Source organism: Nocardioides pacificus (assembly GCF_054775955.1).
The window spans coordinates 976,514-1,031,353 of sequence record NZ_BAAHCI010000015.1 but is presented as its reverse complement, the minus strand read 5'-3'; the positions used below and the strand labels follow the sequence as shown (position 1 = coordinate 1,031,353).

At 71.7% G+C, this 54,840-nt stretch carries 47 protein-coding genes, 2 tRNA genes and 1 rRNA gene; 23 read left to right on the top strand and 27 right to left on the bottom strand.

All coding sequences use genetic code 11. The annotated features are described in order from the left end of the window. The 3 genes from ACYU7L_RS23415 to tyrS form a co-directional block, all read right to left on the bottom strand. A 16S ribosomal RNA gene (locus ACYU7L_RS23415) occupies positions 1–83 on the bottom strand; the annotation flags it as partial. 579 nt (positions 84–662) lie between these two features. After that, complete coding sequence (locus tag ACYU7L_RS23410) at positions 663–1,700, bottom strand: alpha-hydroxy acid oxidase (protein WP_460801705.1); 1,038 nt, start codon at positions 1,698–1,700, stop codon at positions 663–665. Between the two features lie 9 nt (positions 1,701–1,709). Then, the gene (tyrS, locus tag ACYU7L_RS23405) at positions 1,710–2,978 is read right to left on the bottom strand and encodes a tyrosine--tRNA ligase (RefSeq protein ID WP_460801702.1); all 1,269 of its coding nucleotides are present in this window, start codon (positions 2,976–2,978) and stop codon (positions 1,710–1,712) included. Positions 2,979–3,100: 122 nt separating this feature from the next. Between tyrS and ACYU7L_RS23400 the strand changes: the two genes are divergently transcribed. The 6 genes from ACYU7L_RS23400 (at position 3,101) to ACYU7L_RS23375 (ending at position 13,182) form a co-directional block, all read left to right on the top strand. After that, entirely contained in the window at positions 3,101–4,633 is a 1,533-nt protein-coding gene (locus tag ACYU7L_RS23400) for a pyridoxal phosphate-dependent decarboxylase family protein (protein WP_460801700.1), read from the top strand. Beyond that, positions 4,633–5,931 carry a lysine N(6)-hydroxylase/L-ornithine N(5)-oxygenase family protein gene (locus tag ACYU7L_RS23395; RefSeq protein WP_460801698.1) on the top strand — a complete coding sequence of 433 codons (1,299 nt, stop codon included), beginning with the start codon at positions 4,633–4,635 and terminating at the stop codon, positions 5,929–5,931. Before ACYU7L_RS23400 ends, ACYU7L_RS23395 begins: the two co-directional genes overlap by 1 nt. Then, complete coding sequence (locus tag ACYU7L_RS23390; RefSeq protein ID WP_460801696.1) at positions 5,928–6,476, top strand: GNAT family N-acetyltransferase; 549 nt, start codon at positions 5,928–5,930, stop codon at positions 6,474–6,476. Before ACYU7L_RS23395 ends, ACYU7L_RS23390 begins: the two co-directional genes overlap by 4 nt. Next, complete coding sequence (locus ACYU7L_RS23385; RefSeq protein ID WP_460801694.1) at positions 6,473–8,266, top strand: IucA/IucC family protein; 1,794 nt, start codon at positions 6,473–6,475, stop codon at positions 8,264–8,266. The genes ACYU7L_RS23390 and ACYU7L_RS23385 overlap by 4 nt, the downstream gene beginning before the upstream one ends. Before the next feature lie 102 nt (positions 8,267–8,368). Further along, positions 8,369–9,832 carry a serine/threonine-protein kinase gene (locus tag ACYU7L_RS23380; RefSeq protein ID WP_460801692.1) on the top strand — a complete coding sequence of 488 codons (1,464 nt, stop codon included), beginning with the start codon at positions 8,369–8,371 and terminating at the stop codon, positions 9,830–9,832. Between the two features lie 50 nt (positions 9,833–9,882). Further along, positions 9,883–13,182, top strand: a complete 3,300-nt coding sequence (locus ACYU7L_RS23375) for a response regulator (protein ID WP_460801690.1) — start codon at positions 9,883–9,885, stop codon at positions 13,180–13,182. A gap of 3 nt (positions 13,183–13,185) precedes the next feature. On the opposite strand, the gene ACYU7L_RS23370 is transcribed toward ACYU7L_RS23375, so the two are convergent. Together ACYU7L_RS23370 and ACYU7L_RS23365 are read right to left on the bottom strand one after the other, a co-directional pair. Continuing rightward, a complete protein-coding gene (locus ACYU7L_RS23370; RefSeq protein ID WP_460801688.1) occupies positions 13,186–13,728 on the bottom strand; it encodes a TetR/AcrR family transcriptional regulator in 543 nt (180 codons plus the stop codon). 68 nt (positions 13,729–13,796) lie between these two features. Further along, positions 13,797–15,617 carry an N-acyl-D-amino-acid deacylase family protein gene (locus ACYU7L_RS23365; RefSeq protein ID WP_460801686.1) on the bottom strand — a complete coding sequence of 607 codons (1,821 nt, stop codon included), beginning with the start codon at positions 15,615–15,617 and terminating at the stop codon, positions 13,797–13,799. Positions 15,618–15,780: 163 nt separating this feature from the next. Here ACYU7L_RS23365 and ACYU7L_RS23360 point away from each other — a divergent pair, with 163 nt between their 5' ends. Next, positions 15,781–17,562 (top strand): hypothetical protein, encoded by a 1,782-nt coding sequence (locus ACYU7L_RS23360; protein WP_460801684.1) that lies wholly within the window; start codon positions 15,781–15,783, stop codon positions 17,560–17,562. Positions 17,563–17,595: 33 nt separating this feature from the next. Here the strand turns inward: ACYU7L_RS23360 and ACYU7L_RS23355 are convergent, their stop codons facing one another. Beyond that, positions 17,596–18,657, bottom strand: coding sequence for an NAD-dependent epimerase/dehydratase family protein (locus ACYU7L_RS23355; protein WP_460801682.1), 1,062 nt, complete (start codon positions 18,655–18,657; stop codon positions 17,596–17,598). 117 nt (positions 18,658–18,774) lie between these two features. Between ACYU7L_RS23355 and ACYU7L_RS23350 the strand changes: the two genes are divergently transcribed. Next, positions 18,775–19,590 (top strand): DUF72 domain-containing protein, encoded by an 816-nt coding sequence (locus tag ACYU7L_RS23350; RefSeq protein WP_460801680.1) that lies wholly within the window; start codon positions 18,775–18,777, stop codon positions 19,588–19,590. 51 nt (positions 19,591–19,641) lie between these two features. Continuing rightward, positions 19,642–21,264 (top strand): S8 family serine peptidase, encoded by a 1,623-nt coding sequence (locus ACYU7L_RS23345; RefSeq protein ID WP_460801678.1) that lies wholly within the window; start codon positions 19,642–19,644, stop codon positions 21,262–21,264. 296 nt (positions 21,265–21,560) lie between these two features. On the opposite strand, the gene arsM is transcribed toward ACYU7L_RS23345, so the two are convergent. Further along, positions 21,561–22,361 (bottom strand): arsenite methyltransferase, encoded by an 801-nt coding sequence (gene arsM / locus ACYU7L_RS23340; RefSeq protein WP_460801675.1) that lies wholly within the window; start codon positions 22,359–22,361, stop codon positions 21,561–21,563. A gap of 135 nt (positions 22,362–22,496) precedes the next feature. On the opposite strand from arsM, the gene ACYU7L_RS23335 reads away from it, so the two are divergent. Beyond that, positions 22,497–22,570: transfer RNA gene (locus ACYU7L_RS23335), tRNA-Ile, on the top strand. A 71-nt stretch (positions 22,571–22,641) separates the two neighbouring features. On the opposite strand, the gene adhP is transcribed toward ACYU7L_RS23335, so the two are convergent. The 3 genes from adhP to ACYU7L_RS23320 all read right to left on the bottom strand — a co-directional run bounded on the left by adhP (position 22,642) and on the right by ACYU7L_RS23320 (position 25,476). Next, positions 22,642–23,664, bottom strand: a complete 1,023-nt coding sequence (gene adhP, locus ACYU7L_RS23330; RefSeq protein WP_460801673.1) for an alcohol dehydrogenase AdhP — start codon at positions 23,662–23,664, stop codon at positions 22,642–22,644. 162 nt (positions 23,665–23,826) lie between these two features. Beyond that, a complete protein-coding gene (locus ACYU7L_RS23325; RefSeq protein WP_460801753.1) occupies positions 23,827–24,753 on the bottom strand; it encodes a GDSL-type esterase/lipase family protein in 927 nt (308 codons plus the stop codon). 75 nt (positions 24,754–24,828) lie between these two features. Then, positions 24,829–25,476 carry a matrixin family metalloprotease gene (locus ACYU7L_RS23320; protein ID WP_460801670.1) on the bottom strand — a complete coding sequence of 216 codons (648 nt, stop codon included), beginning with the start codon at positions 25,474–25,476 and terminating at the stop codon, positions 24,829–24,831. A 273-nt stretch (positions 25,477–25,749) separates the two neighbouring features. Here ACYU7L_RS23320 and ACYU7L_RS23315 point away from each other — a divergent pair, with 273 nt between their 5' ends. Together ACYU7L_RS23315 and ACYU7L_RS23310 are read left to right on the top strand one after the other, a co-directional pair. After that, entirely contained in the window at positions 25,750–26,136 is a 387-nt protein-coding gene (locus tag ACYU7L_RS23315; protein WP_460801667.1) for a hypothetical protein, read from the top strand. A 112-nt stretch (positions 26,137–26,248) separates the two neighbouring features. Continuing rightward, complete coding sequence (locus tag ACYU7L_RS23310; protein WP_460801664.1) at positions 26,249–26,593, top strand: hypothetical protein; 345 nt, start codon at positions 26,249–26,251, stop codon at positions 26,591–26,593. Positions 26,594–26,618: 25 nt separating this feature from the next. On the opposite strand, the gene ACYU7L_RS23305 is transcribed toward ACYU7L_RS23310, so the two are convergent. Further along, on the bottom strand, positions 26,619–27,758 hold the full coding sequence (locus ACYU7L_RS23305; RefSeq protein WP_460801662.1) for an FAD-dependent monooxygenase: 1,140 nt from the start codon (positions 27,756–27,758) through the stop codon (positions 26,619–26,621). A 71-nt stretch (positions 27,759–27,829) separates the two neighbouring features. Here ACYU7L_RS23305 and ACYU7L_RS23300 point away from each other — a divergent pair, with 71 nt between their 5' ends. After that, positions 27,830–28,399 (top strand): TetR/AcrR family transcriptional regulator, encoded by a 570-nt coding sequence (locus ACYU7L_RS23300; protein WP_460801659.1) that lies wholly within the window; start codon positions 27,830–27,832, stop codon positions 28,397–28,399. A gap of 48 nt (positions 28,400–28,447) precedes the next feature. Then, the gene (locus ACYU7L_RS23295) at positions 28,448–29,623 is read left to right on the top strand and encodes an acyl-CoA dehydrogenase family protein (RefSeq protein ID WP_460801657.1); all 1,176 of its coding nucleotides are present in this window, start codon (positions 28,448–28,450) and stop codon (positions 29,621–29,623) included. 25 nt (positions 29,624–29,648) lie between these two features. Here the strand turns inward: ACYU7L_RS23295 and ACYU7L_RS23290 are convergent, their stop codons facing one another. The 6 genes from ACYU7L_RS23290 to ACYU7L_RS23265 all read right to left on the bottom strand — a co-directional run bounded on the left by ACYU7L_RS23290 (position 29,649) and on the right by ACYU7L_RS23265 (position 35,648). Then, a complete protein-coding gene (locus ACYU7L_RS23290) occupies positions 29,649–30,698 on the bottom strand; it encodes a hypothetical protein (RefSeq protein ID WP_460801654.1) in 1,050 nt (349 codons plus the stop codon). 104 nt (positions 30,699–30,802) lie between these two features. Next, positions 30,803–30,875: transfer RNA gene (locus ACYU7L_RS23285), tRNA-Asn, on the bottom strand. A gap of 90 nt (positions 30,876–30,965) precedes the next feature. Then, positions 30,966–31,481, bottom strand: a complete 516-nt coding sequence (locus tag ACYU7L_RS23280; protein WP_460801651.1) for a hypothetical protein — start codon at positions 31,479–31,481, stop codon at positions 30,966–30,968. Continuing rightward, positions 31,478–33,370, bottom strand: a complete 1,893-nt coding sequence (gene dnaG / locus ACYU7L_RS23275) for a DNA primase (protein WP_460801647.1) — start codon at positions 33,368–33,370, stop codon at positions 31,478–31,480. Before dnaG ends, ACYU7L_RS23280 begins: the two co-directional genes overlap by 4 nt. 69 nt (positions 33,371–33,439) lie before the next feature. Continuing rightward, complete coding sequence (locus ACYU7L_RS23270; protein WP_460801645.1) at positions 33,440–34,354, bottom strand: 2-hydroxyacid dehydrogenase; 915 nt, start codon at positions 34,352–34,354, stop codon at positions 33,440–33,442. Positions 34,355–34,364: 10 nt separating this feature from the next. Then, positions 34,365–35,648: a deoxyguanosinetriphosphate triphosphohydrolase gene (locus ACYU7L_RS23265; RefSeq protein ID WP_460801641.1), complete on the bottom strand. Its 1,284-nt coding sequence runs from the start codon at positions 35,646–35,648 to the stop codon at positions 34,365–34,367. Between the two features lie 100 nt (positions 35,649–35,748). Here ACYU7L_RS23265 and ACYU7L_RS23260 point away from each other — a divergent pair, with 100 nt between their 5' ends. Beyond that, positions 35,749–36,444, top strand: a complete 696-nt coding sequence (locus ACYU7L_RS23260) for a HEAT repeat domain-containing protein (protein ID WP_460801639.1) — start codon at positions 35,749–35,751, stop codon at positions 36,442–36,444. Here ACYU7L_RS23260 and ACYU7L_RS23255 read toward each other — a convergent pair. From ACYU7L_RS23255 to ACYU7L_RS23230, 6 genes are all read right to left on the bottom strand, one after another. Continuing rightward, positions 36,413–37,048 carry a M15 family metallopeptidase gene (locus ACYU7L_RS23255; RefSeq protein ID WP_460801637.1) on the bottom strand — a complete coding sequence of 212 codons (636 nt, stop codon included), beginning with the start codon at positions 37,046–37,048 and terminating at the stop codon, positions 36,413–36,415. The genes ACYU7L_RS23260 and ACYU7L_RS23255 overlap by 32 nt on opposite strands. A gap of 219 nt (positions 37,049–37,267) precedes the next feature. After that, positions 37,268–38,182, bottom strand: a complete 915-nt coding sequence (locus tag ACYU7L_RS23250; RefSeq protein ID WP_460801636.1) for an SH3 domain-containing protein — start codon at positions 38,180–38,182, stop codon at positions 37,268–37,270. A gap of 136 nt (positions 38,183–38,318) precedes the next feature. Then, positions 38,319–39,458, bottom strand: a complete 1,140-nt coding sequence (gene dusB, locus ACYU7L_RS23245) for a tRNA dihydrouridine synthase DusB (RefSeq protein ID WP_460801634.1) — start codon at positions 39,456–39,458, stop codon at positions 38,319–38,321. A gap of 37 nt (positions 39,459–39,495) precedes the next feature. Next, positions 39,496–40,212 (bottom strand): hypothetical protein, encoded by a 717-nt coding sequence (locus tag ACYU7L_RS23240; RefSeq protein WP_460801632.1) that lies wholly within the window; start codon positions 40,210–40,212, stop codon positions 39,496–39,498. A 62-nt stretch (positions 40,213–40,274) separates the two neighbouring features. Continuing rightward, positions 40,275–41,672, bottom strand: coding sequence for a glycine--tRNA ligase (locus ACYU7L_RS23235; RefSeq protein ID WP_460801629.1), 1,398 nt, complete (start codon positions 41,670–41,672; stop codon positions 40,275–40,277). Between the two features lie 53 nt (positions 41,673–41,725). Further along, the gene (locus ACYU7L_RS23230; protein ID WP_460801627.1) at positions 41,726–42,046 is read right to left on the bottom strand and encodes an antibiotic biosynthesis monooxygenase family protein; all 321 of its coding nucleotides are present in this window, start codon (positions 42,044–42,046) and stop codon (positions 41,726–41,728) included. A 99-nt stretch (positions 42,047–42,145) separates the two neighbouring features. Here ACYU7L_RS23230 and ACYU7L_RS23225 point away from each other — a divergent pair, with 99 nt between their 5' ends. Genes ACYU7L_RS23225 through ACYU7L_RS23210 form a run of 4 tightly spaced genes read left to right on the top strand, consistent with a single transcriptional unit; the run spans position 42,146 to position 45,372 of the window. Further along, the gene (locus ACYU7L_RS23225; protein WP_460801626.1) at positions 42,146–43,114 is read left to right on the top strand and encodes a metal ABC transporter substrate-binding protein; all 969 of its coding nucleotides are present in this window, start codon (positions 42,146–42,148) and stop codon (positions 43,112–43,114) included. Beyond that, on the top strand, positions 43,111–43,977 hold the full coding sequence (locus ACYU7L_RS23220; protein WP_460801624.1) for a metal ABC transporter ATP-binding protein: 867 nt from the start codon (positions 43,111–43,113) through the stop codon (positions 43,975–43,977). The genes ACYU7L_RS23225 and ACYU7L_RS23220 overlap by 4 nt, the downstream gene beginning before the upstream one ends. Continuing rightward, positions 43,974–44,981, top strand: coding sequence for a metal ABC transporter permease (locus ACYU7L_RS23215; protein ID WP_460801622.1), 1,008 nt, complete (start codon positions 43,974–43,976; stop codon positions 44,979–44,981). Before ACYU7L_RS23220 ends, ACYU7L_RS23215 begins: the two co-directional genes overlap by 4 nt. Next, the gene (locus tag ACYU7L_RS23210; protein WP_460801619.1) at positions 44,968–45,372 is read left to right on the top strand and encodes a Fur family transcriptional regulator; all 405 of its coding nucleotides are present in this window, start codon (positions 44,968–44,970) and stop codon (positions 45,370–45,372) included. Before ACYU7L_RS23215 ends, ACYU7L_RS23210 begins: the two co-directional genes overlap by 14 nt. 3 nt (positions 45,373–45,375) lie before the next feature. On the opposite strand, the gene ACYU7L_RS23205 is transcribed toward ACYU7L_RS23210, so the two are convergent. Both ACYU7L_RS23205 and ACYU7L_RS23200 read right to left on the bottom strand, forming a co-directional pair. Further along, the gene (locus ACYU7L_RS23205) at positions 45,376–47,076 is read right to left on the bottom strand and encodes a sensor histidine kinase (RefSeq protein WP_460801617.1); all 1,701 of its coding nucleotides are present in this window, start codon (positions 47,074–47,076) and stop codon (positions 45,376–45,378) included. A gap of 86 nt (positions 47,077–47,162) precedes the next feature. Further along, on the bottom strand, positions 47,163–47,927 hold the full coding sequence (locus ACYU7L_RS23200; protein WP_460801614.1) for an isoprenyl transferase: 765 nt from the start codon (positions 47,925–47,927) through the stop codon (positions 47,163–47,165). A 97-nt stretch (positions 47,928–48,024) separates the two neighbouring features. Here ACYU7L_RS23200 and ACYU7L_RS23195 point away from each other — a divergent pair, with 97 nt between their 5' ends. Further along, on the top strand, positions 48,025–48,501 hold the full coding sequence (locus tag ACYU7L_RS23195) for a MarR family winged helix-turn-helix transcriptional regulator (RefSeq protein ID WP_460801611.1): 477 nt from the start codon (positions 48,025–48,027) through the stop codon (positions 48,499–48,501). Between the two features lie 10 nt (positions 48,502–48,511). Here ACYU7L_RS23195 and recO read toward each other — a convergent pair whose 3' ends face one another. Both recO and ACYU7L_RS23185 read right to left on the bottom strand, forming a co-directional pair. Then, positions 48,512–49,240 (bottom strand): DNA repair protein RecO, encoded by a 729-nt coding sequence (recO, locus tag ACYU7L_RS23190; protein WP_460801609.1) that lies wholly within the window; start codon positions 49,238–49,240, stop codon positions 48,512–48,514. Positions 49,241–49,258: 18 nt separating this feature from the next. Then, the gene (locus tag ACYU7L_RS23185; RefSeq protein WP_460801607.1) at positions 49,259–50,128 is read right to left on the bottom strand and encodes an alpha/beta fold hydrolase; all 870 of its coding nucleotides are present in this window, start codon (positions 50,126–50,128) and stop codon (positions 49,259–49,261) included. Between the two features lie 74 nt (positions 50,129–50,202). Here ACYU7L_RS23185 and ACYU7L_RS23180 point away from each other — a divergent pair, with 74 nt between their 5' ends. The 3 genes from ACYU7L_RS23180 to ACYU7L_RS23170 are packed head-to-tail and all read left to right on the top strand — an operon-like array spanning position 50,203 to position 54,840. Then, positions 50,203–50,697 (top strand): GNAT family N-acetyltransferase, encoded by a 495-nt coding sequence (locus tag ACYU7L_RS23180; protein WP_460801605.1) that lies wholly within the window; start codon positions 50,203–50,205, stop codon positions 50,695–50,697. A 40-nt stretch (positions 50,698–50,737) separates the two neighbouring features. Then, entirely contained in the window at positions 50,738–53,527 is a 2,790-nt protein-coding gene (locus tag ACYU7L_RS23175; RefSeq protein ID WP_460801601.1) for an ATP-binding protein, read from the top strand. 2 nt (positions 53,528–53,529) lie between these two features. Further along, positions 53,530–54,840, top strand: a complete 1,311-nt coding sequence (locus ACYU7L_RS23170) for a calcium-binding protein (RefSeq protein WP_460801599.1) — start codon at positions 53,530–53,532, stop codon at positions 54,838–54,840.

Genomic DNA, 54,840 nt, shown 5'->3' with positions numbered 1-54,840 from the left:
CCGAAAGGGCCTTACCGCTCGACTTGCATGTGTTAAGCACGCCGCCAGCGTTCGTCCTGAGCCAGGATCAAACTCTCCGTTGAAAAACAACACACAACCAACCCCAAAAGGGCCAGATGTGAAAAAAGAGCCAAAACCCCAGCAAGAACAACCACTGACAAGTTATCACTAACTCATCAACATAATCCTTGCCAAAGACCATCAACCACCCCAGCACCCCCACCAAAAAAGGCAGGAACACCATCAGGCAGCCGACAGGGCATTCAAACTAATTCGTCGACTAATATGACACACTGTTGAGTTCTCAAACATCACACGCGCACCACCCCAACCACCACCCATCCAGGTGACGATCAGGCGCCGGGGCAACCTGCAGAAACTTACCCGAACCGAACCACCCGGTCAAACCGAGCCGAACCCCTCGAGCCTCACCCCACACCAACAACCCGGCCCGACCAGCCCCGCCACAAGGACGAACACCAGCACCACCGGGGAATCAGCAGAAGCGGCCAACCAGAGAGCCGGGAGCCCCGCCCATCTTCCAGGGCCTTGCTCCCCGCCGCTCTCGGCGACAGACAGAACATTATGGGGAGGTTGCCGAAACATCAAATCGAGATGACGTGACCCGGCCCACAGTCGCGTTTGCGCAGGTCAGAAGGGGGTTACTCGCTCAGGATGGCCAGTCCCCGGGCGTCTGCGACGCTCCGGGACCCCGAGAGCCGCAGCGCCTCGGTCGTCTGCGTGGCCAGCTCGCCATGCCAGGCGGTCACGCCTGCCTCCCCGTCGACCAGTGCATAGAGGGGCGGACGCCCGAGGAAGACCGCCTGGGCGCCCAGCGCGCAGGCGGTCAGCACATCCAGGCCGGTGCGCACTCCCCCGTCGACGTACACCTCCGCCTGATCCCCCACTGCCTTCGCGACCGCGGGGAGCGCAGAGGCAGTGGAGACCGCGCGGTCGAGCTGGCGCCCGCCGTGGTTGGAGACCCAGACCGCGGCAGCCCCCGCCTGGACGCAGCGCAGCGCGTCGTCCGGGCGGAGCACGCCCTTGACCACCACCGGCAGGCCGGTCAGTGCCCCCACCCAGCCGATGTCGTGAGGGCCGAGGTCGAGCGCCTTCTCCGAGCCGGGCTGCTGGTCGTATCCCGGGTCGAAGTTCACCCTCAGCAGGCTCCGGTCGACGCTCTCCCACACCGTCGCCTCGCCGCGGCGGTACTTCGTGCCCACGACGGGGGTGTCGACAGTGAGCACCACGGCGCGGGCGCCGGCCGCCACGGCCCGGGCCAGGAGGGGCTCGGCGAGGGTGCGGTCGGAGGACAGGTAGGCCTGGAGCCACCAGTGCACGCCCGTCTCCCCGATGTGCGCGAACGGGGTGCCGGCGTTGCTCGAGACGACCATGACCGAACCGGCATCGGCAGTGGCTCGTGCCACCGCGAGCTCGCCATCGGGGTGGACCGCCCGCTGGAACGTCGTGGGCGCCACTCCCCAGGGGACCTCGACCTCGTGCCCGAGCAGCGTCACGCCCAGGTCCACGTCGGTCACGTCGCGCAGGACACGCGGGTGCAGGCGCACCTGCTCCCAGGCTCGGGTGGCCTCCGCCGTGGTGGCTCCCTCACGGGCCCCCTGCACGACGTACTCGAAGACCTCGGGCGCGAGCCGGTCGCGCGCCCGCGCCTCGAGGGACTCAGGCCACCCGGCGCTCACGCCCGCACCTCAGCCGACCTCGACGCCGGCGAGGTTGCGCTTGCCGCGGCGCAGCACGAGCCACGTCCCGCCGATCAGGTCCTCGCGGGACGGGACGTGGTCGGGGTCGCCGACCCGCACGTTGTTCACGTAGGCCCCACCCTCAGAGACGGTGCGACGGGCATCGCCCTTGCTCTTGGAGAGTCCCGTCGCGACCAGCAGGTCCACCACGGTGGGCAGCTCGTGGGCCCCGTCCACGCTGACCGAGCCGGCCTCTCGCAAGGCAGCGCCGAGCGTCGCGGGGCTCAGGGTAGCGAGCTCGCCGCCACCGAAGAGCGCCGCGGAGGCGGCCTTGATCCGCTCGGTCTCCTCGGCGCCGTGGACCAGGGTCGTCACGTGCTCGGCGAGGGCCTTCTGCCCGGCCCGCAAGAACGGCTTCTCGGCCGTCTGCGCGTCCAGCTCCTCGATCTCCTCGCGCGAGAGGAACGTGAACACGCGCAGCAGCTCTCCCACCTTCTCGTCCTCGACGTTGAGCCAGAACTGGTAGAAGGCGTACGGCGAGAGCATCTCGGGGTCGAGCCACAGGGCGCCGCCCTCGGTCTTGCCGTACTTGGTGCCGTCCGCCTTGGTCATCAGCGGGGTGGCGATCGCGTGCACCTTGCCGCCGTCGGTACGACGGATCAGGTCCACCCCTGCCGTGAGGTTGCCCCACTGGTCGCTGCCGCCGAACTGCAGCGTCACACCGAAGTCGCGGTAGAGGTTGAGGTAGTCCATCGACTGCAGCAGGACGTAGCTGAACTCGGTGAAGCTGATGCCGTCCTCGAGGCGGCTGCGGACGACGTCGCGGGCAAGCATCCGGTTGACCGGGAAGTGCTTGCCGATGTCGCGCAGGAAGTCGATCACCGACATGGACGCGGTCCAGTCGTAGTTGTTGACCATGGTGGCTGCGTGCGGCCCCTCGAAGGAGAGGAACGGCTCGATCTGCGCGCGCACCCGCTCGACCCACTGCTTGACGGTGTCGAGGGAGTTCATGATCCGCTCGCCGGACTCCTTGGGGTCACCGATCGTTCCGGTGGCCCCGCCCACCAGGGCGAAGGGCGTGTGCCCCGCCTCCTGCAGCCGTCGGGCGGTGAGGATCTGGACCAGGTGTCCCATGTGCAGGCTGGGGGCGGTCGGGTCGAAGCCCACGTAGAACCGCACGCTGCCCTCGGCCAGCGCCGCGCGGAGCGCGTCGCGGTCGGTCGAGTGGGCGATGAGTCCGCGCCACTCGAGCTCGTCGAGGACATTCTGGGCGGTCACGGGGGTTCCTTCCGGTCGGGTCGTCACGTCGGGCCCAGTGTGCCGCATCCGCCAGGGTTGACAGGCACCCGATGGCGTCTGCTTAGGTTTGCCTAACCTAACTCAATCTCTCGGAGGACCACGTGAGCTCGGCACTGCCCCCATCCCCTGTCTCGACCCCTCGACCCGACGACGCAGGAGCCCCGTCCCCGGAGCGCGGGGACCGTCGTCCTGTCCCCGCTCTCCTCGACGCGACCTCCGCGGAGGCCCTGGCCGACCAGCTCGACCTGGCCCGGACGCTGATCACGGACACGTTCGCCTCGGCGGCCCGCCCCTTCTCCGGCACCACCCCGCGAGACGGCCGACGCGCGGTCGGAGCGATCGACCTGGACGCCCCTCTGCGCGACACCGCCGCGGCGCTCGACGAGGTGCGCGACCTCTACCTCGAGCACGCCGTGTTCTTCCACCACCCGCACTACCAGGCCCACCTCAACTGTCCGGTCGCCATCCCCGCCGTCGTCGCCGACGTGATCGCCACGGCCGTGAACTCCTCGATGGACACCTGGGACCAGAGCGGACCGGCCACCCACATGGAGCGTCGCCTCGTCGAGTGGACCGCGGAGCGGATCGGGCTCGGCCCCCGCGCCGACGGGATCTTCACCAGCGGCGGCACCCAGTCCAACCTGCAGGCCCTGCTGCTGGCTCGCGGCGAGGCACTCGCCTCCGGTGCCGACCTCGCCGACCTCCGCATCGTCACGACCGGCCACGCACACTTCAGCAGCCGCAAGTCGGCCATGGTCCTGGGGCTCGGCGAGGACGCGGTCGTCAGCATCGCCACCGACCCCGTCGGCCGGATGGATCCGGCCGACCTCGACACCGTGCTCGTCGCCCTGCGCGGCGAGGGCCTGCACCCGATGGCGGTGGTGGCCACCGCCGGCACCACCGACCTGGGATCCATCGACCCCCTGCCCTCGATCGCCCGCGCCTGTCGGCGGCACGGCGTCTGGCTGCACGTCGACGCGGCGTACGGCGGGGGGCTGCTCGCCTCGCGGCGCCGCCGGCACCTGCTGACCGGCATCGAGCGCGCCGACTCCGTGACCGTCGACTTCCACAAGACGTTCTTCCAGCCGGTCGCGTCCAGCGCGCTGATCGTGGCCGACGCCGCCACGCTGGGCCACGTCACGCACCACGCGGCCTACCTCAACCCGCAGCGCGACGTGCTCGAGGAGATCCCCAACCAGGTCGACAAGAGCCTGCAGACGACCCGGCGCTTCGACGCGCTCAAGCTCTGGATGACCTTGCGGGTGCTCGGGCCGGACCGGCTGGGCGAGCTGTTCGACACCGTCATCGATCTGGCCGCCGACGTGCGTGACGCGCTCGAGGGCGACCCCGACTTCGCCGTGGTCACCGGCACCGACCTCAGCACCGTGCTGTTCCGCTTCGAGGAGTCGGGGGTGGCCGCCGACGTGCTGGACGAGGTCAACAAGACCGCCCGCGACCTGTTGTTCCGCAGCGGGCTGGGCGCGGTCGCCCGGACGGTGCTAGGGGGACGGACCTGGCTCAAGCTGACCCTGCTCAACCCCGCCACCACCCTCGGCGACGTCGACCACGTGCTCGACCTGGTGCGCGGGCACGCTCGCGCCTCGCTGGCCGCCCACGAGGCGGGTGCCGCCTGATGCGCATCCACGACTTCGTCGCGATCGGACTGGGTCCGTTCAACCTCGGCCTCGCCTGTCTGGCCGAGCCGCTGCTCGACCTGGACGGCGTCTTCCTCGAGGCGCGCGGGGAGTTCCGCTGGCACCCCGGGATGATGCTCGACGACGCCACGCTGCAGGTGCCGTTCCTGGCCGACCTGGTCACGATGGCCGACCCCGCCTCGCCGTTCTCGTTCCTCAGCTACCTCAAGCAGAAGGGGCGGCTCTACCCCTTCTACGTGCGGGAGTCGTTCTTCCCCCTGCGCAGCGAGTACGACGACTACTGCCGCTGGGCGGTGGCCCAGCTGCGCTCGATCGAGTTCCACCGCGAGGTGGCCGAGGTCACCTGGGACGAGGAGTCCAAGTCGTACGCCGTGCGGAGCATCGACCCGCGCGACCAGAGCGAGCACGTGCACCACGGCCGCCGCCTGGTGCTGGGTGTGGGCACCACGCCACACGTCCCGGAGCCGCTGCTCGGCCTCGACGGCCCGGTCACGCACAGCGCCGGCTACCTCGCCGCCCGCGAGGAGCTGCTGACCCGCGACGACGTCACGGTCGTCGGGAGCGGGCAGAGCGCCGCGGAGATCGTCAGCGACCTGCTGGCCTCCGCGCCGCGCACACAACACCTGCGCTGGGTGACCCGCAGCCCGCGCTTCTTCCCGCTGGAGTACACCAAGCTCACCCTGGAGCTGACCTCGCCGGAGTACAGCCGGCACTTCCAGTCGCTGCCGGCCGAGAGGCGCGCCGACATCCTGCGCTCGCAGGTCGGCCTCTACAAGGGGATCAGCGGCGACCTCGTCGACCGGCTGCACGAGCAGCTCTACCGCCGCAGCCTCACCGACGCCGCTCCCCCACAGCTGCTGACCGCCTCCGAGGTCACCGCCGTCGAGCACGACGGGGTCCGGCACCGGCTGCACGTGCGCCATACCGAGCTGGAGGAGTGCTACGAGCTGGACACGGAGGCGCTGGTGCTGGCCACCGGCTACTCCGGGCGGCTGCCGGGCTTCCTGGCGCCGATCCACGACCGCCTGCACCTCGACGAGCAGGGTCGCCCGCTCGCGAGCCCCGACTTCGCCGTCGACGTCACCGGCGCCGGCGTGTTCGTGCAGAACGCCGAGCTGCACACCCACGGCCTGGTCGCGCCCGACCTGGGCATGGGTGCCTGGCGCAACTCGGTGATCCTGGCGCAGATGCTCGGCCACGAGCCCTACCCGGTGGAGCGCCGGGTGGCGTTCCAGGAGTTCGGCGTGCCGGTGTCCACGAGGGAGCTCGTCCGATGACCGCCGCCACCCGCCGCACCCTGACCTCACGCCCGCTCGTCGTCGACGACGACCTCGAGATGCTGCACCGCTGGGTGACCCACGAGCGCTCCCGCTTCTGGCAGATGCAGGGCGCGAGCCTCGACGACGTACGGCGTGAGTACGCCGCGATCGTCGCGAACCCGCACCACGACGCCAGGATCGGGCTCCTCGACGGCGAGCCGGCCTACCTGATGGAGACCTACGACCCCGCCCGGCACGAGCTCGCCCAGCACACCCGGCTGTGGCCCGGAGACCTGGGGATGCACTTCCTGGTGGCTCCGCCGGACCCGGGCGTGGCGCCGGTCCACGGGTTCACCCGGGCGGTCATCGAGGCGGTGCTGCTGGAGTGCTTCGCCGACCCGGAGGTACGCCGCGTGGTCGTCGAGCCAGACGCGCACAACGGGCGCGTGCACGCCCTCAACGCGGCGATGGGCTTCGTCGTCGAGCGCGAGATCACCCTGTCCGGCAAGCAGGCGCTGCTCAGCGTCTGCACCCGAGCGGCCTTCGAGGCGAGGACCCGATGACGACGACCACCCCGGACACCACCCATCTGACGCCCGAGCGGATGACCGCGGCGCACCGGGCCCAGGTGGCCAAGTCGCTCGCCGAGCTCGCCCACGAGGAGCTGCTCCGGCCCGAGCCCGACGGCGCGGGTGGCTGGCGGGTGACGTCCGACGACGGCGCGGCCACCTGGCGCTACCGCGCGCGACGGCTGCCCCTGGACCACTGGATCGTCGATGCCTCCTCCGTGCAGCGGCTCGTGGACGGGCGCGAGACGCCGGTCGACGCCCAGCGTCTCGTCCTCGACCTGCAGACCTCGCTCGGGCTGAGCGACACCGTGCTCCCCACCTATCTCGAGGAGATCGCCTCCACGCTGGCCGGTCGCGCCTGGAAGCTGCGCCCCGAGGCACCGACGTCGGCCGAGCTCCTCGACGCCGACTTCCAGCAGGTCGAGGCAGCGATGAGCGAGGGCCACCCCTGCTTCGTCGCCAACAACGGCCGGATCGGCTTCGGCGTCGACGACTACCACGCCTACACCCCCGAGACCGGCGCCCGGCTGCGGCTGGAGTGGCTCGCGGTGCGCGCCGACCGGAGCGTCTATGCCGGCGTCGCGGGGCTGGAGGACCAGCGCACCCTGCTCGCCGACCAGCTCGACGCGGGCGAGCTCGACGGCTTCGAGAAGCGGCTGAGAGACCTCGGCCTCGACCCGACAGACTATCTGCTGATGCCCTGCCACCCCTGGCAGTGGCGCAACAAGATCGCGGTCACCTTCGCCCCCCAGGTGGCGGCGCTCGAGATCGTGCACCTGGGGACCGGCGCCGACCGCTTCCAGGCGCAGCAGTCGGTGCGCACGTTCTTCGACGTCGACCGTCCCGAGCGCCACTACGTGAAGACCTCGCTGTCGGTGCTCAACATGGGCTTCATGCGCGGCCTGTCACCGGCCTACATGGCGGTCACGCCCGCGATCAACAGCTGGGTGGACGCGCTGGTGCGCGACGACGAGGTGCTCGCGCGACACGGGTTCTCCGTGCTGCGCGAGGTGGCCGCGGTCGGCTACCGCCACCCTCTCTATGAGGAGGTGGCCCGGCGCACCGGACCCTCGCCGTACACCAAGATGCTCTCGGCGCTGTGGCGCGAGAGCCCCCTCGACCGGATCGACGACCAGGAGCGGCTCGCCACGATGGCCTCGCTGCTGCACGTCGACGCCGCGGGCACGCCGTACGTCGCGGAGCTGGTGCGGGCCTCCGGACTGCCGGCGTCGGCCTGGGTGGCCCGCTATCTCGACGCCTATCTGGTGCCGGTCCTGCACTGCTTCTATGCGCACGGCCTGGTCTTCATGCCCCATGGGGAGAACCTGATCCTGGTGCTGCGCGACCACATCCCGGTCCGGGCGGTGATGAAGGACATCGGCGAGGAGGTCGGCCTCTTCCCCACCGCGGCGCACCGGCGCGACCAGCTGCCCGAGGACGTCCGACGCATCGCCGCGGACCTGCCCGAGGAGCAGCAGCTGCTGGCGATCTGGTCCGACGTCATGGACTGCTTCCTGCGGTTCCTGGCCGGCCTGCTCGACGAGGCGGAGGTGCTCACCGCCGAGGACTTCTGGGCCGAGGCGGCCGCCTGCGCGCGCCGCTACCAGGCCGAGCATCCCGAGCTCGCCGACCGCTTCGCGTGCCACGATCTCTTCGCCGAGCGGATCCCGCGGATGTGCATGAACCGGCTCCAGCTGCGCGACAACCAGCAGATGGTGGACCTCGCCGACCCGTCGAGCGCCCTCGCGCTGGCCGGGCCGCTGGAGAACCCGCTGGCCCGCTGAGGCAGGCGTGTGGCGTGCCCCACCGGGGGGTACACAGGAGGGCGGCAGCCTCGGCGAGGACGCCTACGATGGCCAGACCCCCCGGTGGAAGGTTCGAACACGTTGATCGCAGGCAGGTACACCCTCGAGCGCGAGGTCGGACGCGGCGGCATGGGCGCCGTCTGGCTGGCCCGCGACGAGGTGCTCGGCCGAGCCGTCGCGCTCAAGCGGATCGGCATGGCGCCCGGGGGCGACACCGCGGACCTGGAGCGCGCCGCCCGGGAGGCCCGGCTCGCCGCGATGCTCAACCACCCGCACGTGGTGGCGGTCTTCGACCTGGTGACGGAGGACGACCAGCAGTGGCTGGTGATGGAGTACGTCGAGAGCCTCACGCTGGCCCAGCTCGTCCGGCGTGAGGGACCGCTCTCCCCGGCCAGCGCGGCGCCGCTGCTGCTGCAGGCCGCCGACGCGCTCGCGGCCGCCCACGCCGCAGGGATCGTCCACCGCGACGTGAAGCCCTCGAACATCCTCGTCACCGAGCAGGGTCGGGTGAAGCTCTCCGACTTCGGGATCGCCCGGGCCGAGGCCGACGCCTCCCTCACCCAGACCGGGCTTGTCACCGGCTCCCCCGCCTACCTCGCCCCGGAGGTCGCCTCGGGACAGGTGGCCAGCGACGCGAGCGACGTCTGGTCGCTCGGCGCGACCTGCTTCCACGCCCTCGCCGGCCACCCGCCGTACGACGTGACCGGCAACCTGATGGGTGCGCTCTACCGGATCGTCAACGAGGAGCCGCCCCGACTGTCCGAGGCGGGGCCGTTGGCTCCGCTCCTCGAGGCGACGATGGCCCGCGACCCCGCGGAGCGCTGGTCGATGGCGAAGGTGAAGGAGTTCCTCGCCCACGTCTGCGCCACCCAGAACGTCAGCGTGCCGGCCGGCGTCGTCGCGTCCCCGGCGACTCCCCCGCGGCCCACCGCCGCTGACGACGGGCACACCCTGAGCCAGCCCGCCGTGGTGGACCCGACCCCCTTCCGGCCAACGGCAGCGGCCCTCCCCGTCGCGCCGGCCCCCGACCCGTCCCGACAACGACGACGCTCCTGGCTCGCGCCCCTCGCCGCGGCCGTGGTCCTCGGGCTCGTCGTGCTGGTGGGGTGGCTCGCCCTGACCGGCAACGACGATGACGACCCCGAGCCCGACCGAGCGGCCATCCCCAGCGACACCGCACCCGAGCGTGGCAAGGAGACCGAGAGCAGCTCGGCCCCGTCACCCACCGCCAACGAGCCAGACGCCGCGGAGATGGAGGCCTTCGTCGTCGACTACCTCGCGACGGTGACTGCTGACCCCGAGGTGACCTGGGAGCGACTGACACCTGAGTTCCAGGACGCCAGTGGCGGCTTCGGGTCCTACAGCGGCTTCTGGCGCACCATCGCGGCGGCCGAGGCCACCCAGGTCAGCGCCGACACGGATGCGATGACCGTGACCTACTCGGTCGAGTACACGGAGCAGAACGGCGAGCGGACGAGCGACGAGGTGACCCTCAAACTGGTCCAGCAGGAGGGCGAATACCTCATCGCCCAGGAGCTCGGCTGACCGTCCACGCGATCGGCGTGCCTCGCATAGGGTGTGCGGGGAGGTATCACATGGAGCTCGCGGAGCTGTACCGCGACATCGTCGAGGCGTCACCGGACGGCATCTGGGTGGTGGATCTCGAGGGTCGCACGCAGTACGCCAACGCACAGGTCGCAGCGCTGCTCGGCGTGCCCGCGGGTCAGCAGCAGGCCGTCTCGGTCTTCGACGTGCTCGACCCCGACGGACGCGACGAGCTCGCCTCCCACCTGGCAGCAGACGGCGGCGGGCAGCCACCTGCGGCCGACCTCGAGTGTCGACTGCTGCGCGAGGACGGCACCGTCCTGTGGGTCCTGCTGCGGGAGACTCCCCTGCACGACAGCAGCGGCGCGCACGTCGGCACGCTGCTGCGCCTCACCGAGTACGACGATCGCCGCCGCCTCTTCGAGGAGCTGAGTGCGGCCAGTCAGCAGCTCGCCGAGGCACAGCGGATCGCGCGCTTCGGCAGCTGGGAGTGGGACCTCGAGCACGACGTCGTCCGGGGCTCCGACGGGATCCACGCCCTCTATGGCGTGTCTCCCTCCGCCGAGCTGAGCGCCCTGCCCGACTTCATGGCGCTCGTCCACCCTCAGGACCGAGCCATCGTGGAGACCGCTGTCCTCGCAGCGATCGAGGGATCCGACGACCTGGCCTTCGAGGCGCGCATCCGCAGCCGGGACGGGTGGGTGTGGACCCGAAGCCGCGCCGAGGTCACGCGCGACGACGCGGGCCGCGCGCTGAGCATGTCGGGCACCCACCAGGACATCACCGAGTTCAAGGAGGCCCAGGAGGCCCTCGAAGACATGGTGCGTCAGAACGCGCTGATGCAGGCGGTCGCCGCCGCCGCCAACGAGGCCGCTGACCTGGAGGAGGTGCTGGGCAACGCCCAGACCCTGGTCCTGCTGCACGACGACTGGGAGCGCGGGCAGGCGTTCGTGCCGTCCGAGGACGGCACCGACGTCATCCCGTTCTACCTGCGGGAGGAGGACCGTGCCGCCGACGCGCAGGCCCCGGTGCGGGTCGAGATCGAGCGGCGCGCCGCTCAGCGCGCCCTGCGCGAGCGCAGCGTGGTGTGGGACGACGACCGGCTGACCATCGCCTTCCCGGTGCTGCTCGGCGACGACGTGGTCGCGGTCGTGGCGATGACCTCCTCGCCTCCGCTCTCTCGCCACGAGATGATCCAGTCGATGGTCGAGGAGGTGGCCGTCCAGCTCGCCCGCGTCGCCGAGCGTGACCGCGCCGCTCGAGAGCTGGCCGCGGCGCGCGACCAGGCGATGGAGGCGTCGCGCCAGAAGTCGGAGTTCCTCGCGACGATGAGCCACGAGATCCGCACCCCGCTCAACGGCGTCATCGGCCTCAACGACCTGCTCATGCGCACCCACCTCGACGACCACCAGCACCGGCTGGTCTCGGGCGTCCAGGTCGCTAGCCGGGCGCTGCTCGCCGTGATCAACGACATCCTCGACTTCTCCAAGATCGAGGCGGGCCGTCTCGAGCTCGAGCATCTCGACTTCGACGTGCGGTCGGTCTTCGACCAGGTCGCCAGCGTGATCGCCGAGAGCGCCCGGGCCAAGGGCCTGGAGCTGATGGTGGCGTGCCACCCCGACGTGCCCGAGGTGCTCGCCGGTGACCCGACCCGACTCGCCCAGGTGCTGACCAACCTCGGCTCCAACGCCGTCAAGTTCACCTCCGAGGGTGAGGTCCTGATCCGCGCGACCGCGGAGGCGGAGGACGGCGGCCATCTGCTCCGCGTGGAGGTCAGCGACACCGGGATCGGTGTGGACGACGAGCAGCGGCAGCAGATCTTCGACCCCTTCTCCCAGGCGGACGTGTCCACCACCCGGCGCTTCGGCGGGACCGGGCTGGGTCTGGCGATCGCCCACGAGATCGTCGGGGCCCTGGGCGGCGAGATCGGGGTGGAGAGCAACCCGGGGAAGGGCAGTACGTTCTGGTTCACCGCCCGCTTCGACGACCCCGCCGGCTCGCAGCCCGACCCGCTGGACGAGCGGGCTCGCCACGAGCTCGCCGGTGTGCGCATCCTCGTCGTCGACGACAACGACCACAACCGGATGATCCTGCGCGAGCAGCTGTCCTGGTGGGAGGTGCCTTCGCAGAGTGTGGCGAGCGCCGATGACGCCATCGCCGCGCTCGAGGAGGCCAGGGCGTCCGGCGAGCCCTTCGGCGCCGTCCTCCTCGACATGGCCATGCCCCACCGCGACGGCCTGCACCTGGCCTACGCCGTGCGCCGCGACCCGTCGTACGACGATGTGTCGCTCATCATGCTCACCTCCTCCACCCCGCCGGACGAGACCCGGCTGCAGGAGGCCGGCATCTCGGCGTGTCTCACCAAGCCCGTGCTCGCGTCGTCGCTGCGCGGAGCCCTCCTGCGGGAGCTGGGCGGGCCGCCGCCCGAGGAGGTCATGGAGTCTCCCGCTCTCGAGCCGGGGGTGTCGCGTCGGGTCCTCATCGTCGAGGACAACCCCGTCAACCAGCTCGTCGCCGTCGGCATCCTGGATGCCCTGGGCTACGCGAGCGACACCGTCTCCGACGGACTGGAGGCGCTGGACGCCGTCGCCGCGGTGACCTACGACGCCGTGCTGATGGACGTGCAGATGCCGCGGATGGACGGCTACACCGCCACCCGTCGGATCCGCGAGCGCGAGCTGCCGGGTGCGCGCATCCCCGTCCTGGCGATGACGGCGGCAGCCATCGAGGGCGAACGGGAGCGCTGTCTGGACGCCGGAATGGACGATTTCCTCACCAAGCCGGTGGACCCTGTGGCACTGGGTGCCATGCTTGACCTCTGGGTCTCCGGGGATCCGACTGCGGCGCACGAGAAGGTGGGCGCGGTGGGCACCCCCGAGGCCAGGTCCGGCGCCGGCCCCTCCGCCGCCGGGGCGCACGACCCCACCGACGCGCCTGCCGACGGCAGCGCGACCGAAGCACCCGAGGAGCACCGCTTGCTATCCGGACTCGACCTGGACCGGCTGGACATGCTGCGTGACCTCGATCCCGGCAACACGTCGTACCTCGACCGGGCGATCACGAACTTCGTCAACAACTCCTACGCCGCGCTCGACACGATCCGCACGGCGGTCGCGGCGGGTGATGCCGAGGCGATGCGACAGGCGGCACACAAGCTGCGGGGCAGCGCGATGAACCTCGGCGTGCCGACCGTCGGGGCGCCCGCCCTGGACCTGGAGTCGCTGGGCGACACCGGCAGCACCACCGGAGCCGACGCGATGCTGGTCGTGCTCGAGCAGGAGCTCGAGCGGGGACGGCAGATGGTGCTCGCCTACCAGCGCAGCTACAGCGAGTCCGACGCCAACGCCTGACGCTCAGGGGCGTCCCCACGCGGGCTGACCGGCCAGGACGCGCACCAGGTGCTCCAGGCGCTGGTCCTCCTGCTCGGGATGCGGGCAGAGCACGGCGGTCAGAGCCTCGCCGTCGAGCAGGTGGACCACACCCAGCAGGACGCTGTCCACCTCCGCCTCGGGGATCACGTCGGCGATCGGCAGCGAGCGGCCGAGCGCGAGGATCTCCTCGTGGTAGCGCGCGACCATCGGCGCCAGCTCGGCGCGCAGCTCGGTGTCGGTGCGCGCCGCGACGAGCAGCTCGTACCACGCCGCGTTGACGGGTGCCCGGCATGCCTCGCGCAGCAGCCGCAGGCACTCGGCGACCGTCACCTCGCCCAACCGGGCGAGGCCCGCGCGGAACCCGTCGAACTGACGGGCCCGCACCTCGTCGGCGGCCGCCACGATCAGCGCCGGCCGGGTCGGGAAGTGACGGAACAGCCCGCCTTGCGAGATCCCCGAGCGACGGCTGATCTCCGCGGTGGTCGTGCGCGCGTAGCCCAGCTCGCTCAGCGCCTCCACGGTCACATCGACGAGGGTGGCGATCGTGGTGGCGCGGCGCTCGGCCTGGGTACGGCGGGGAGCGGCCGTGGCGGCTACGTCGCCACCGCCTCGGCTGCGCCCGCGACGGCCGTGCCCACCCGGCGTACCGGCGTGACCGTGCCCCGGGGCTCGTCGGCACGCAGGAAGCGACCCGTCGCGAGCGTGCGACCGTAGCCCTCGATGAACTCGCCCTGACGGAAGACGACCGTGCCCGCGACCACCGTCGCGGCGACGGCGGCGTCGTTGCGGTTGACGATCCGGCTGAGGTTGCCGAACTCCTCGATGGGCGACTCGTGGTAGTCGTCGACGCTGGCGTCGAGACCGGCAGGGTCCACGACCACGATGTCGGCGCGGTCCCCCACCCTGATGCCACCGGCGTCGAGGAGATAGAAGTCCGCGAGCTCACCGGTCAGCTTGTGCACCGCCTCCTCGACGGTGAGGAACGGGTTCGGCTTCTGCTGGGCCTCGTGCACGCGACGCAGCAGCCGGATGCCGAAGTTGTAGAACGCCATGTTGCGCAGGTGGGCACCGGCGTCGGAGAAGCCGATCGTGACGCCGTGGCGCTTGATGAGCTTGTCCATCACCTCGGGGCGGGCGTTGGCGATGTCGGTCTTCCAGCGCAGCCTGGTGCCGTGCTCGACGACGAGGTCGAGGTAGCAGTCGACCGCGTGCAGGCCCCGGTCGCGGGCGACCTCGCCGATGTTGCGGCCGATCAGCGTGGCGTCGGGGCACTCGGTGATCTCGGCGTCGTCGAAGTCGCGGTGCCACACCCGCGGCGAGAACTTCTTGTCGAAGTCCTTGCGGAAGCGCCGCCGGTAGTCCTCCTCGGCGAGCAGCCCGTTGCGCTCCACCTCGTCGCGCAGGTGCAGCGCCTCGCGGCCGGTGCCGAACTCCTCGAAGACCACCAGGTCGATGCCGTCGGCCCAGACCCGGAACGGCGTGGGCAGGTGCTGCCAGACGAACTTGCCCCCACCGACCTTGTTGGCCAGCAGCGCCAGCGGCGCGAAGATGTGGTTGACCCACGGCTCGGCCTTGGTGTCGGCAGCCGCCAGCAGTGAGACCCGCAGCGGCTTGCGCAGGCGTCCCATCGCGGTGGTGACGTAGAAGGCGATGTCGTACTTCTTGTTGAGGTTGGGGACGCCCTGGAGGACCCGACCGCGGCGACGCAGGATCTTGCTGACGCCGCGGAACTCCTTCCAGGTCGCGTACGTCGAGGGCAGCTGCCGGGAGCGGTAGCGGTCGCCGTCGAGCTTGTCCCACGGGTTGGTCATCGTCGACACGCCCAGGAAGCCCGCGTCGAGCGCCTCCTCGATCCGGCGCTCGATCTCGGCGACCTCCGCCGGGGTCGCCCGCTCGTCCGGGTCGGTCGAACGGCCCAGACCCATCACGCTGGCCCGGGCGTCGGAGTGTCCGAGGAACGACGCGACGTTAGGGCCGAGCGCCATCGACTCGATCGCGGAGACCCACTCCTGGGGGGTCGACCAGGTCTTGGTCTCCTCGAGGGCTGCGAGCACATGTGCGCGGGGCAGCGCCTCCACCCGGCTGAAGAGGTCCGCGATGTCCAGGGGGGTGGAGTAGACCGAGGAGATCGAGCAGTTGCCGACCAGCACCGAGGTGACGCCGTGGCGCACCGACTCGTTGAGGCCCGGCGCGACCTGCACCTCGGCGTCGTAGTGCGTGTGGGCGTCGACGAAGCCCGGCATCACCCAGCGGCCCGCGGCGTCGACGACCTCGGTGTCCGGCCCGAGGGGCAGCGGATCCGGGCTGACGGCAGCCACGCGACCGTCGCGGACTCCGACGTCGGCGACCACGCCGGGGGCGCCGTGCCCGTCGAAGTAGGTGCCGCCGCGGATCACCAGGTCGAATGCGCTCATCGTGTGACCTCCATCACTAGGTGTGGCGAACCTAACATGGCGAGCGCCCTCTCGCTATGTGGTGTGGACCTCTCTCCCGGCGTTCTGGTCCGCCAGCGGCCTCGGGCGGGGATCATGAGCGCGACGCGGCATCGGGCCGCGGCAGCGACTAGGAGTCATCACCGTGGCACGACGCCGTCCCCTCTCCCTCCGACTGCGGCGGATCGCCGTCGCCGGCACCGCAGCGGCGGTCGTGGTCACGCCCCTCGCGGCGTTCCTGCCGTCGCATGCGGCCGGCCCCCTCAGCGACTCGGCCGCTGAGGCCGGCTGCCCCACGGTCTTCCCCGAGGAGAGCCTGGTCGACGAGCAGGCCGTCTCCGTGGCCACCGTGACCCGCGGCACGACCATCGAGGAGATCCCGGGGATCTACCTCGGCACCCTCGCTGACGGCATCGCTCCCGGTGTCGACATGATCCTGGTCGAGCTGGACGCCCCGGTGGTGGACAAGGCCGGCATCTGGCAGGGGATGTCCGGCTCCCCTGTCACCGACCCTGCGACGGGCGAGCTGATCGGGGCTGTCTCCTACGCCCTCAGCATGGGACCGTCGAACATCGCCGGGTTGACCCCGGCCGCCGAGATGTACCGGATGCTCGAGACGAGCGAGCCTGCTGAGACCGTCTCGCTCCCCCGCCGGATGGCCACCGACCTCGTCGCCCAGGGCACTGCCACCCGGGCACAGGCCGCGAGCGGACTGTCCCGCCTCCGGATCCCCGTCGGCGTCTCGGGGCTGTCCTCGCCGCGGTTGGCGCAGATCGCTCCCAAGCTGGGTCTGCGCGACGTGTACGCCGCCGGCACCACCTCGGGCGAGGCCATCCCCGTCTCCGCAGGCAGCAACCTGGCTGCCTCGGTGTCCTACGGCCTGATCACGGCCGCCGGCGTGGGGACGGCGACCGCCGTCTGCGGTGACACCGTGCTGGCGTTCGGCCACCCGATGACCTACGGCGGCCCCTCCAGCATGTCGCTGCACGGCGCCCGGGCGATCACGATCCAGAGCGACCCGACCTTCTCCAGCTTCAAGGTCGCCAACATCGGCGCTCCGATCGGCACCATCGACCAGGACCGGATGGCCGGCCTGCGCGGGCACCTGGGCGCCACCCCCGGGGCGGTGCCCGTCACCTCGTCCGCGGTCGAGGGCACCGAGTCCTTCGGCGGCACCACGCACGTCACTGTTCCGGAGATGGTCACCGAGATGGCCCTCACCACGATGGTCGCCGCACAGGATCGCGTGCTCGATCGCAGTGGCAAGGGAGCCGGCGTCGTGACGTGGACGGTCACGGGGCTGCGCCGCAACGGCACGCCGTTCACGCTGACCCGCACGGATCGCTACGCCGACGCCGCCGACATCTCCTCGGCCCCGGCCATGGCGCTCGCCCAGCAGCTGATGGCGATCGTCGAGAACGAGTTCGAGGAGGTCACGATCACCTCCGTGACGACCAGGTCCCGACTGGACGAGCGCTTCGCGTCGTGGCGCCTCGGCCGGGTCGAGCAGCGCATCGCCGGCGTGTGGACACCTCTCGCGACGTCCGGTCCGGTGCGGCTGCGACCTGGGGGCACCAAGGTGGTCCGCGTGAGACTGGCCGCGCGCGACTCCGGCCCCACCTACGTGACGGTGCCGATCACGGCACCCCGTCGTGGTCGCGGTGCCGGCCACGTCACCCTCACCGGCAACTGGGACTCGTGGGGCGACTACTTCGAGGACTTCGAGTTCATGTACCTCGAGGAGATGGAGGAGCGCCCCCAGCCGAGGTCCTTCCCCGCCCTGCTCGAAGACCTCCGCACGGCTCCCCGCAACGACGTGCTCGTCGCGACGTCCAGCTTCATCAACTCCGGGCGGTCCCGGACCCGCACGGTGTCGCTCGACCGCGTGGTGCAGGGCAGCAAGCGGATCCGCGTGGTCGTGCGCTGAGCCCAGAACGCCGGGGCGCGCCGACCGCGAAGGTCACGGGCGGCGTCGGCTGCTGACCGGCCCGTCGCGGAAGGTCTGGGCCAGGCCCCGGCGCACGGTGCGCCGCCGGAGCACCGGCGTGTCGTCGGAATCGGCGCCGCGCATGCCGGCGACCGTCTCCGCAAGCACCGCCTCGGCGTCCTGGGCGGGCCGCCAGCCGAGCTCGCGCGCGGCCCGGCCCGAGTCCAGCACCGGGACCGAGAAGGCGAGGTCCACCCAGCCGGGGTCGACCTGCTGGAGCCGCGCGTGCCAGGTCAGCGACGCCGCCGTCCGCACGACGGGAGCGGGCACGTGCACGGGCCGCGCACCCAGGACCCGCCCGATGTCCCCCGGGGTGAGCGTCCCCGCACTGAGGTTGAACGCGCCCGGCGCCCGCGCCTCGAGGACGCGGGCGAAGGCGTCGGCGACGTCGTCCGCGTGCACCATGGGCACCGCCAGGCGCCGGTCGAGCGGCAGCACCGGCAGCAGGTCGATCACCTTCGCCGGCAGCGGGGCAGGGAGCCCGTAGCGCAGCAGGGCGCTCCCGGCCTGGCGCTGACCCACGATGCCGGGGCGCATCCGGGTCACGACGCGCCGCGGGTAGGCCTGCTCGTGGGTGTCGAGCAGTCGCTCGGCAGCGGCCTTGTGCCGGCTGTAGGGGGACCCGGGGATCCCCTCGGTCGGCCAGCTCTCGTCCACCGGGACCTCGTCCACCTTCGGCGAGTAGGCACCCACCGACGACATGTGCACCAGATGGGGGACGTCCGCCGCAGCCACCGCGTCCAGCACGCGCCGGGTGCCGCCCACCCCGAGCTCCTCGAGATGGGCCAGGTCGTGGGAGGGCTGGAAGCCCCACGCCAGGTGGACGACCGCGTCCGCCCCCGTGAAGGCCTGCCTGAGCGGCGCGGCACAGGACTCCTCGGTGAGGTCGGCGCTGACCCAGCTCACCCGGTCGTACGGCGCGCCGGCGTCCGGCAGGCGTCGTACCACTCCGGTGATGTCGTGCCCGTCGGCGGTGAGCCGGCGCAGCAGGGCGGTGCCGACGTTGCCGCTGGCTCCGGTGATGACGATGCGCACAGGTGCCCCCGGGGGTGTGAGGTGGGCGGACGGACGTGAGGACCGGTGCCCTCAGCGCGTCGCTTCACACGGGGCTTCTCGGCCCGCCCTGACCGACGACGTCTAGTCTCGGCAGGCATGGCACGGATCCGCGTCGGCATCTCGGGCTGGACCTACGCCGGGTGGCGGGGCGCCTTCTACCCGCCCGGCCTGGTGCAGCGTCGGGAGCTCGCCTACGCCTCCGAGCGGATGGGCTCGATCGAGATCAACGGCTCCTTCTACTCGCTGCAGCGAGCCTCGTCGTACGTGTCGTGGCGTGAGCAGACGCCGGACGACTTCGTCTTCGCGGTGAAGGGCGGGCGCTACATCACCCACATGCTGAAGCTGCGCGGCGTCGAGACGGCGCTCGCCAACTTCTTCGCCTCGGGGGTCCTCGCGCTGGGGCCGAAGCTGGGCCCGGTGCTGTGGCAGCTGCCCGCCAACCTGTCCTTCGACGCGGAGCGGGTCGCTGCCTTCTTCGCCCAGCTCCCGCGTACGACGGGCGAGGCGGCCGCGCTCGCCCGCGAGCACGACGCCAAGGTCCCCGACGACCGGGCGTGGACGACCACCGAGTCCGACCGGCCGATCCGGCACGCGCTGGAGTTCCGCAGCGAGTCGTTCTGCACCGAGGAGGCGTTCGCGCTGCTGCACGAGCACGACATCGCCTGTGTCGTCGCCGACACCGCCGGCCGGTTCCCGATGCCCGACGTGGCGAGCGGGGACTTCACCTATGTCCGCCTGCACGGGGACACCGAGCTCTACACCAGTGGCTACAGCGCCCGGGCGCTGGAGGGCTGGGCCGAGCGGTGTCGCGACTGGGCGACGGCCGGCCGCGACGTCTACGTCTACTTCGACAACGACGCCAAGGGCTTCGCTCCTCACGACGCGATGGCGCTGATGGAGCTGCTGGGCTGAGTCCGCGGCGCGCTCCTCAAGAACGGCGCCTGGGCGACCGAAGAGTCCGACATGACGTTCTCCGCCCGCATCCTCGCCGGATCGCTGGTGGCAGCATTGGCGCTCCCCGTTCCACCGGTGAGCGCGAGCGAGCCGGCGGGTGCCGGCATCGGCCGCGACGCCGCACCCGACCGGGCCGTCCTGGACCCGGACGGCGCCCAGCGCTATCTCGTGCGCTACGCCGGTGGGACCGACATGCGGGCCGAAACCGAGGAGATGCGCACCGACGGCGTCGCAGTGCGCCGCACCTTCTCCCGGGCCGTGCGGGCCGCTGTCGTGAGCGCGACCCCCACGGAGGCGGCCGCCCTCGCCGACTCCCCCGAGGTCCTCGCGGTGGAGCTGGACACCCGGGTGCAGGCGAGCGAGACCCAGGACCGGCCTCCGTGGGGGCTGGACCGCATCGACCAGCGCACGCGGCCCCTGTCGTCGTCGTACACCTCGAGCGCGCAGGGCGCCGGGGTGGACGTCTATGTCGTGGACACCGGCGTCTACGCGGGTCACACCGAGTTCGGCGGACGGGTGGCCCCGGGCTGGACCCGCGTGTCGGACGGCCTCGGCACCGGGGACTGCGACGGTCACGGCACCCACGTCGCGGGAACGATCGCCGGCAGCACCTACGGCGTCGCGAAGCGGGCCCGGATCATCCCCGTCCGCGCACTCGACTGCGACGGTGGAGCCTGGACCTCCGACATCGTCGCCGGACTCAACTGGATCGCCGGCCACCACGCCGCAGGCAAGCCGGCCGTCGTCAACCTCAGCCTCGGCGGCCCCACGAACTCGACGCTCGACGCCGCACTGCGAGCGGTGATCAATGAGGGCGTCGTGGCAGCCGTGTCCGCCGGCAACGAGGCCGTCGATGCCTGCTCGGCCTCCCCCGCCCGCGTGTCGGCGGCGCTCACCGTCGCCGCCACCAACACCTACGACCAGCAGGCGTCGTTCAGCAACCACGGCAGCTGCGTCGACATGTATGCCCCCGGCGTCGGCATCAAGTCGGCCTGGTACACCTACCCCACTGCCAGCAGGTCGCTCCAGGGGACGTCGATGGCAGCGCCCCACGTGGCCGGGGCGGCCGCCGTCCTGCTCTCGCGCCCCTCCGCTCCGACCGCGTCCCAGGTCACCGGCCAACTGATCGCCGACAGCACCCCCGGGATCGTCTCGTGGGTGACGGGCCGGACCCCGAACCGGCTGGTCTACATCGACCCCGCTCCTGCCGACGCAACGGACCCGACCCCGGGACAGGAGCCGGCTCAGGAGCCTGCTCCCGCCCCGGAGCCGGCCCCGGAGACCGACCCGGCGCTGGATCCAGTGGCTCAGCCGCTGCCCGCGCCCGCCCCCTCCCCTGTCCTCGCGAAGCCCTCAACGGCCACGGCCGTCGCCGGATCCGCTCGGCGTCGCGCCATCCGGCTCACCTGGGTCCCCGGCGTGTCGGCGGGAACTCCTCTCACGGGCCAGAGCATCCGGGTGTACGCCGGACGACGGCTGGTGCGGACCCTGACGGTGTTCCCCGGGCAGCGGGCCCACACGGTGAGGAAGCTGCGCCCGACGCTGCGCTATCGCTTCAGCGTGGTCGCCCGCAACCGCATCGGCTCGAGCGGTGAGTCACTCCGGTCGCGCGCCGTACGTCCACGGCGCTGACGCCGGGTCGGGGCAGGCAGATGCCACCGTGACATGCTCGTGACCTTAGACCCTAGAGGGCCGTCGGGGATGCCGATTGACTGAAGGTGGCTTCGGGAGCCCCGGTCTCACGCAGACTGGCCCTCCCGAAGCCCCCTTACTACCCGGGCCCGAGATTTTGCCGAGTCCGACAAGCTCACCGCCGCCGGAACGGGCCCGCGAAATGGCCCCGGTGGCACAATGGATGTGAGGCCCTGGGCCGCCCGTTTTTCGTCCCCCGTGGACGGGCTGTCCGGGGTCTCGCCCTGCCTGGGGCCTCAGGAGCGCGTGGCGCGGATGATCGCCCCGTGCAGACCGGGGGCGACCTCGTGGGTGAAGGTGACCTCCGCGTCGACGAAGCCTGCCTCAGCAAGTCCGGTGAGGTACTCGGTGCGGGAGAGCGCACCTGCGATGCAGCCCACGTAGGACCCTCGCTCGGCACGGTCCGCGGGCGTGAGGTGGTCCTCGGCCACCACATCGGAGATGCCGATCCGTCCGCCCGGGGAGAGCACCCGGTGCATCTCGCGCAGCACCGCGGCCTTGTCGGTCGACAGGTTGATCACGCAGTTGGAGATCACCACGTCCACTGCTGCGTCAGGCAGTGGCACATCCTCGATGTAGCCCTTCACGAACTCCACGTTCGTCACTCCGGCCTTCGCCGTGTTGGCGCGGGCCAGCTCGAGCATCTCGTCGGTCATGTCGAGTCCGTAGGCGAACCCGCTCTCCCCGACCCGCCGCGCCGAGAGGAGCACGTCGATCCCGCCACCCGAACCGAGGTCGAGGACCCGCTCCCCCGCGCGCAGCTCGGCCACCATCATCGGGTTCCCGCAGCCCAGACTGGCCGCCACGGCCTCGACCGGGAGGTCGTCGCGATCAGCGTCGGCGTAGAGCGCGGCTCCGAACGCGGGGCCGACCTCGATCTCCTCGGTGCAGCAGGAGTCACCGGCAACCTCCTGCGCTCGAGCGCAGCACTGGTCGGAGTCCACCACCTCCAGGGCGCTGCGTCCCCCGCTGCCCGACACCGCAGTCGCCGCCTCGGCGTAGCGGGCTCGAACCTCTTCGCGCACGTCGTCGCTCATGACACTCCTCAATATCGATGGATATCTATGTCACGAGTGTGGCACCACGAGGGTGCATCCGCCAAGAGCGTGCTCCGGTAGGCTCCGGGCGCGGACCCGGCAAGCCTGGTCCGTCCGGGGCGCAGAGCTCCGAGCGGGGCGGTAGCTCAGTCGGTTAGAGCAGAGGACTCATAATCCTTGGGTCGTGGGTTCGAGCCCCACCCGCCCTACTGGGACCTAGGCGACTGGGAAGCACGGGTGTGCGGACCTGCCCCGACCCCGCCCTGATCCTGGCGCCCCCTCAGTCGCCGAACTCGAAGACCAGCCTGGCCCGGGCGCGCCCGGTGAGCACCTCGTCGATGGAGGCGTTGACGTCGTCGAGCTTGCGGGGCTCCGCCACCACACGCGTCCGACCTCGGGCGTGCAGCTCGAAGACCTCGGCCAGGTCCTGGCGCGTCCCGACGATGGAGCCGATGATCGAGATGCCGCTGAGCACGGTGGGGAAGATCGGGATGGCCATCGGGCCCTCATCCTCCGGAGGCAGCCCGACGCAGACGAGACGGCCGCCGCGACGCAGGGCCAGGAAGGCCTGCTCGAAGACGATGGGTGACGGGGCCAGGACGATCGCGACATCGGCACCGCCGAGATCGGTGATGGCGGCGACCGGGTCGACGCTGTGCGCGTCGACGACGTGGTCCGACCCCAGCTCGGTGGCGAGCTGCAGCTTCGCGCCGTCGACGTCGACGGCGATCACCGTGCCGCCGACCAGCCGGGCGTACTGCACCGCGAGGTGGCCCAGCCCGCCAATGCCGAACACGGCCACGCGCTCACTGGGCCGGACATGGGCGACCTTGACCGCCTTGTAGGTCGTGACGCCCGCGCAGGTCAGCGGAGCAGCGTCGAACGCGGTCACGCCGTCGGGCACGGGAACCACGTGACCAGCGTCGGCCACGACGTACTCCGCGAAGCCGCCGTCGACCGAGTAGCCGGTGTTGCGCTGCTCAAGACACAGCGTCTCCCAGCCCGTGACGCAGTAGTCACAGTGACCGCAGGCGTAGCCGAGCCAGGGGATGGCCACGCGATCCCCCTCGTCGACCTCCGTGACGCCTTCGCCGAGGATCTCGACGCGCCCCACGCCCTCGTGACCCGGGACGAGCGGCAGGGTCGGCTTGACCGGCCAGTCGCCGTGGGCGGCGTGGATGTCGGTGTGGCACAGGCCGCTCGCCTCGATACGGACGAGCACCTGACCGGGACCGGGGGCAGGGACCGGCCGATCCTCCACGACGAGTGGCTCGGTGAAACTGGTGACGACTGCGGCCTTCATGATCGACCTTTCGACTGCTCGATGTAGGGGCGGAGGACGAGGGACCCGAGACCGTCGCGACCGGTCTCACGCATCTCGCACTCGAGAGAGTCGCGCCCTCTCCTGCACGCCTACGCTCCCCGGCGTGACGACACCAGAGGAGAAGGACCCGACACGTCGACGTCAGCCGTGCGGCCGGGCGCTGACCACCGCCGACCGGACGTCCTGCGAGACCAGGCGCCCCTTGGCCGGCTGGGTCCGGAAGTCGTAGAGGTGTCCGGCCGTCAGGTCGTCGGCGACCCAGGTCCCGCTGGACGTGCTGCCCAGGCGGCACCACCCCGCCCGCCGCGTCGCGTCGCGCTGCCAGACGACCTCGCGATCGACCCCCGGGGCACTGCGCAGCCGCAGGGTGACCCGACGCTCGCCGGCGATCGCCGCCAGCGAGCCCGCCGTCCGCGGGCCCAGCCTCGGGAGCCGCAGCGGGCGTGGGTGAGGAGTCCCGACCCCCAGCCCGGCGAGCGCATCGGCGACGGCGGCAGCCAGCTTGACCTCGCCCCCGGCGTGGGGGTGCGTGCCGTCCCAGGTGTCGTCCTGCGTGAAGCCCGCGGAGGTGTGGGCGATCGTCACCGGCGACCGCTCCGAGGCGAGCGTCGTCACCAGCTCCGGCAGCAGCTCGGCGAGCTCCCGCTCGGGCGCGCGGTCGCTGTGGGGCGGCTCGGCCAGCACGAAGCCGGCCTCGGGGGTCGCCGCCCGTGCCTGCGTCACCAGCCGACGCAGGTCCTCGATCACCCCGGGCGGCCGCGAGAGGAAGAGCAGGTCGTTCGTGCCGAGCAGCACGACGACGATGTCGGGTCGGTGGGCCGCAGCGACCTCTGCCATCCGAGCGGGCACGTCACGCAGGGCCTGTCCCCACTGAGCATGGTGGCTGCGGGAGAAGTCCGGATCGTTGTAGGCGCTGCTGCCATGGCGGTTGCGGACGTTGTCGAACAGGTCCGAGCGCGGCCCCACCAGGTCGAAGTCGACCCCCGCCCGACGCAGGTGCCGATCCAGCCGGTAGCGCCAGGTCCAGTCGCCCGCCGAGCCGATGGTCAACGAGTCGCCCACGAGCATGATCCGCACGCTGGCACCGTATCCAGCACCACGAGCGCGATGCCCGCCGGCCGCACCCGCACAGGGAGGCAGCTGCTAGAAGCAGCCTTGCCCGGCCCCCACCTCGGCGAGGCCGGCCAGGTCACCGGCGCCGAAGCGCGCGGGTGCTCGCTGCAGCGTGGGGTGGAGCGTCTGGGACCGGTCGTTGACGTGGTCGAGCCCCACGACGTGACCGATCTCGTGCAGCAGCAGCTGTCCACGCGACTGCACCTTGCGCAGCGGGAAGCCGGGGACTCCCCGCCAGGTGGTGTCGAGCACCACGTAGCCGTTGACGATGCGGTTCCACGACCCACCGGTCGATTGCCACTGGGTCCCCGCATAGCCGATCGTGCTGCCGGCGAGCACAGGCACCACCGTGGGGCGGGCCCAGGCCACGGACACGTCAGCAGTCGGGTCGAACCCCGTGTTGCCGCCCCGTCGCGGGACATGGCTGGTCCGGCCCAGATAGCGGAAGCGCAGACCGGAGGCGGCAGAGACCATCCTGAAGGCCCGCCGGACGTCCGCGACACCGCCCACCGGCGCCAGCCGACGGTTGACCCGATAGGTGATGACCTGGCAGGGATCCCAGCGCGAGTGGCTCTCGAGGAGCCGGTACGACGCGGCGCCCCCTCGTCGGGCGAAGGTCGACCACCGGGTCGGCGCCCGGTCCTGCAGAGTGGTCTCGCGACCGCGCTCCGTGCTCATCGAGCTGTCGGATGCCGTGTGGCTCACGAGCGCACCGGCGCCGCTCGAGGCGGTCGAAACCCCCACCTGAGGCGCCGCGATGAGGGCGGCCGTCGCCACGATCACACCGACGGCGCTTCGTCTCCTGGACACGCCCTCATATCGGCGCGGTATCCGTGCTTCTGAAGCCGGGGGTGGGCCGGCAAGGCCTCACCTCGCGTGGACTTTCGCCTCTGGCGTCCCCCCGGCCGCCTGCGCAATGTGGGGAGCGTGAGTAGGAAGGAGGTGAAGACAATGAGGCTCAAGACGAAGGACCTCGTCGCGACCGTCCTCGTGGTCGCCGTCGCCGTGCCCTACGTCGGCTTCCTGATCAGCGGCGAGATGCCGTTCGTCCAGGACGAGCGCGGCATGGCCGCCATCGGACTGGTGCTGGGCGTCGTCGCCTACCTGGTGATGGAGCGCGGTGACACCGTCGACCGCGCGGACAAGATGGAGATCGCGCTCGCCGTGGCATCACTGGCCCTGGGGGCGGCAGCTCTCGCACTGGCCGAGACGGCCGCTGCGGAGGTGCTGCTGGCCTGCTTCATGGGCTCGATCCTCGTGGTGTGGGCCGTCAAGGTGATGGACCACGCCGGGGCGCTGCCCATCGCCGGGCACCACCACACGATCGGCCACGCCTGAGCGGCCGATCCACCCGTGCCGGACGGGGCCCCTCGCGGACCCGCCCGGCACCTCCAGGCGCCGTTTCGGGCGCCACGCCGCCCCGGCTCTCCCGACACATCAGGACATGCACATGAGCAGCGAGCAGGCCCTCGAAGTCCACCTCGAAGAGCTGGGCGAGCACTCCTGGCTCCGGGCCCTGGCCAACACCCTGAGTGGTTCCTTCGGCAGCGCACAGTGTCGATTCGTCGCGCGCCCTCCTGGCACACGACACAGGGCCAGCGACCACGAGTTCACCGGCGCGACCTTCCCGGTCATGAGGCTCCAGGATCTCGACGACCTGCACCGACCCAATGCCTGGATCGAGACGGCACAGGAGTGCCTCGACGTGCTCGACCGAGAGCTGCGGGCCGACGGCTGGCGACGGGCCGAGGACAACGGGGCGCACTGGTGGTCCCGGACCTACGTGTCCAGCTGACCAGCCGGCCTCTCCGACACCACGCTCATCGAGGTGGCTGCCAGGCGGCGACGCGGGCAGCGGCGCTGAGAGCGACTCGCGCGGGTGTCAGTGCCACGGCCGCGTTGCGGACACCGGCGAGGACGGGATGCTGAAGCTGCGCCACGTGTCCGACCTGCCGCGAGCGACGAGCCAGGGCGAGGACCCGCGGGACACGAGCGTGACTGTAGCGAGCGAGAGCCTGCTCTCTCGAGGGCTCGACGCTGAGCCAGTGCGCCAGCTCCACGGCATCCTCCAGCGCCATCCCGGCCCCCTGGCCCAGGTTCGGCTCCATCGCATGCCCGGAGTCGCCCACGAGCACCACCGCAGGCGTCCCGGCGCGGTGCAGGATGGCTGGAACGCCGATGTCGTGGACGTCGTGCCGCAGCACCGCCTGGCCGGTCAACGCTTCCAGCAGCTGCGGGATGGGCTCGTGCCAGCGTCCGAACCTCGTGCGCAGCTCCGCCACCTCGTCCTCGACGCGAGTGCCGGCGGGCATCCGGGCGGTGGCGTAGAGATAGAGCCGTCCCCCACCGACCGGCACGATCCCGAAGCGCTCGCCGCGCCCCCACGTCTCCGTGGCGACCACGTCCGCCGACGTTGCCCCGGCCCCGGCCTCCACCCCCGGGACGAGAGCCCGCCAGGCCGTGTAGCCGGCGTAGCGCAACGGCGTTGCGGGCCACCACTCCCGGCGGACGGCGGAGTGGATGCCGTCCGCGCCGACGACGAGGTCCGCCTCCAGCGACGCCGGGTCCTGCACCGGACAGCCCACCCGGATCCGCTCGCGGCCGAGCGCGTCCGCCAGCGCCGTGACCAGCTGAGCGCGCACGACGCCCACCGTCGGCGCCCTCTCGGGAGAGGCGATCGGCTCGGACGTCACCCGGGAGAGCCAACGGCCGCCGGGAGCGCGCAGTGCGGTCCCCTGCAGCGCCTGCGCCCCGGCCAGCACCTCCTGACCGACTCCCAGTGTCAGCAGCGCCCGCACCGCGTTGGGGCCGAGCGCGATGCCTGCACCTGCGTCGCCGATCGTCGCCGTCTGCTCGAGCACCTCCACCTCCCACCCCGCCCGAGAGAGCGCCAGGGCCGAGGCGAGGCCGCCGACTCCGGCGCCGACGACGCTGGCCCTGGGACGGTCGATCGAGGTCATGCCCGGACTCTACAGACGTAGAGACCCCATGCAAACTCTACGTCGGTAGAGGATGGCGCTACGGTGCTCCCATGACCCCCGACCGCCGTACGACGATCGCCGGTGCCGCGCTCCAGGTGCTGGCGAGCGACGGCGCACGGGGACTCACACACCGAGCGGTCGACACTGCAGCCGGTCTCCCGGCCGGGTCGACGTCCTACTACTTCCGCTCGCGCAGCGCACTGCTCGAGGCCTGCGTGACCGGGCTCCTCGACCAGAGCCTGGAGGACGTCTCCCTCCTCGAGGACGTCTTGCGCGCCGGGGACACCGCGTCGCTGGCCCGGGCACTGGGCGACGTGCTTCACCGGTGGCTGACCGACCACCGCGATCGACACCTTGCTCGCTTCGAGCTCTCGCTCGAGGCAGTACGACGCCCCGAGCTCGCCCAGGCCCTGTACCAGGGCGGCACGGCCATCCGGGGGCGCATCGCCTCCGTGCTCGCCGATCTGGGGGCCGAGGATCCCGAGGAGCAGGCAGGCTGGCTGGTGGCCTGCACGGACGGGGTCCTGTTCGACCGCATCGCGGGGGCCAACGCGCGGGGCACGGTGAACCGAGCCGAGCTGCACCGGCTCGCGGAGCACCTCGTGCGGGGCATCGTCTGACGCCGGTCCTGTGGACAGGCGACGATCACCCGACGGATAGTCGTCGCCATGTATACCGGCAACCCCGAAGTCCCCGACGACGTCTTCACCGACGTCCTGCACCAGGTCACCGACTTCGTCCGCAACCGCGTCGTCCCGCGCGAGCTGGAGATCATGTCCACCGACGCGATCCCCGACGACCTGCGCCGACAGGCCGGCGAGATGGGACTCTTCGGCTACGCGATCCCCGAGCGGTGGGGCGGCCTGGGGCTGGATCTGGTCCAGGACGTCGAGATCGCGATGGCGCTGGGCTACACCTCGCTCGCGTTCCGGTCCATGTTCGGCACCAACAACGGGATCGCCGGCCAGGTGCTCGTCGGCTTCGGCACCGAGGAGCAGCAGGAGCAGTGGTTGCCTCGGATCGCGTCGGGCGAGGTGGTCGCCTCCTTCGCGCTCACCGAGGTCGGCGCGGGGTCCAACCCGGCCGGCCTGCGCACGACCGCCACCCCCGAGGGTGACGGGTGGGTGATCGACGGGTCGAAGCAGTTCATCACCAACGCTCCGACGGCCGCCCTGTTCGTCGTCTTCGCGCGCACGGCACCGGCCTCGGAGACCAGCACCGGCATCGCGGTCTTCCTCGTCCCCGCAGACACGCCCGGGGTCGAGGTCGGCGTCACGGACGCCAAGATGGGTCAGGAAGGCTCACGCACCGCCGAGGTCAGCCTCGCCGGGGTCCGCGTCGGCCCGGAGGCGCTCGTCGGCGGAGACGGTGACGTGGGCTACCGCGCCGCGATGACCTCCTTGGCACGAGGGCGGATCCACATCGCCGCACTCGCCGTCGGCTGTGCCCAGCGTGCCCTCGACGAGTCCGTCGCCCACGCGGTGACGGCCACCCAGGGCGGCACCCCGATCGGGGACTTCCAGCTGGTCCAGGCCATGCTCGCCGATCAGCAGACCGGCGTGCTCGCCGGCCGGTCGATGGCCCGTGAGGCCGCGCGGCTCTATGTGACCGGCGAGGACCGCCGCATCGCCCCCTCGGCCGCCAAGCTCTTCTGCACGGAGATGGCCGGCAAGGCCGCCGATCTCGCGGTGCAGGTGCACGGTGGATCCGGCTACATGCGGGAGGTCCCGGTCGAGCGGCTCTACCGCGACGTTCGCCTGCTGCGGCTCTACGAGGGCACCAGCGAGATCCAGCGCCTGATCATCGGCGGCGGGCTGGTGCGGGCCGCCCGGAAGGGATCGTGACAGCCCACGGAGGGCCGGACCGGGCTCACAGCCCTCCGCTCGTGCCCTCCAGCAGGAGCGTCGGGATCCGCCCCTGCCCGTCGCGTTCGGTGGCGAGGACCGGGCTCACGGGGGTGCATGCCAAGGTCCGCACCTCACACGTGACGACCCGACGCGCCCGCAGGACGTTGTCGGCGTGGCTGGGGTCGATGTGCTCCGCCGCACCATAGAAGGTGTCCTCGTCGACCCACCCGGCCAAGGTGAAGTGCCGCCCGGACGCGCGGATGCGGCGCTGCTCGCCCGTGTCCGCGTCGTACGCCACGGCGCGAGCGGGCCACACGCCGACGTCGAGGATCGTGCTGCGGTCCGGGGAGAGCCGCCCCGACGCGAGCATCGAGGACTCCGCCAGCTCACGATGTGCGCCCGCACCGCGGATGCTCACGTGGAAGCCGTCCGTGAAGAGCGTCTCGGCATAGCCCTCGTAGACGTCGATGCTGTCGGGGTCCTTCGTCGCCGGGATGATCGACCCGTCGTCGAGCTGGATGGAGGAGCCGTCGAAGAAGATCCGCTCCTCGCTCACGCCGTGCAGCAACGGCATGATCTCGCCGTACAGGACCGCCAGGTCCTCGCCGGGATCAGGCTCCTCGTCAGGGGTGCGGTAGAGCTGCTCGCCGGTGCGGGTGTCGAACGCAGCGACCTGGACGACGTGGGTGCCGTAGTCGTCGGTCGGGCCGCGGGACTGGTCGACGACGGCGAGCACCGACCGGTCCGCGGAGACCGCGATGTTGCTCTGCCCGAGGTCACGCACCTCCTGGGTGCTGCCCGCGGCGCTGGTGAACATCAGCGTGTGGCCCCGCATCCAGTAGACCCCGGTGGCACCGAGCACGAACTGGTCGACCCGGTCGCCGAGCTGCAGGGTCTGCTCCCCCACCTGGAGCGTGCCCTCGTGGAACCACGCGGGGACGGCGACGTCCCACTCGGACGGCCCCACCGGGAGAGCGAAGGGCTTGTCTGCGGGGGTGCTCGTCGCTCTCTCTCCGCACCCGGCCAGAGCGAGGCACGCGAGCACGGCTACGGCGAGCCCTCTGAAGCGCATGAGACGAGCGTACGGCGGGACTCGACCTCGTCCGGCGCCCCCCAGGTCGAGCAGGACAAAGGGCCTCTGACCTGCGTTTCCGCAGGTCAGAGGCCCTTCAGGTGCTCCCCCGGTTGGACTCGAACCAACAACCCTCCGGTTAACAGCCGAATGCTCTGCCAGTTGAGCTACAGGGGACCGCTAGGCAGCGTGGAAACATTAGCAAGAGCGTCGGTCCAAGCGAAATCGGCCCCCGAATTCAGACGCGACCCGAGCTGGACCTGGTCCTCAGAGGTCGCCGACCTCGGACCGCGCGTCGGCCAGCGCCTGGGTCGCGAGCTCCGCCACGGCGGGGTCCTCGGGGTCCACCCCCTCGTCGTACTCGAAGAACCAGCGCATCGGCCGGTCCCCGCGCGGGGCGCGGCGCGCGATCACCGCCAGGCCCTTGCGGCCCTCGACGCTCACCCGGCGCTGGAGCACGATGCTCGCCGTGACCCGCTCGCGCACCAACTGCAGGAGCAGCGCCGGATCGGTGAGCTCGAGCCGGTGGTCGGGACGGACGGTGCCCCAGCTGCCGACCTCGGTGACCCGCAGCCGTGAGCCGTCGGCGTCCCAGTCGGCGCCCTCGACGTCCTCCCAGGGGATGCGGACGGCGTCCTGCCCGGGGGCCACCTCGGAGTCGGCGGGCAGATAGACGGCGTCGCGGGTGCCCACCACGAATCGTCCGTCCGGCGTGGCGGCCCAGGCGAGGGCCTTCTCCCCCGCAGGCAGCACCACGTCGGGTCGCTCGCGGCGGCGGATCACGACGACGCCCCGATCGCGAGCTCACGCAGGCTGCGTCGGTGCTGCTCGAGCGCCACCAGCTCGCCGAACATGCGGTTGTAGTCCACCGCGTGATCCACGGGGTTGGTCCGCTGGAGGCGGGACTTGAGATCGGCGATGCGGCGCATGGCGGTCAGCTCCTGGAGCCGGTAGACGTGGGCGGCGACGTAGGTCGCGTCGGGCTCGCGCAGCAGCGGCTCGACCGCCAGTGCGCTGATCGCGGCGGCCGCCTCGGGGTCGGCTGCGCTGTCACGCACCTTCGAGGCCCACCCGGGGTCACTGGTGCCGGCCGCTGGCCCCCCGGAGGCGTGCACGGCCTGCCAGACGGTGCGGTAGGTCGGGTGGGTGAAGTCGTTGTCGGCGACGTCGCCGATCACCGCGCCGACCTGGGCCGGGTGCTGGATGACGAGCTTGAGCGTCTCGCGCTCCAGGGAGAAGCGTGGGTCGCGCAGGTCGGGGAGCTGACGCCGCGGCGGTTGGGCGGACTCTGCCGGAGGCGTCGAGGCGCGGCTGGAGCGCTGCTCGGGTGGCTCGGAGCGTCCGCGCGACTGGGCGCGCTTCACCTCCGAGCGAGCCTGCTCGACGTCGACCCCCACCATTCCGGCGATCTCCCGGGCGAAGGCGTCGACCTTGGAGCGGTCCCGCACGCTCGAGACGAGGCGGGCGGCCTCACGGACGGCGTCGACCCGGGCGTCGGCCCGGTCGAGGTCGTACTTGCTGACGATGTTGGTGAGCACGAAGCGGTACAGCGGCACCCGCTTGGCGACCAGCTCGCGGACCGCGGCGTCGCCCTGGGCCAGGCGGAGGTCGCAGGGGTCCATGCCGTCGGGCTCGACGGCGACGTAGGTCTGGGAGACGAAGTTCTGGTCGCCGGCGAAAGCTCGCAGCGCGGCCTTCTGACCCGCCGCGTCGCCGTCGAAGGTGAAGATCACCTCGCCGCGGAACTCCTCGTGGTCGTGCATGAAGCGGCGCAGCACCCGCGCGTGGTCGTCCCCGAAGGCGGTGCCGCAGGTGGCGATCGCGGTCTTCACCCCGGCCAGATGACAGGCCATCACGTCCGTGTAGCCCTCGACGACCACCGCCTGGGAGCTGCGCGCGATGTCGCGACGAGCCAGGTCGAGGCCGTAGAGCACGTGGCTCTTCTTGTAGATCGGGGTCTCGGAGGTGTTGAGGTACTTCGCGTCGATGCGGTCGTCGTCGAAGATCCGTCGCGCGCCGAACCCGATGGTGTCGCCACTCGCGTCGCGGATCGGCCACAGCAGCCGGCCACGGAACCGGTCGTAGGTGCTGCGTCCCTGCGCGACGAGCCCGGCGATCACGAGCTCCTCGTCGCGGAAGCCCTTCTGCCGGAGGTGGCGCAGCAGCGCCTCTCCGTCACGGGGGGCGAAGCCGACGCCGAAGGTCTCGGCCGCCTGCTGGTCGAAGCCGCGGCCGCCGAGGAACTGGCGCGCCACCAGGGCGTCGGGCGTCGCGAGCTGGTCGGCGTAGAACTCCTGGGCGATCCGGTTGGCCTCCACCAGACGGGTGCGCGGTGGGCCCTTGGGGCGCTGGGCGGCCTCGTCGCCCTCCTCGCGTCGCAACTGCACGCCGTACTTGTCGGCGAGCTTCTCGATCGCCTCGACGAAGCCGAGACCGTCGATCTTCATCAGGAAGGCGATCACGTCGCCGCCCTCGTTGCAGCCGAAGCAGTGCCAGAACTGCCGGGCGGGCGTGACGTGGAACGACGGGGACTTCTCGTCGTGGAAGGGGCACAGGCCCTTCTGCGAGCCGCCGCCGGCGTTGCGGAGCGTGACGTAGTCGGAGACGACCTCGTCGATGCGCGCCTTCTCCCGCACCTCGGCGATGTCCTCATCGCGGATCTTCCCAACCACAGGCGGAGTCTACGGCTCAGCTGGGCGGGGCGGACCCGGCCTCCACAACAGCCAGGCCAGCAGGCCCGATCAGTAGTCCACGGTCATCTGGTTGGCGAGCGGCTCCCCCGCCGCGAAGCGGGCCAGCTGGGCCTGCACCAGGCGGTGGGCGCGCGGCCACATCGCGCTGCTGGCGCCGCCGACGTGGGGTGAGACCAGCAGTCCGGGCGCGTCCCAGAGAGGGTGGTCGGCGGGCATCGGCTCGGTGTCGACCACGTCGACCGCGGCAGTGATCCGCCCGGTGTGCAGCTCGGCGAGGAGCGCGTCGGTGTCGACCACGGCGCCGCGGGCCATGTTGACCAGGAGGGCGCCGTCGCGCAGGCGGGCCAGGAAGGCCGCGTCGACCAGCCCCCGGGTCTGGTCGGTCAGTGGCACGATGAGCACGACGACGTCGGCGCTCGGCAGCAGGTCCAGGAGCTCCTCGAAGGCGTGTACTCCCTCGCGGGCGGTGCGGGCGACCCGGACGACGTCGGCCTCGAAGGCCCGGACCCGGCGCTCGATGGCCTGACCGATCGCGCCGTAGCCCACCAGCAGCACCGTCTTGTCGGCCAGCGACTCGCTCCAGCGCGGCTCCCAGGCCGACCGGTCCTGGGCGCGCACGAAGTCGGGGAGACCACGCAGCGAGGCGAGGATCAGGGCCAGGGTCAGCTCGGCGGTGGACGTGTCGTGGATCCCGCGTCCGTTGCAGAGGGTGACGCCGGCGGGGACCTTGGCCCGCACGTTGTCGACACCGGCCGACAGCGTCTGCACCGCCTTGAGGCTGGTCATCCGGGGCAGCACGTCACCGACGTCGCTGCTCATCCGGTAGGGCGTCACGTAGAGCTCGACCTCGGTCACGCTGTCGGGAACGTGCTCGGCCGGGTCGACCACCTCGTAGCGCAGGCCCTGCGGCACGTCACCGAGGAGGGCGGGGTCGAAGGGCAGCCAGACGAGGGGTTCGCTCATCTGGCCGAGACTACGTGCAGAGGCGCTCGTGCCAGGCGAGGGCGCTCGCGTCCGTCAGCGAGGCGACCTGGTCGATGACCACGCGCCGTCGGGCGGCGTCGTCGCCCGCCGCCGCCCAGTCGCCGGCGAAGGGCCCCTCCAGGGTCTGCGGCGCTCGGCTCCAGACCGTCTCGACGAGCTCGGCCATCAGCTGACGCTGACGCTCCATCAGCGCCACCCGGTCGTCGGCACGCATCACATAGTGAGCCGCGATCCCCTTGAGCACGGCGATCTCCAGACGGGTCGTCTCGGGCACCACCAGGTCGGCGCGGTAGCGGACGAACGGGCCGTCGCCCGCCGCCCAGGTCGCCGCCTGGACGCTGCCGCAGAACCGGCCCACGAGGTCGCTGGTGAGGTTCTTCAACGCGGCCAGGCCGCGCCGGCTCCCGTCGTACGACGCGCGCGGCCAGCTGCCCTGGGTCTGCAGACCGGCGAGGATCGTGTCGAGGGTGGCGTCGTCGGCGGTGGGGACGTACCAGTCGCGGACCGTCTGCCACACGTCGTGACGCTCGGCGTCGAGCACCGTGAGGTCGATGCGGCCGGCCACGATGCCGTCCTCCACGTCGTGCACCGAGTAGGCGACGTCGTCGGCGAGGTCCATCACCTGCGCCTCGAGGCAGCGGGCGGTCCCCTCGACACCGGCGCGCATCCAGTCGAAGATCGGCCGGTCGTCGTCGTAGACACCGAACTTGACCACGAAGCGCGGCGAGCCGTCGGCGTGCATGCCGGTCGGCGGCTCGGCGGCGCTGCGGGGCCAGGGGTACTTCGTGCACGCGTCGAGGGTGGCCCGGGTCAGGTTGAGCCCCACCGACGCGGCGCCCGGACCGTCGCCGGCGAACGTCTTGGCCTCGAGCCGGGTGAGCAGGCGGAACGTCTGGGCGTTGCCCTCGAAGCCGCCGCAGTCGGTGCTCAGCTCGGCCAGCACCTGCTCGCCGTTGTGCCCGAACGGCGGATGGCCCAGGTCGTGGGCGAGCGCCGCGGTCTCGACGATGTCGGGGTGACACCCCAGGGCGCGCGCCAGGTCACGGCCGACCTGGGCCACCTCGAGGCTGTGGGTGAGTCGGTTGCGGACGAAGTCGTCGGACTGGGGCCCGACCACCTGGGTCTTCCCCGCCAGGCGTCGGCTCGCGGCCGCGTGCACCACGCGGGCGCGGTCGCGTTCGAAGGCGGTGCGGATCGGCGCGTCGACCCGCTTGGGCGGCTCCTCGACGACGCGCTCGCGCGAGGTCGCGTCGTACAGCTCCAGGTAGTCCATCGCCCGTGACCCTAGTCCTGGGCACCGACACGGGCGTCGCGAGGCTCCATGACCTTCGGCCCCTGCGCCCGGGACGGTCGAGTCCCTAGCGTGGCACGACATGGGCAGGACCGAGGACTACCGCTGCGAGCTGGCCGCGATCGACCCGTCCGCATGGCCGGGCTATCTCACCGAGCACTCGGCACTGCCCGGCCCCCGCGCCAACCTGGAGCTGGCCGCTGCCGTCGCCGAGCTCGGCGACCGAGCCCTGTTCGACGGCCTCCTCGACACCGACGACGAGTACCTCACGTTCTGCGGCGTGCGCGGCCTCGGCTCGCTGGCTGCGGCGAGCCCGGAGGACCTGCTCCCCCGGCTGCACCGTCATGCCCGTGACCAGCGCTGGCGGGTCCGAGAGGCAGTGGCGATGGCGCTGCAGCGTCTCGGGGACGACGACCTGCCGCGGCTGATCGAGGTGGTCCTCGCCTGGGCGGACGACCCCGATCCCCTCGTGCAGCGCGCCGCGGCCACGGGCATCTGCGAGCCCCGCCTGCTGGACACGGCGCAGGCCGCCGCGGCGGCGGTGGAGGTGTGCCGCCGCATCACGTGCTCGCTGGCCGAGCGGCCCGAGCTGACTCGTCGCGAGCACGATGTGCGCACGCTGCGCAAGGCGCTCGGCTTCTGCTGGAGCGTCGCTGTCGCCGCCGACCCAGCCCCAGGGCTGGAGGCGTTCGCGCAGCTGGAGGAGGACGACGATCCCGACGTCACGTGGATCGTGCGCGAGAACCTCAGGAAGAAGCGTCTGCTCCGGCTGCGCTGAGGTCGCCGGGAGCAGGCGCGGTTGGGCCGTAGATGGCAGCGGGCCGGTGGGTGAGCCGGGCCCAGTAGCGGTCGCCGTACGACCAGTGCCACCACTCGGTGGGGTAGTTGACCAGCCCAGCGGCCACCAGGGCATCCGCGAGCAGCCGGCGGTGCCGCCGCGCCTCGGGGCTGAGACCCGGGGCTGCGAAGTAGCACGCGCCCTGGCTCTCCTCGGGCGTCGCGTTGATGGGCGTGCCCATGTCGACCTCCTCCCCCGCGGGGCCGACCAGCGTCAGGTCGATGGCCGCGCCGCTGACGTGCGGGGCGACCCCGGGAGGCGACACGTAGCGGCTGGCCAGCCGGTGACTCTCCGCGGGCTCGAGGTCGGGGTCGTCGACCAGGAGCTCACGGCGGTAGCTGTCGAAGTAGTGCCGCTGCAGGGCGTCCGGGCGGTAGCCCTCGACGAGGAGCAGCCGGTGGTCGTCGGGGAGCAGGGCCTGCGCTCCAGCAGGCGGGTGACCAGGCTGCTGCGGAGATGGGCGTAGGCGCCCGACTCGTCGACCTTGAGCGCGGCCAGCCGGAGGTCCGGGACAGTGCGCACGTCGACCAGAGCCTCGCCGCACTCCCTGACCGGGGTGCCGGAGACGCGGGGATCGCCCATCAGCAGGATGTCGCTCACGAGATCAGGTCTACCCGAGTGGCGGGCTCGCACGACGTACGGCGCGCGGCGCCGGCTGGCGTCGTACTCCCAACACGAAACGGTCACTTCCCACATGAACCTTCACGTGGGAAGTGACCGTTTCACGAGTTAACTCGTGAAACGCACAGGAGCCGACCCCGGATCAGTACGTCGTGACGTGCACGTGGTCGTAGTGGTTGGCCGTGGACGAGCCGCGGTCCGACATCGAGCGCCAGCCCTCGCCGGCACGCTCGACGGACCAGATCTTCTGGGCGTAGATCAGGTAGGACACGCCGAGCTCGGCGTAGTTGGCGCGGACGAACTCCGCGACCTCCCAGCCGCGGTCGCCGCTGACCATGATGTCCACGGCGAGGCCCTGGCTGTGCTCGCCGTCGCTTCGGAAGGTTCCGTACGTCGTGATCTCGGGGAACGCGGCACAGACGGCCTGGTGGACGGCGGAGACGTTCGGGCTCACGCCGCTCGCGACCGCGGTGCCGTTGGTGCACTCGCCGCCGATGCCCTCGACGGGCTCCTCGTCGGAGAGGTAGCCGGCGGTGACCCAGAAGGCCGTCCGCTTGATGACGATCTCCTCGCGGCCGGACTCGGCGCGCCCGGTGACCAGCACCTTCTCCCCGGCGTCGACGACGCCGAGCTGGCGGGCGTCCTCGCCGGGGGCGTCCCAAAGGTTGAGGTTCTCGGTCGTCCACAGCTCGGTGTCCGCCTGCAAGACGGCCTTGCGGGTGGCCGCGGCCTCGGCCTTGGCGGCACGGGCGGCGGCCTCGGCCTTGGCAGCGCGGGCGCGCTTGCGGGCGGCCTTGTCCTGACGGACCTCCTCGACCGCGGCGGCGTCGGCGGGCAGCAGGGCCCCGCGTCCGCTGGCGCGCGAGACGACCTCGCGGTCGGTCACGTCACTCAGGGAGCTGCTGGCACGGAAGACGTTGTCGCTGGGGGCAGGATTGTTGCCGAGGACGCCGAGGCTGACGGCGGAGATGGTTGCGAGCACCGCGATGGGCGCTGCCACGAGTGCTGCAGTGGGCTTACGGCGGGCAACGGTGTCCCGCTTGTGGCTGTTTGCCACAGCGCTGATCCTTTGCTGTTGCTGTCGGGGGAACGCCCGGGAAACGGGGATGGAACGACCTGGGCGCAGATGCGAGTGAAACACATTCGCTGGGGGCGTGCAGCATTCGGGCCCCCCTCACAGGCCGTGTTCCGAGTCACCCACCCGAGGTCTCGCCGGCGTCCTCCCGCAGCGTCTGACCCCGACCGTCGGTGTCGTCGAGCCATCCGTCGGGCAGGGCGACCCGCTTGCGCGGGGAGCCCTGCCGCCCGCGCGGCGAGCCCAGCTCGGCGACCGGATAGGGGGCGTCGGGATCGAGCTCGGCCAGCAGCACGTCCAGGGAGGCGAGGCTGTCGATGAGCGCGAGCGCGTGGCGCAGCGGACCACCGGCGGGGAAGCCCTTGAGGTACCACGACACGTGCTTGCGGAACTCCTTGCAGCCCCGCTCCTCCCCCATGTGCTGGCACAGCAGCTCGGCATGGCGTCGCATCATCGCGCGCACCTCGCCGAGCGTGGGCAGCGTGGCGACCTGCTCCCCGGCGAACGCGGCGGCGAGGTCGCGGAAGAGCCACGGCCGCCCGAGGCAGCCTCGCCCCACGACCACACCGGCGGCGCCTGTCTCCTCCACCATCCGGATCGCGTCGGCGGCCTCCCAGATGTCGCCGTTGCCGAGCACGGGGATGTCCACGTGCTCGACGAGCCGGGCGATCGCCTCCCAGTCCGCCTGGCCGGAGTAGGCCTGCTCCACCGTCCGACCGTGCAGCGCGATCGCCGCGGCGCCGCTCTCCTGCGCGATCCGCCCGGCGTCGAGATAGGTCAGGTGGTCCTCGTCGATGCCCTTGCGGGTCTTCATCGTCACCGGCACGTCGTACGGCGCGGCGGCGCGCACGGTCGCCTCGAGGATGTCGCCCAGCAGCCCCCGCTTCCACGGCAGCGCACCCCCACCACCCTTGCGGGTGACCTTCGGGACCGGGCAGCCGAAGTTGAGGTCGATGTGCGCCACGCCGTACTCGGCACACAGGATCTCGGCCGCCTTGCCGACATAGATCGGGTCGGTGCCGTAGAGCTGCACCGAGCGCACGGTCTCGAGCTCGTCGAAGACCAGCATCGACTTGGTGACGGCGTCGCCCTCGACCAGGCCGCGGCTGGTGATCATCTCGCAGACGTAGAGCCCGGCGCCGAACTCCGCGCACAGCCGCCGGTAGGCCGCGTTGGTGATGCCCGCCATCGGTGCCAGGACGACCGGGGTGGCGACGCGCAGCGACCCCAGGGTCAGCGAGGAGGGCAGCTCAGGCATGCCGCCTATTGTCCGGCGCACCCGCGGCGCACCCAAATCAGCCCTTCTTGCGGCCCTTGTCGCCCTGGTTCCCGGCCTTCTTGGCACCCTTGCGCCCCTTGGCGGGCGCCTCGGCGTCGGTCACGTCCCCGATCCAGGTGATCGGGTCGAAGGCCTGGGTCGGCCGGAAGCTGGCCGCCTGCAGCACCCCGCGGAAGGGCGCCAGGTAGACCAGGCACATCTCGGCCGTCGCGCCGGCAGGGAACTTCTCGGGCAGCGTCGTGCTGGAGCACGGGGCGAACTCGCTCTGGAACGTCGACTGCTGGATCAGCGTGTCCGAGGCGTCCACGATGTAGAGCGGGACCGGCACGCCCCCCAGGTCGGTCTCGCCGACGTTCTCGACCGAGACGTGCACGTAGTAGGGCGTGGAGCGCTTCGTGGTCTCGTCGAGCTTCCAGCCGGCGAAGGCCTTCATCGTCGCCTTCTCGAAGCTCTGCGGCGTCAGCGAGAGCGCCCCGGTGGTGTCGGCGCGCGGCTCCCAGGCCACGACGGCCGGCTCCCCCAGCGTCAGCTCCGAGCCCGGCTCGGTGAGCTCGACGCCCTCGGGCGCCTCGGGGTAGGCCGAGACCGTCTCGCTCGCCTCCGCCGAGGAGTCCGCCTTCGACTCGTCGTCGCCGTCGGAGCAGGCACTGAGGACGAGCAGGGCGGCGAGCCCTGCGGCGGCGAGGCGGACGACCCGCGACGGGGTGGCTCCACGAGGCAGGGGCGACGTCATGGCGTCATTGTGCATGACGTCACCCCTGGCCGAGCCGCCCCACGCGGGGCGCCGCTCACCGGTCAGCAGCCCAGCAGACGCTCGGCGAAGTAGCGCGAGATGCCGTCGAGGCTGATCCGCTCCTGGCTCATCGAGTCGCGCTCGCGCACGGTGACGGCGTTGTCGTCGAGGGTCTCGAAGTCGACGGTGACGCAGTACGGCGTGCCGATCTCGTCCTGACGGCGGTAGCGGCGGCCGATGGCGCCGGAGTCGTCGAACTCGACGTTCCAGCTCTGCCGCAGCTCGGTGGCGAGCGCCTTCGCCTTGGGCGAGAGGTCGGCGTTGCGCGACAGCGGGAGCACCGCGACCTTGACGGGCGCGAGGCGCCGGTCGAGGCGCAGCACGGTGCGGGTGTCGACACCGCCCTTGGTGTTGGGCGCCTCGTCCTCGGTGTAGGCGTCGACGAGGAACGTCATCAGGCTGCGTGAGAGGCCGGCCGCCGGCTCGATGACGTACGGCGTGTAGCGCTCGTTGCTGGCCTGGTCGAAGTAGGACAGGTCCTGGCCCGAGTGCTGCGAGTGCGTCTTCAGGTCGAAGTCGGTGCGGTTGGCGACGCCCTCGAGCTCACCCCACTCGGAGCCGGCGAAACGGAAGCGGTACTCGATGTCGACGGTGCGCTTGGAGTAGTGGCTGAGCTTCTCCTGCGCGTGCTCGTAGTGGCGCAGGTTATCGGGGTCGATGCCCAGGTCGGTGTACCAGCGGGTCCGCTCGTCGATCCAGTACTGGTGCCACTCCTCGTCCTCCCCGGGCTTGACGAAGAACTCCATCTCCATCTGCTCGAACTCGCGGGTGCGGAAGATGAAGTTGCCCGGGGTGATCTCGTTGCGGAAGCTCTTGCCGATCTGCGCGATGCCGAAGGGCGGCTTGCGCCGGCTCGAGGTGACCACGTTGGCGAAGTTGAGGAAGATGCCCTGCGCGGTCTCGGGACGCAGGTAGTGCAGCCCGCTCTCGTCCTCGGTGACGCCGAGGTGGGTCTTCAGCATGCCGGAGAACTGGCGCGGCTCGGTCCACGCGCCGCGGGTGCCGCAGTTGGCGCAGGCGATGTCCTTGAAGTCCACGGCGTCGGGGTCGTCGAGCCCCTTCTTCTCCGCGTAGGCCTCCTGCAGGTGGTCGGCGCGGTAGCGCTTGTGGCACGACTGGCACTCGGTCAGCGGGTCGTTGAACGTGTCGACGTGACCGCTGGCCTCCCACGTCTGGCGGGGCAGGATCACGCTGGAGTCGAGGCCGACGACGTCCTCGCGGGCCTGGACCATCGCCTTCCACCACTGGCGCTTGATGTTGTCCTTGAGCTCGACGCCGAGCGGTCCGTAGTCCCAGGCCGAGCGGGTGCCGCCGTAGATCTCGCCGCAGGGGTAGACGAAGCCCCTGCGCTTGGCGAGGGACACGACGTGATCGACGATGGACGCGGGCGGCTTGGCCACGGGACTGCTCCTGGGGGATCGGGACCGGCCGGCTGGCTGCCGACCGCAAGCGCTCAGCCTAGCGAGCGGGTCACCGCGGTGTTGACGTCGCCTCCGGGCACCACGACCTCGTAGGCGGACGGCTCGTCCAGGGCCTGCGCGAGCAGCGCGACGGCCCCCACCTTCACGTCGTACGACGAGAGCGCGCGGCGGTAGGCGCCGACGTGCTCCCACTGCGTGGTGAGCACCCAGAGCGCCGGCTCGTCGACGTTGCGACCCACGGTGCCGTGCAGATAGCCGGGCCGGGCCGCGAGCAGCGCATGCGCGGCCTCCAGGTCGCGACGGAACTCCTCGGCGCGCTCCGCCTCGACGCGGAACCTGTTCACGACCAGCATCCGCCCACCGTAGCCATCCGCAGTCGACGGCGGCGCCGACACCGACCAGAGACAGCCTTCGAATTGACAATCATTCTCATATTGCTGAGAATCGTTCTCATGAGCCTCCCCCTTCTGCGCACCGGCGCCCTCACCGTTGGCACCGCCCTCCTGCTGGCCGGGTGCGGCTCGTCGTCGGACGAGGGCGCGACGAACGGCCCGGAGGTCGCCGCCGCGTTCTACCCCCTCGCGTACGTCGCCGAGCAGGTGGCCGGAGAGCACGCCAGCGTCACCAACCTCACGACGCCCGGGGGCGAGCCCCACGACCTCGAGCTGGCCATCAAGGACACCGCCGAGCTGGCGGGCGCGGACCTCGTGCTCTATCTCGAGGACTTCCAGCCGGCCGTCGACGCCGCCGTGGAGGAGAACGCCGGGGGCGCCACTCTCGAGGTGGGCGACGTCGTGGGCCTCCAGCCCTTCGCCGAGCACTCCGACGAGGGGCACTCCGACGAGGCACACTCCGACGAGCACGAGGACGAGGCGCACGAGGAGGAGGATGGGCACGACCACGGCGACGACGACCCGCACTTCTGGCTCGACCCCCTTCGGATGGCCGACCTCGCCGACGCGGTGGCCGAGGAGCTGAGCGACCTGGACGCCGAGCACGCCGACGACTACGCCGCCAACGCGGCCGCGCTGCGGACCGACCTCGAGGACCTCGACGCCGCCTACGAGTCGGGGCTCGCCTCGTGCGAGCGCGACCTGGTCGTCGTCAACCACGACGCCTTCGGCTACCTGGCGCGCTACGGGCTGCACCTCGAGCCGATCGTGGGCCTCTCCCCCGATGCCGAGCCGACCGCCGCCGACCTGGACCGGCTGCAGCGGCTGATCCGCGAGGAGGGCATCACCACCGTCTTCTCCGAGAGCCTGGTCAGCCCCAAGACCGCCGAGACGCTCGCCTCCGACGTGGGCGTGGACGCCGACGTGCTCGACCCGGTCGAGGGACTCTCGGACCAGACCAGCGAAGAGGACTACGTTTCCCTCATGCGCGCGAACCTGACCGCCCTGCAGGAGGCGAACGGCTGTTGAGCCTCGACTCTCCCCTCCCCGCCGCCGCGGGCCCCCTCACAGATCCCCCCGCCGAACCGGTCGTCGAGGTCCGCGAGGGCTGCGTCGTGATCGCCGGCCGCCCCATCCTGCGCGGCATCGACCTGACGGTCGGCGCGGGTGAGTTCGTCGCCCTGATGGGGGCCAACGGGTCCGGGAAGTCGACGCTCGTGCGCGCGATGACCGGTCTGCGCCCGTTGGCCAGCGGCGAGGCCCGTCTCTTCGGGACCCCCTTGCGCACCTTCAAGGCGTGGCAGCGCGTCGGCTTCGTGCCTCAGCGGCCCGGCGCCGCCAGCGGCGTACCGACCTCGGTCGCCGAGGTCGTCGCCTCCGGTCGCCTCACCCGCCGCCGGCTGCTGCGCCCGATGAACGCCGCCGACCGGCGCGCCGTGGCCGAGGCGCTCGAGGTCGTGGGCCTCGCCGACCGCGCTCGCGACGGGGTCTCCACGCTCTCCGGCGGTCAGCAGCAGCGGGTGCTGATCGCCCGCGCCCTGGCCGGGGAGCCGGAGCTGTTCTTCCTCGACGAGCCCACCGCGGGCGTCGACCTGCCCAACCAGCTGGCGCTGGCGGACGCCCTGCAGGTGCTCTCGGGACGCGGCGCGACGATCGTGCTCGTCGCGCACGAGCTCGGCCCGCTCGCACCGCTGGTGCACCGCGCCGTGGTGATGCGCGACGGTCGGATCGCCTACGACGGGGTCCCGGTCAGCCCCGAGGACGTCCACCACCACGCTCTGCACGAGATGGGCCAGCTCGGTCATCACCACCCCGTGGCCGCCCGCCACGACCACACGCCCCACGTCGGCTCTCCGCTCGACCCCGCCGACCCCGAGGACCACGTCCGATGATCGACCTGCTCTCCCTGGAGTTCATGCAGCGCGCGCTCGTCGCCGCGCTCTTCACCGGCTTCGCCGCACCGGTCGTCGGGACCTACCTGGTCCAGCGCCGTCTCGCGCTGATGGGCGACGGCCTCGGTCACGTCGCTGTCACCGGGGTCGCACTGGGCCTGATCACGGGCACCTCGCCGACCTGGACCGCTGTCGCGGTGGCCATCCTCGGTGCCGCACTCATCGAGATCATCCGTGAGAGAGGGCACGCCAACGGCGACGTCGCGCTCGCGCTGCTCTTCTACGGCGGCATCGCCGGCGGTGTCCTGCTCACCGGACTCGGCGGCGAGAGCGCGTCGCGGCTCAACCAGTTCCTGTTCGGGTCGCTGACGTCGCTGAGCGACACCGACGTGTGGTTCACGGTCGTGCTCTCGCTGGCGGTCGTGGCCCTGGGGGTCGGTCTGCTCCCCCAGCTGTTCGCCGTGGCCCAGGATCAGGAGTTCGCGCGCGTGGCCGGACTCAACGTGCGGGCCTACAACCTGCTGGTGGCCGTGCTCGCTGCGGTGACCGTGACCGTCGCGATGCGCACGGTCGGCCTCCTCCTGGTCTCGGCGCTGATGGTGGTGCCGGTGGCCACCTCGCAGCAGGTGATGCGCTCGTTCCGCTCCACGCTCGGCGTGGCCACGGTCCTCGGGGCCGCCGCCGCCCTTGGCGGCCTCCTGCTCGCGGCCTGGCTCGGTCTCGAGCACGACGCCCGCGTCGCCACGGGCCCGACGATCGTGCTGCTCTCGCTGGGCGGGTTCATCGTCACCTGGCCCCTCGGCGTCTGGCTGCGCCGACGCCAGCGCGTCCGCACCCCGTTCCCCTCGCTCCCCGGCGAGGAGGGCGCCGGCCCCGCCGAGGCGCACCCTCACGTGCACGGCGACGGCTGCGGCCATCCCGCCGTGGAGCACGGCGACCACGTGGACTATCTCCACGACGGGCACCGCCACGCACCGCAGGGTGGGCACTATGACGAGCACTGACCCGCCCGCCGTACGACCCACGCGTCAGCAGCGCGCCGTCATCGAGGCGCTCGAGGCGTGCTCGGACTTCCGCTCGGCCCAGGAGATCCATGAGCTGCTCGGCAGACGGGGCGAGCAGGTCGGCCTGGCCACGGTCTATCGCACGCTGCAGCGCCTGGCCGAGCGCGGCGAGGTCGACCTGCTGCGCTCGGAGGACGGCGAGGCGTCCTACCGGCGCTGCTCGCAGACCCACCATCACCATCTCGTGTGTCGCGGCTGCGGGGCGACCGTCGAGGTCGAGGGGCCGACCGTCGAACGGTGGGCCTCGTCGGTGGCGGCACGGCACGGCTTCTCCGAGGTGAGCCACACGCTGGAGATCTTCGGGACCTGCCCCGACTGCCGCGCCGCCTGAGGGTCAGCCCTCGGCGGAGGTCACCGGCAGGCGCACCCGGAACACGCTGCCCCTCCCGACCTCGCTGTCGACCTCGATCCGGCCACCATGGCTCTCGACGATCGCCTTGGTCACGCTGAGCCCCAGGCCGATCCCCTGCACCGAGCGCTCCTCCGCGTCACGGGAGCGGAAGAAGCGGGTGAAGAGCCGAGCCCGGTCAGCGGCGTCGATCCCGATGCCGTTGTCGGCGACCGTGAGCTCGATGCGCTCGCCGTCGCGGCCCAGTGTCACCTGGACACGGCCTCCGGCCACGGAGTACTTCACGGCGTTGGAGACCAGGTTGTCGACCACCTGCGCCATCCGCTGGGCGTCGACCAGCGCCGAGAGGCTCTCGGGGACGTCCACGTCCAGCTCGATCTGTGCCGCCCGCGCCGCCGGCAGCGCCGCCTGGACGCTGTCACGGACGATCCGCGCGAGATCGGTCCTGGTCCGCACGACGCTCATCGGGCCGTCGTCGAGCTGCGCGGTGTGCAGGAGGTCGGCCACCAGACGCAGGAGCCGCTGGCTGTTGCGCGAGACCACCTCCAGGTGCGCCGGGACGTCGCACGGGAGATCGTCGCGCTCCTCGAGCATCTGCACATAGCCCATGATCGAGGTCAGCGGCGTGCGCAGCTCGTGGGAGACCGAGGCGATGAACTCGTCCTTCACCGCGAGCGCGCTCATGAAGTCGGTGACGTCCTTGTAGGCCATCGCAGCGCCGGCGAACCTCCCGTCCTCGGAGCGCACGCTGCGCGCCGACACCGAGAGTGCCCGACGGCTCAACGGGTCGGCCCCTGTCCAGATCCGGCAGTCGTCGAACTCCTCGCCGCGACTGGCCCGGTAGGTCGGCATCTCCTCCGTGGTCAGCACCGTGCAGCCGTCGGCGCCGTACACGTCCCCCGTCTGGCCGGCGAAGCCCCTGTGCCCGTCGGGATAGGCCAGCCGCATGAAGTCCTGGTGCCGACGGTTCATGCCCGCGTAGGCACCGTCGCGGTCCAGCAGCACCAGCCCGACGTCGACCGTGTCGAGGATCGCCTCCGAGACCCGGCGCTGGTGCTCGATGGTCTCGAGAGCACGGGAGAGGTCCGCGCCGCGGCGCTCGGCCTCGTCGCGCTCCATCTGCACCCGCTCGAGACCGGCCGCCACCACGAGCGCGACCGATCCCGACACCACCGTGATGAGCAGCACCCGTGACAGGTTGGCGCCGTCGCCGCTGCCGAAGTAGGCCACGCTCGGCGCCACCACGAGCAGCAGGGACGCCGCGAGGGCCCCGACCGCCCCGCGTCGGCCGAACCGGCGCCCCAGCCACAGCGCCGGGACGATCACGAGGACACCCGCGCCGCTGCCCGCGTCGCTGAGTCGCGCCAGGCCCGCGGCCGCGACGTCCAGCACCGGCAGCCCCGCCAGGGCCACGTGCGGGAGGCGGGCCCACGGCAGCAGCCAGGCGAGCACGCACCCGATCAGGACGAGGGCGACGCCGACCCCTGGCCACGACGCGACGGCGATGTCGCTGCCGGTGATCGCCCGCAGCGCGAGATCCAGGAACAGGAGCGCGGTGAAGCCGACCTGCAGGAGCCAGGGGGGCGGATCGTCGGCGAGCAGCAGCGAGCGCACGTGCTCGGCCGCAGGTCGGTTCATCGCCACCCCCATCCAGGCGACCCCCTGGTCCGGGATCGACGCAGCCACGATGACAGACGAGCCGGTGTCGCGGCAGCGATTGACTCGGATCGGCAGGTACGACGTGACGAACCGTCGTCAGGTCGGGTGCCGCCTCAGGTGTTGGGCTGGGCCCCGCCGTAGCGCCGGTCGCGGCGGGCGTAGGTGTCGATCGCCGCCCAGAGGTGGCGCCGGTCGACGTCGGGCCACAGCACGTCGCTGAACACGAACTCCGAGTAGGCCGCCTGCCAGAGCATGAAGTTCGACAGCCGCTGCTCCCCGGAGGTCCGCCACACCAGGTCCGCGTCGGACTGCTCGGGGACGTAGAGGTGCCGCGCGAACACCTTCTCGTCGACCTTCTCCGGGTTGAGCCGGCCGGCAGCCACCTCGCGGGCGATGGAGCGCGCGGCGTCGGCCACCTCGGCGCGACCGCCGTAGTTGACGCACATGGTCAGCGTCAGCACGTCGTTGTCGCGGGTCAGCTCCTCGGCCACCTGGAGCTCACGCACCACCGACTTCCACAGCCGCGGGGCCCGCCCGGCCCAGCGCACGCGGACCCCGAGCTCGTGCATCTCGTCGCGACGACGCCGGATCACGTCGCGGTTGAAGCCCATCAGGAAGCGCACCTCGTCGGGCGAGCGCGACCAGTTCTCGGTCGAGAACGCGTAGGCCGAGATCGCCTTCACCCCGATCTCGATGGCACCCTCCACGACGTCGAACAGCGAGCTCTCGCCCTGCTCGTGGCCGGCTGTGCGCGGCAGCCCGCGCTCCTTGGCCCAGCGACCGTTGCCGTCCATCACGATCGCGACGTGACGGGGCACCAGCTCGCGCGGCACCGCCGGGGGTCGCTCACCGGAGGGCAGGGGGGTCGGGGGTCTCACGGCGCGCTTCACAGCGAAAGCCTAGAACGACGGCTGCGGACACCTATGCTGTCCCCGGTCCGCACCCTCCGGAGGTGCGGCAGAGGAGGACGCCGCGGTGGCCAGCATCGACCAGGAGATTGAGCACCAGCTCTTCATGCTCTTCCGGCGCACGTTCGCCATCCACGTGGTGACGTCGAGCGGCGAGTACGAGCTGGACCGGTCGACCTACGGCATCCTCTGTCTGCTGGCGGACGAAGGCCCTCAGCGCCTGGGCAAGATCGCGTCGGCCTTCAGCCTCGACCCCTCGACCATCACCCGTCAGGTCCAGGCGGTGGTCCGCCTCGGTCTCGCGCAGAAGGCCGTCGACCCCCAGGACCGCCGCGCCAGCATCGTGACGCTGACCGACGAGGGCAGCTCCGCCGTCGAGCGAGCCCGCGGCCACCGCCGCGAGATGCTGGCCACGATCCTCGCGGACTGGACCACCGAGGACCGCGCCGAGTTCCTCCGGGGGCTGACCCGCTTCAACGACACGATCTCGGAGTGGATCGAGACCGACACCGTGCCGGTGCAGGCCCCGCCCGCCGGCGACTAGGCGTCCCTGCTCAGCGCTCGACGTACTCCAGCGACCGCAGGCCGCGCTCGAGGTGCCAGGCGACGTAGGCCGACACCAGGCCGCTGGCCTCGCGCCGATGGCGCCCCTCGGCGGCGTCCACCACCGCCCACTCCCCCGCGAGCAGCGCCCCCAGCAACCGGATCGTCTCCGCCGGCGGGGAGGCCGAGCCCGGCAGCCGGCATCCCGGGCACAGCACGCCACCGGCCGAGGGGTTGAACCACCGGTGCGGCCCCTCGAGACCGCACCGCACGCAGTGGTCGAACGACGGCGCGTAGCCGGCGACCGAGAGCGAGCGCAGCAGGTAGGAGTCCAGGACCTGGTGGGCGCCGTGCTCCCCGGCGGTGAGCGCACGCAGCCCGCCGACGAGCAGCAGGAACTGCTGAACGGCCGGCTGCCCCTCCTCCACCACGAGTCGGTCCGCGGTCTCGAGCATCACGGTGCCGGCGGTGTAGCGGTCGTAGTCGAGGCCGAGGCCGGCGGAGAACGGGTTGAGCGTCTCGGCCTGGGTGATGGTGTCGAGGCTGCGGCCCTCGGCGAGCTGGAGGTCCACGTGGGTGAACGGCTCGAGGCGCGAGCCCCACCGCGACGTCGTACGGCGAACTCCCTTGGCCACCGCCCGCACCCGCCCGCGGTGACGGGTCAGCAGCGTCAGGATGCGGTCGGCCTCACCCAGCTTGTGGGTGCGCAGCACGATCGCTTCGTCGCGGTAGAGGGGCACTCCCCCATTGTGCCGTGCTCAGGCCCCGGCGCGACGGCGGCGCGACGTGGCGCGCTTCTCGGGCCAGCAGGTGAGCGCGAAGCGGGTCGCCTCCTCGTCGAGGCGGCGCGGGCGGACCCGCCACTCGACGACGCTGGTGGCCCGGACGAACGTGGCGTTCGGCATCTCCTCCGCCAGCATGGCCGCGTCGGCGGCCGGGTGCAGCGGGTCGGAGGGGTGCCCCACGACGAGTGCCGGCATGGACAGCGCCCGTCGCTGCCGCGAGGAGGGTGCGATCCTTCCGAAGCAGACGCCGTGGACCAGCGCTGCCATCGGACCCGGCCGCTGGTCGAGGGTGTCCAGCCCGATCCCGAACCAGAAGGGCACGATCCCTCGCGGGACGGGCCGCGTGAGGCGCCGGACAGCGCTGACGGTCAGCGGAAGGAACCGGGCGGCGAAGAGCAGCGGCACCGCCGTGAGCAGCCCCGCCTCCAGCGCGTTGTCGAGGACCGGCATCTCGGCGATCAGCCCGCGCACCCGCTCGGGGGCGACGACGGCCACCTCGAGGGCGACGTTGGCGCCCAGCGACGTGCCCCCGATGACCGCCTGCTCTGCGCCGAGATGGTCCAGGAGCGCCACGACCTGCTCGGCGAAGGCGGTGGTGGAGTAGACCAGCGGATCCGCCGGCCGGTCCGAGCGCCCGTGTCCGAGCAGGTCGAGGGTGACCACGTGCAGTCCCGCCGCGGCGAGACTGCGCGCCAGGGGCTGGTGCATCCGACGCGGCATCAGCTGGCCGGGGACGAGGACGACCCAGGAGTCCCCCGAGCCGTACTCGGTGTATTCGAGGCGGTCACGCTCCCCACCGCTGCCGACGAAGAACTGCCCGATGCGTTCGGAGACCACGACCATGACCGCAATCTAGTGGCAGCCCGGTCGCCGTGCTGGGATCCTCCTCCGGTGAGCGCGTGTGAGCAGCCCCGGCGATGAGCAGAGTCGAGGTGCGCCGTCTCGGTGCGGACGACTGGCGCCTGTGGCGCGGGATCCGGCTGCGAGCACTCGAGGAGTCGCCCGACGCGTTCGGGTCCACCCTCGCGCGCGAGCTCGCCTTCGGGGAGAGCGAGTGGCGGATGCGGGCCAGCGACTCGATCGTCGTCCTGCTCGACGGGGAGGCCGTCGCGCTCGGTGGGTCGTACGGCGACCCGCCGGGCCCGCTGCAGGTGGTCGCGATGTGGGTGGCGCCCGAGCATCGTGGGCGCGGGCTCTCCACCCTCGTGCTGGACGAGATCATCGCGAGCGCCCGGGCCCAGGGGCGGGACCTCGAGCTGGACGTCGTCCGGACCAACGAGGTGGCCTGGCGGGTCTACCTGGCCCGGGGCTTCCGGCCGACGGGTGAGACCCAACGCCTGCGTCCGGGCTCGGAGCTCCTCGCGGAGCGGATGGTTCGGGCCAGGGTCACAGATTCGTGTCCTCCTCCCTGAAGTGCCCTCACCGCGCGTCTGAGTCGACCACACTGACCCCATGAGCCTCTCGGGACGGATCCAGCTCGCCCATCTGGGCGCCCTGGGTGCGTTGGTGAGCATCGTCGTCGCGGGGTTCCTCGCCGTCTCGGTGACGCCCGAGGACACGTTCGTCGCCCACTGGTGGCCGGCCGCGGGCATCGGCCTGGTCCTGATCGCCCTCGCCCCTCGACCGTGGTGGCCGTGGCTCGCCCTCGGGGTCACGGCCTGCTCGACCGCGGGCAACCATCTTGGGGGCGTCCCGCTCGGCCTGGCGGCGATGTTCGGGGTGGTCAACGCGGCCGCCGCCGTGATGGCGGGACTGTACCTCCGCGCCGACCAGCCGGACGGTCCGCACCTGCGCACGCTCGAGGACTTCCTGCGCCTGGTGCGCGCCGCTCTGATCGGTGCGGGGACCAGCGGTGTGGGCTTCGCGGTCCTGGCCGCCTTCACCGGCGCGGACCCCGTGGTGTTCGCGTTCCTCTCCGTGGCGGCGGCCAACGCCGCCGCCGACCTCGTGGTCGTCTCGCTCGTGCTGGCCTGGCGCCGGCCGACCGTGCCCTACCGACGCCAGGAGCTGGCCGTCCAGACCCTCGCCTTCGGTGCGGTGCTCGCGGTGGTGTTCTGTCCCCGGCAGTCGGTGTCGCTGGCCTTTCTGGCGCTGCCGTTCCTCGTCTGGGCGGGGCTGCGCCTGGGGACTCGGATCACCACCCTGCAGCTGATGGCCCTCAGCGTCGTCGTCACGCTGACGACGGCCCGCGAGCTCGGGCCCTTCGCTCGCGGCCTGGGGTCCGTGACCCTGGACACCCAGACAGCCGGCGCACTCGTCCAGGCCTACCTCGTCTGCGCGGCTCTGATGGCTCTCCCGTTGGCCGTCACCGTCGAGCAGCGTCGTGAGCTGCTGGCCGAGATCTGCGCCCGCGAGCAGCTCTTCCGACGCAACTTCGCCGACTCCCTGGTGGGGATGGCGCTGCTGCGCCAGGGCTCCGCGGGCCTCGAGATCACCGACATCAACGACGTCGCGACCTGCATGCTCGGCGGCGGCCGCGACACCCTGGTGGGTCGGCCCCTCGACGCGGTGGTCGAGACCGATGTCTCGATGCCCCAGGTCCTCGAGCAGCTCACCTCGGCCGGGGAGTGGCGTGACGATGTGCGGCTGCCGAACCGCCCCGGCTCTCGCCTGAAGATCGCCGTCTCGCCCCTGGCCGGGGTGCCGGGCGAGCCGGTCTTCTCCGCCCAGATCATCGACTTCACGCCCGAGCACGAGGCTCGCGAGCACCTGCGCGCCGAGCGCGAGCTCACCCGGGCCACCCTCGAGGCCACCGCCTGCATCATCCTGCTCGTCGACCTGCAGGGCATCGTCCAGCGGGCCAACCGGGCCACGACCACGATCACCGGCTTCACCCGCGAGCAGCTGGAGGGCCGGCCGGTGTGGGAGACCGTCGTGCCGCCGGCGGAGCGCGACCACGTGCGCGCTCTCTTCGCCCCCCTCGACGTCGACACCTTCCCCAGCTCGCAGGAGACCAGCACCCACCGGGCCGACGGGGGACGCCTGCGCGTGGTGTGGAGCAACGACGCGGTGCGCGACGAGACGGGGGCGGCGACCTACCTCGTCATGACCGGGCTCGATGTGACGGAGGAGCGCACCACCGCCGGCTTGATGACCCACCTCATCCAGGCCGACAACACCACGGCGCTGATCGGTCTCGACAACGCCGGCCTGATCACGGTCTTCAACACCGGCGCGCGTCACCTGCTCGGTCGCAGGGGCCAGCAGATGGTGGGTCGCCCCTTCACCGATGTCCTGGCCCCGTCGACGACGGTGACGTGGCCCCGCGACGCCGACGGCGGCCCGGACTTCGCCTCCCTCGTGGACACGCTGCGCCGCACCGGCACGCCGCAGCTCTCCGACAGCACCTGGATCACCGGGGCCGCCCGCGAGATCACGGTCTCGATGACCCTCAGCATCGTCAAGGACGCCTTCGGCAGCGCGATCGGCTTCCTGTGCGTCGCCCGCGACGTCACGGAGCAGCGCCGCGGCCAGATGATGCTGGTGGCGGCACTCGACAAGGAGCGTCACGCCGTCGACCGGCTTCGCCAACTCGACCGCGCCAAGAACGACTTCGTCTCCACCGTGAGCCACGAGCTGCGCACGCCGGTCACCAGCATCGTGGGCTACACCGAGATGCTGCAGGACGGGTCCGTGGTCGACGCCCTGCCCGAGCAGGCCCCGTTCCTGGACGCCATCGAGCGCAACGGGACGCGCCTGATCGCGCTGGCCAACGACCTGCTCACCCTGTCCGGGCTGGAGTCGGGCACGGCCACCTGGCAGCGTGAGCAGGTCGACCTGGCCCACCTGGTCTGCGAGGCGCGCGAGACGATGCGCCCCCTGCTCGAGGGACGCAAGCTCGACCTGGCCTTCGACGTGGTCGCCCACGAGGTGCTGGTCGACGGAGACCCGGCCCATCTCGAGCGGGTCCTGCTGAACCTGCTCAACAACGCCGTGAAGTTCACCGAGGACGAGGGCTCCATCACCTGCACCGTCAGCGTGGACGAGACGCGCGCCCTGCTCGTGGTGAGCGACACCGGCATCGGCATCCCGGTGGAGGAGCAGGCGGGGCTGTTCCAGAAATTCTTCCGCTCCTCCACGGCGCAGAGCCGCGCCATCCAGGGGACGGGCCTCGGGCTGTCTATCATCGCCTCCATCGTCGACGCGCACGGCGGCGCCATCGACGTCGAGTCGGCCCACCTGGCCGGCACGACGTTCACGGTGAGCCTGCCCCTCTCGGCCGGCGCTCGAACAGGAGGGTGACCATGGCAGGCGTCCGCAGGACCGCTCTCGCGATCGCCGCGCTCGTGCTCAGCGCGGTCCCCGCGGGCGCGGTCAGCTCCCAACCCCAGGCTCGGACCTGTCCCGACATCCCCGCCACGATCACCGGCACCCCGGGCGACGACCGGCTGGTCGGCACGCCGGGTGACGACGTCATCCACGGTCTCGGTGGACACGACACTCTCCTGGGCGGCGGCGGCAACGACATCATGTGCGGCGGTCCCGGCAGCGACGTGCTGCGCGGCGGAGCGGGCGACGACCAGCTGCACGGCGAGACCAACGGGCTGCGTCAGCCCTACCCCGACAATCCCCCCGACAACGTGGGCGACACCCTCGTCCCCGGGCCCGGCGACGACGTCGTCGTCCCGGGCCACGACGTCTCGCTCGACGAGGGGGGCGGCTTCACCCCCGACAGCATCAGCCTGCTCGGCGCGCCGGGCGGCGTGCGCGTCGACCTCGGCGCCGGCACGGCGTCCGGGGAGGGATCGGACAGGTTGCTGCTCGACGGCCGGGTCACGGTGATCGGCAGCGACCACGACGACGTCCTGGTGGGCTCCGCCGAGCGAGACGAGCTGGTGGGCGGGCTCGGCGACGACGAGCTGCACGGCCTGGAGGGAGACGATCGGCTGGAGGCCGACCCGGAGAGCTACGGCCGCTCCGGGCGTCCGCACGGCGATGACCGTGTCTACGGCGGGGAGGGCGATGACCGTGTCTACGGCGGGGAGGGCGATGACTCCCTCCAGTTGGGTGACGGTCACGACCTGGCCCGGGGTGGTCCGGGCGCCGACCTGATCACCCATGGCAGCGGCCGCGTCGACGTCCACGGCGGAGCCGGGCGCGACAACCTGGACCTGCAGATGGAGTTCGCGGCCGGCCAGCTGATCGACGGCGGCACCGGCAAGGACGAGCTCTATCTGTGGTCGATCACCGACGACGCCGGCACCAGGGTGATGCCGCGTGGACGCATCGACCTCCGGTCCGGACGGATCCGGATGGCCCTCGGCGACCGGGTCCGGGTGGGCCGGCTCGCCCGCATCGAGCGGCTGCGGGCGCCCGACGGCGTCTGGACCGTCCTCGGCACTCCCCGCGACGAGACCTTCTACGGGTCGATGCTCGCCTCCTCACGGCTGGTCGTGCGCGCCCGCGGCGGCAACGACGTCGTGAGCGGCACGCCCGGCGACGACGTGCTCGACGGTGGTCCCGGCCGGGACCGCGTCAGCGACGACCGCGGCCGGGACACCTGCCTCTCGTTCGAGCGCTACTACGGCGGACAGCGCTGCGAGATCAACCGCTGA

What these genes read in the sequence shown, in the direction of transcription:
- ACYU7L_RS23395 (WP_460801698.1), top strand. Translation starts at nt 4,633, where the DNA reads ATGCGCATCCACGACTTCGTCGCGATCGGACTGGGTCCGTTCAACCTC.
- ACYU7L_RS23390 (WP_460801696.1), top strand. Translation starts at nt 5,928, where the DNA reads ATGACCGCCGCCACCCGCCGCACCCTGACCTCACGCCCGCTCGTCGTC.
- ACYU7L_RS23385 (WP_460801694.1), top strand. Translation starts at nt 6,473, where the DNA reads ATGACGACGACCACCCCGGACACCACCCATCTGACGCCCGAGCGGATG.
- ACYU7L_RS23375 (WP_460801690.1), top strand. Translation starts at nt 9,883, where the DNA reads ATGGAGCTCGCGGAGCTGTACCGCGACATCGTCGAGGCGTCACCGGAC.
- ACYU7L_RS23365 (WP_460801686.1), bottom strand. Translation starts at nt 15,617, where the DNA reads ATGAGCGCATTCGACCTGGTGATCCGCGGCGGCACCTACTTCGACGGG.
- ACYU7L_RS23350 (WP_460801680.1), top strand. Translation starts at nt 18,775, where the DNA reads ATGGCACGGATCCGCGTCGGCATCTCGGGCTGGACCTACGCCGGGTGG.
- ACYU7L_RS23345 (WP_460801678.1), top strand. Translation starts at nt 19,642, where the DNA reads ATGACGTTCTCCGCCCGCATCCTCGCCGGATCGCTGGTGGCAGCATTG.
- arsM (WP_460801675.1), bottom strand. Translation starts at nt 22,361, where the DNA reads ATGAGCGACGACGTGCGCGAAGAGGTTCGAGCCCGCTACGCCGAGGCG.
- adhP (WP_460801673.1), bottom strand. Translation starts at nt 23,664, where the DNA reads ATGAAGGCCGCAGTCGTCACCAGTTTCACCGAGCCACTCGTCGTGGAG.
- ACYU7L_RS23325 (WP_460801753.1), bottom strand. Translation starts at nt 24,753, where the DNA reads ATGCTCGTGGGCGACTCGTTGACCATCGGCTCGGCGGGCGACTGGACC.
- ACYU7L_RS23320 (WP_460801670.1), bottom strand. Translation starts at nt 25,476, where the DNA reads ATGAGCACGGAGCGCGGTCGCGAGACCACTCTGCAGGACCGGGCGCCG.
- ACYU7L_RS23315 (WP_460801667.1), top strand. Translation starts at nt 25,750, where the DNA reads ATGAGGCTCAAGACGAAGGACCTCGTCGCGACCGTCCTCGTGGTCGCC.
- ACYU7L_RS23310 (WP_460801664.1), top strand. Translation starts at nt 26,249, where the DNA reads ATGAGCAGCGAGCAGGCCCTCGAAGTCCACCTCGAAGAGCTGGGCGAG.
- ACYU7L_RS23305 (WP_460801662.1), bottom strand. Translation starts at nt 27,758, where the DNA reads ATGACCTCGATCGACCGTCCCAGGGCCAGCGTCGTCGGCGCCGGAGTC.
- ACYU7L_RS23300 (WP_460801659.1), top strand. Translation starts at nt 27,830, where the DNA reads ATGACCCCCGACCGCCGTACGACGATCGCCGGTGCCGCGCTCCAGGTG.
- ACYU7L_RS23295 (WP_460801657.1), top strand. Translation starts at nt 28,448, where the DNA reads ATGTATACCGGCAACCCCGAAGTCCCCGACGACGTCTTCACCGACGTC.
- ACYU7L_RS23290 (WP_460801654.1), bottom strand. Translation starts at nt 30,698, where the DNA reads ATGCGCTTCAGAGGGCTCGCCGTAGCCGTGCTCGCGTGCCTCGCTCTG.
- ACYU7L_RS23270 (WP_460801645.1), bottom strand. Translation starts at nt 34,354, where the DNA reads ATGAGCGAACCCCTCGTCTGGCTGCCCTTCGACCCCGCCCTCCTCGGT.
- ACYU7L_RS23265 (WP_460801641.1), bottom strand. Translation starts at nt 35,648, where the DNA reads ATGGACTACCTGGAGCTGTACGACGCGACCTCGCGCGAGCGCGTCGTC.
- ACYU7L_RS23260 (WP_460801639.1), top strand. Translation starts at nt 35,749, where the DNA reads ATGGGCAGGACCGAGGACTACCGCTGCGAGCTGGCCGCGATCGACCCG.
- dusB (WP_460801634.1), bottom strand. Translation starts at nt 39,458, where the DNA reads ATGCCTGAGCTGCCCTCCTCGCTGACCCTGGGGTCGCTGCGCGTCGCC.
- ACYU7L_RS23240 (WP_460801632.1), bottom strand. Translation starts at nt 40,212, where the DNA reads ATGACGTCGCCCCTGCCTCGTGGAGCCACCCCGTCGCGGGTCGTCCGC.
- ACYU7L_RS23230 (WP_460801627.1), bottom strand. Translation starts at nt 42,046, where the DNA reads ATGCTGGTCGTGAACAGGTTCCGCGTCGAGGCGGAGCGCGCCGAGGAG.
- ACYU7L_RS23225 (WP_460801626.1), top strand. Translation starts at nt 42,146, where the DNA reads ATGAGCCTCCCCCTTCTGCGCACCGGCGCCCTCACCGTTGGCACCGCC.
- ACYU7L_RS23215 (WP_460801622.1), top strand. Translation starts at nt 43,974, where the DNA reads ATGATCGACCTGCTCTCCCTGGAGTTCATGCAGCGCGCGCTCGTCGCC.
- ACYU7L_RS23210 (WP_460801619.1), top strand. Translation starts at nt 44,968, where the DNA reads ATGACGAGCACTGACCCGCCCGCCGTACGACCCACGCGTCAGCAGCGC.
- ACYU7L_RS23185 (WP_460801607.1), bottom strand. Translation starts at nt 50,128, where the DNA reads ATGGTCGTGGTCTCCGAACGCATCGGGCAGTTCTTCGTCGGCAGCGGT.
- ACYU7L_RS23180 (WP_460801605.1), top strand. Translation starts at nt 50,203, where the DNA reads ATGAGCAGAGTCGAGGTGCGCCGTCTCGGTGCGGACGACTGGCGCCTG.
- ACYU7L_RS23175 (WP_460801601.1), top strand. Translation starts at nt 50,738, where the DNA reads ATGAGCCTCTCGGGACGGATCCAGCTCGCCCATCTGGGCGCCCTGGGT.
- ACYU7L_RS23170 (WP_460801599.1), top strand. Translation starts at nt 53,530, where the DNA reads ATGGCAGGCGTCCGCAGGACCGCTCTCGCGATCGCCGCGCTCGTGCTC.